The organism is Escherichia sp. WS1265 (assembly GCF_046487585.1).
In the GTDB taxonomy this organism is placed as follows: Bacteria; Pseudomonadota; Gammaproteobacteria; order Enterobacterales; family Enterobacteriaceae; genus Escherichia; species Escherichia coli.
This window is the reverse complement of sequence record NZ_JBJQJE010000019.1, coordinates 1-57,495: the sequence shown is the minus strand read 5'-3', so window position 1 is coordinate 57,495 and position 57,495 is coordinate 1. Positions and strand designations below refer to the sequence as shown.

Genomic DNA, 57,495 nt, shown 5'->3' with positions numbered 1-57,495 from the left:
GGAGGCTAAGAAAATCGAATCGACGTTATTGCCAGGTGTAGATCACATTGATTAGAGCCTCGATCGTTCCCTGGCTTGCGTTTCCATTCACCGTGATAGCTCTTGCCTTAAGTGGAAACTGTGCATTACGAGTGATCTCATCAACAATAACCGTTTTGCTATCGCCATTTTTTAACGTCGCATCCTGGTCATCCCTTAGCTCTATCTGAATATTTTCGGCAGTACCTTCATTTTTGTAATAACCCGTATTGTCAGTTGAACCTGTCACGATTGCCGTCACTGCACTTGTTTCAACCGGACAATCGGTTAATGACAAAGTAATATTGTGCCAGCCTGATGCAGAACCAGGTTGTTGCAGATTGCGCGTATAAAGATCCCCGAGATTAACGTTAGCTTCTTTGGTTTGAATAGTGCAGGATTTAGCGACTACCCGACCATTAACAGTGATAGTGACATCGGCGGCCTGGAGAGTTGCTGTGAATAACGCGCAAAACGTAGCTAACAGGAACCTCTTGTGAAGTCTTTTCATATCTGGCTCTGATTATTGAAATTCAAGGGTAAAGGTTGCCGAAGCCCTCACCAGTCCCGGATTGACGGACTTCTGAGTTGACTTCAGACGAGCGGAGTAAGGCAAAATATTGTTCTGTTCTGGTACCAGTGGGATCCACTGCATCCCGGCATGAAGGTCATTCAATTTCACCGGACGCATATTTCCGTCCAGTATTTCTATACCCAAACCGGAGGCCGTATTGCTTCCTTCATCCAGTTTCAACAGAGTATTATTTTCTGCATCCTCAATACCGTTAAATGCAACCCGAACCCCCGTTGTCCCTTTACTGCATTCACTTAACGTAATCTGAAAAGGGACGGCTGGACTTGTGCTACCGGTCGTTGGAAATTGTCTGGCACTGTTTTTTTGGAGATCTACGGTAAAATTAAGCGAATCCGATGAGACTGTGCAGCCATAATCGAGGACGCGCCCGCTAATTTTAATAACGCTATCTGCGGATAAAGCAGAATAGGTGGTTAACCCCAGACATAAACCGAGGAAAATAATGTTATTGTATTTCATAATCTATTGTTCCTTAGCGACAGATTGCTGTCTGCTGGTTCAGTAAGGTACCAGGAGAAACTTCAGGAAGCTTGTACTCGACAATACAGTTTGAGTTTTTATCTTTGCCCCATGAAACCTGTAATTTCCCTGACTGTGGAAGTCCAGTCAGATAAACCTGACCGTTTTCCGCGACAATGCTGCCATTTTTATTCTCTCCATGTGTGACAATTGCACCGAATGGAACGCTCTTATTACCGTACTTCAACGTCATTAATACTTTCCCGCCGATTTGTGCATTAAATGTTGCTCTGGCAATAGCACCGTGAGTTGGGATGACAGTGACCACGGTTTCATCCAGTTCAACATTATCTGCAAGGGAATTCGCGTTAAGAGCGACACGATTTTCTCTATATTCTGTCGCAAATGGTAATATGGCATAGCCACGCCAGTCGGTATGAATTCCGGTCTGGTTCTCTATTTTGACATTATCAGCGCCAGGAGCCTTAACCAGAACCATTGTGTCGCCCAGCGGCTGTCCAAAGGTGATGCCATCAGCATGAGCAATAATGCCACCACTCATTCCGTAATAAATCTGGCTGCTGTCCCCACTCCGACTGTAACCGACATTAGTATTACCGTAAGCTCCACGATAATTAAGAGAACTGTAACCACTGGTGCCAGACGATGTATTACCTCCGTGGGTGTTACCGACCTGAACGCTATAATTCAGGTTATTATCCGGCAGCAGAGTGCCATAAACCCCCGATAAATTGGTCATGCCGCCTTTCAAATCGTTTGACATACTGTAACTGGCGTTTGAATTACGAAATGCCGACTGACTGTCTGTACGCATCCAATGACTGAAGGGAACATTAAGCGTAAAAGCAAGTAAATGATCCCGATCGTTTTGCCATATATTATTGGAATAGCTGTAATTCAGCGAAGTCGTAATATCACCAAACGGCACATTTAATCCAAATGATATTTGCTGGTCGCTGCGTGACGTGTTCCAGTAACTTTGGCGACTGGCACTGAAAAATGTCGTACCGTAATTTCCAAGCTGCTGAGAGATGCTTATTTGTTCCTGACCACGCTTACTGTAGAACAGATTAAAATAATCAATAAATTGTGTCTGCTCGTTGCTGTCTCCGGTAGGAGGCTTGACGGTGTAACCACTCATTCGACTGTAGGCACTGTCGGATAAGTTATAAAAACCTTGCGTAGAATAGCGATATCCTGCGACCTGGATATTGGTTCCCGTCTGGTAGAAGGATTTGCTGTAGACGGATTTAACCGATTGTCCGCTGTGACGGGTGTCATCTGCAAGTGTCGTATTGGCCTGCGTAATATCGAAAGAAAAGGCACCAAAAAGTCCTAAATCTTTACCAATACCAAGGTTGAAGGCCTGATAATCTTCTGCAATTTGCATTCCGCCATAAGGTGTCCAGTTTCCTTCCAGCCCATGCATCAAGCTACCTTGTATGAACTTGGGGGAGCTTTGCAGGTTATTTCCACTACGATATTCCCCCATGGCAAGCGCATAACGCGTATATCCAGCACGTTGGAGAACAGGAACAGACGAATAAGGAACATATAATGTCTGAATACTGCCGTCTGCCTCTTTTATGGTTACTTGCAGATCACCACCATTGGCCGCAGAGTTGATATCATTAATAGTAAAAGGGCCGGGTGGGACAGTAGTCTGATAAACATCGTATCCATTCTGTTTTACACTCACTTGTGCGGTGCCGCGGGCAATACCATGAATCACCGGAGCGAAACCATGTTGGCTATCGGGCAACATCGCTTCTGTTGAATTTATTTTGAGGCCACGAAAGTTCACACTATCAAAAATATCGCCATCGGTATAACTATCACCTACCGTTAAGCGTGAGCGTAAGGGAATAATGTCACGTTCAGCCGACGTATTGATATGCTGCCATTTATTGCTGTCAGATGAATTGCTACTCCCACTGTTATAACTCCACGTTGAGTTATCGCGCAGTCGCCAACTACCAATGTTGATGCCACTCTGTAAATTCAAATATGCATAGTTGGATTTTCCTGCATTATGGTTACTACGATTATTAATAGAATTACCATTAAAACTATAGTTTAGAAGCCCAGCATTTATTCCTTCTTCCCACAGATCAGGAGAAACATAGCCGCGAGCCATTCTGCCAACATAAATTTGCGGAACGGAGAGTGACAGATGTTGCTGACCAACATCAAACTCAGTTGATGCGTCGGCCAAACGATCCTGAAGTGGTGTGCATGCGCTGTTGTCCGGCACATGTTTTTCTGCCGAATGTTCTTTATTGTCTAATAACGGTGATTTTTTTATGCCAAGACTGACTAGAAGATCTGTACTCAGGCATGGGATGAGATCTGCGTTATTATCATCTGCAATAAAAGTAATATCCCGACTAGTAATAAATTCGTCGTTCAAATAAATGTCGACCCGATATGTACCAGGTGGTGCCTCGCGTCCCTTAGTAAAGGCGGATAAATCGACAGATTCAGCAAGATCATTGCTTAAAAACCGTGGATTAAAATAATACTCTGCGTCAACGGGAAATACCGCAGTTGCTAAGCCAAGGGCAATGGTAAGCCGTGCAAAGCGAGGCAGTAGTAACACCTGATGCATACGATATGCCTTAAATGCGGCACGAAAGGCTGTCATTATTAATTCCGATTGAGTTTATTATTAATTAGGTCACTGGCTTACTGCATGGTTGCCTTAATACGCGGAGTTAATGCACCGTAATCATTGATCGTCTGAAAACTGATATCCCCGGCTGCAGCATGCGGGATATCCACCGATACTTCACCTTTTGGCGGCACCATGGTGTTTGGGAGATTGCTATTTCCTGCTTTCATATTTGTTACGGTAATGAAGTAGGGCGTTGGATTAATAAGAGTGAGTTTGCTGCCGCTGCGACGAAACCGAAGCATTGCAGGCGCTTCTTCAGGTGCCATTGCCAGGTTCGTGGGGCGATAAAACATTTTTATGCGGCTAATAATTGCCAGCTGTAATGTATTCTCATTCTTCTGATCTTTTTCCATAGCAGGAATAGCTTTAACATTAACCCAGAACAGGCTTTCACGGTCGCCTGGTAACTGATGATTAGTGGCGTTGATTATCCGCAGCGTATTCTCTTTTTTACCTTGCATGGAAAAAAGCGGTGGGGTAATGACAAACTGGGTGTCTTTTTGGTCACCTGCATTTTCTATCCATGACTGAATGAGATAGACACTGGCAGGATCATTATTCGTGACAGGCAATAAAACCTGTTTCTGGTTTGCCGGATAAATTACCCGCGTCGCACCCAGTGCGACAGCTGCGTTGGCAACGGTGCTATGGCAAGCAAAGAGCAATAAAAGTAACACTGTCGCCATAAAGGAAATAGAGTAGGGGGTACGCGCAGTTTGCATCTGATGCATTCTCCATGTGTTAAGAGGATAAGCGGGGAAACCGTTACATCAGACAATCGGTAAATGTTGGTTCTCTTTTAATAGGAAAACCTTGCGACAAAGTAAATATTTTAAATAACAGTAAGTTTAACTACTGTTGTTTATTGATCGTTTAGATATTATGTGATTTTTTCATACCGCTCCAAAACACAAACTATTCCTCATTAATAATGAGATGAACATTGGTGAATTGCTCGGGTGTGCGTAGCCATGCCACACACACCCTGTTTCAATTTCAGATGACGTATAGCCACCTTAAGATTGAATTATAGATATTGAACTTTGAAGGTCGCATCAGCGTTTGCAGTACCAGCTACTGACTGCCCGAGAGCAATATATCGAGCCTGGAACGGCAATATATTCGTGCCATCAATCAAGTCAGTTTTAGCACTAAAAGTGGCACCATCAAGTATTAATACCTCACCCGTACGGTCCAAAATTTGAATACCGACATTTTGGGCAGAGCCTGCCGCTGAACTCTGCAGCGCTAACGTATCGTCATTACTGGTGACAGTAGTACCCAGGAATGCAACAGCTGCATTACTGGAAACATTGGTATCACAATCATTCAGCTTGATATTGAAGCCAACGGCGGAGCTGAGGTCACCCGCTTTAGCCAGACGAGAAGAACGGACCTGACCCAGCTCAACCGTTTGGTTCATTGATTCTGAATCAATCGCACAAGCGGCATTTACCACTTCACCTTTAAAATGAATAACACCGCCATTAACAGTGGTCGTTACTGATTCATCACTCTCGGCTGCGCTTACCGCAGCAGACGACATCGCCAACACAGAAACGACAATCATACCGACATGTTTGAGTTTCATAATTCTCCAAAATTTATATTTAAGTAGCTGAATAAAGAAAGTTAACAATTAAGTCATTCTGTTATTGCTTATAAAACAAGAATCATTCTTGATGGGATATTGCCCTGAGAATATAGTTTCCAGGGTTATTACATTTCACGAAGAACGATAATATCTTTAAATTACAAGGACACCTAATCACAACAAGTTTATTGCAGCACTTGTTGTAGAGAGTATTTGCAAAGACATTTTATGTCGCTAAATAACATTACGATTTCATTATGCATGTTATTTATAAACAGCGACTAAACAGAATATTATTGCGAACAAGGGAAGTGTCAGGAAAGGTCAAGAACGGCCAATGGTTTATATGGCTATAAAACATTAGCTATGGTTAATGTTTGCCTGGTGTAACTAACACGGAATTGCTCTAAACAGATAAGTGCAGGGTTTATTAAAGCTGACCGACAGACTTTCTTAACCCGGTAATATCTCTCTTAGGTGACTCTCCAAACATCCGCGAATATTCCCGACTGAAATGGGATAAGCTTTCGTAACCGACAGCATAGGCTGCAGTGGTGACATCGTAATGTTCATTCAGCATCAGTCGCCTGGCTTCATTGAGGCGTAGCCATTTCTGATACCGGAGTGGACTCATTCCCGCAAGCTGTCTGAAGTGTTGATGGAAAGTGGGGGTGTTCATTTGCACGCGGTTTGCCAGCCTGACTCTTCAACGCAGGGAAGATGCGGCAAACGGCAAACCTGCCAGCCTATATCCGGTATGCACAGGCCAATCATGAAAGAGGAGAGGCTTTATGTTCTGGAACCCTGAAGTAATAACGACGACTGGAAAATCGCTTCGCATCACTCAAATTCCATTTAACTATTCTGGGTTTGAGGGATATACATAATTGACTTCAGCACCAGAAACAGCATAACAAACTGTTTTAAATGGATATTAATCAAATGGCGATTCAAACTCACAGTTATGAACTCAGTTTTGGTTCATAACTGTGTTAAACGCTGTCCATAAATCACTCGATGTCACGTCTGTTGGTTCATGAACTGATCGTTCTAATTTTGTGATGTGCGTCAGGTTTTAGTGTTCAGTAATGTTACCTTTTACTCGATGATCGATTGTTTAGCACCTCTCCCACAACCGGAGCAGCGGTAAATGCGTTTGGCCAGCCAGCATAGAAGGCGGCCTGGGTAACGATCTCACCAGCTTCCTCAACAGAAAGTCCATTATCCATCGCTCTGTTAAGGTGATAGCCAATCTGCGCGCTCTGTCCAGATGCGATTAACGCGCTGACCGTAATTAGGCTTCTATCACGGGGGGTTAGCGCGGGTCTTTGCCAGAGATCCAGGAACAGTGGGTCAGCAGTAAATTTAACCAAGCCTGGAGATATTCGGCCAACATTTTTTTCCACTGTCTCTGAACGCTGCTTTTCTGCTTCCTGATTGAGAGGAAGCAGGTCCGGAGAAGCGTCAGGAAGCGCATCTGGCGTGACGCCACGAGTTTCAAATACTGCTTTGGTCACGCTGACGGCTGACATTGCATTTGGCCAACCTGAGTAGAACGCCAGATGGGTAATGATTTCTGATAATTCCGCTGGCGTCACGCCGCTATCGAGAGCGACGTCAATATAGTGCTTAAGCTCGGCAGGCTGGTTGCGGGCAATCAGCATGGCGACGGTCACCACACTACGATCCCTCGGTGAGAGGGCGTCGCGTGTCCACAGATCTTCAGTAATAGCTTCGCGACCAAAGCGCGCGAGAGCCGGTGAGACGGAACGAATATCAGCTTCCGAAATCGCTGACGGTTCTATTTTCATCATAGCTTTACCTCTTGTTTCCTCAGCATTGGCAAAATCAGAAATAACAAGCGACATAGCCGCTGCTGCAAGTACGCTTTTCATGTTAATCCTTACTGGTCAACGTTGCGGCTCCTGTTTGATTCCGCCTTTGTTACGAAGAAATACCGGTTTTACCGGGATTGCGTCCTTCCTGGCGCTCATATGCGCCGTTTGCCTGAGGTAATCCAGGAAGTGCAGCGTTTGTCGGTGCAGTTGATAATCCTCCTCACTGGCGTAAATCTCATAGAAATACCAGCGTTTTGGAGTCTCTGAATCTGTACCGGCATACATGGCTAACACGCCTTTCTCTACTTTGAGCGACTCGACCATTTCAGGAAGGACGATGTTTCTAAATTCGCTCTGAAATTCAGGCTTTACTTCGACGATCACCAGATTATTGATAGTTCGTTCATTCGGTATGATGTGTTTGTCGCCCAGAAACTGTGGCTCCAGGGTAATTTTCTTCTTCCTGTCAATAATGTCAGGTGCACGAGCAGCGAATGCTTTGTATGGGGCGGCATTGAGATGTTTGCGATAAGCACGCTCATTTTCATAGAGTTCGAACATGAATGCCTGACCTGAATTGTCGCTGCGTTGCAGGGCATACATCGCCAGTGTACCTGCTTCATGATCAACCGAAGCGGAAATCGTCTGTCTGGCCACGTCTGCAAAGTCGTTGTCCCGATCGGGTCTGATGCCGAGCTCGAAGATATTCATCTCCGGCTTATTCGGCGCGTCCGGTTTTGTTGCAAAGACAGGGCTGCTTATTAGCATGCAAATTAAAAGCATAAAAGTCTTTTTCACGATGATCTTTTTACTGACATTACTGTTTAAGACGTTCGATCAACTGGTGCTGGTAAGAACGTAACCGACCGCTACTGGCGCTCTCAAAGACGAGAGGAGGAAAAGTGAATAAGGGCTATCGCATCCAGACCTGCTTAACATCTTTCGTTTGCGGAGTATTTTGCGCCATGATCCCCGTCAGAACATGCGGCTGGTAGGTTTCTTCCAGAAACTGAATTTCCTCCGGACTTAGTTGAAGATTTACTGCGTTTACCGCGCCATCGACATGAGCTTTTTTTGTAGCCCCTACGACAGGTGATGTGACTTTTGTCAGCAGCCAAGCGAGAGATATTTCCGTCATTGACACCAGATGACGTTCGGCCAGTTCGGCTACACGCTCAATAATGCTGCGATCCTGTTCAGCCGTGCTGTCATATTTTCCACGCGCATAGTCATCCTCTGTGGCTCGCCGTGTATAGCCTTCTTTACGAGAGAGGCGGCCGCTGGCCAGCGCGCTATAGGGGGTCATTGCGATATTATCCTCAGTGCACAGGCCGAAGAGCTCCCGTTCATCTTCGCGCATAATTAGATTGTAGTGGCTCTGTACGGAAACAAAGGGCGTCAGCCCTTCGCGTTCAGCAAGGGCGTTCGCCTTCGCCAGCTGCCAGGCATAGCAGTTTGAAATACCAACAGCTCGTACTTTGCCAGCAGTAACAGCGGTATGTAACGCTTCAAGCACGTCGATAATGGGCGTGTTGTAATCCCAGATGTGGTAGATGTAGAGGTCGATATAGTCCATCCCCAGATTCTTCAGGCTCTGGTCAAGGGATTGAGCGATTGCCTCTTTTCCGCTGATCCCTCCGGCAATTTGTGCGGGGGTTCGCAGCAGAAACTTGGTGGCCAGGACGATATCATCGCGTTTCGCCATCTCCCGTAATGCCCGGCCAACGTATCGCTCACTGGAGCCATTCTGGTAGGCTATAGCGGTATCGTAAAAGTTGATGCCCTTTTCAAGGCCATAGCGAATGATGTCGCGGCTTGCTGTTTCGTCCAGCGTCCAGCTATGCTGACCCGTCGACGGATCGCCAAACCCCATGCATCCCATGCAGATGCGGGAAACAAGTAAGTCACTTTTACCGAGCCGGGTATACTGCATTGTTATTCTCCCTCTGGATTATTCACGACGGAATTGAGCAGATCGACAAGCCTTGAAGCGTGTTCCCAGGCAAGCGTTTTTTGCTGCGCGAGTTTGTCGGCATCCCGATCGGCATAGCTGATACCGCAGGTATAAACCGGCGCCAGCAGCTCAAGATTGCACAGCCTTGCCGTGGTTTCGAACGGAATAAGATACTCTTCAATGGTATGGCCAAAGAAACTGTCGACGGTATAGAGCTCCTCTGGCGCTCCCGTTGTAAAGGAGAGGATCAGCTTTTTACCGCCCAGTTTCGCCGTTGAGCCATGCGCGAAGCCGTGGACAAAGACCTCGTCCAGCCATTGTTTCATTAACCCGGGCAGCCCATACCAGGAAAAAGGAAACTGCCAGACAATCACATCGGCCCTGAGCAGGCTTTCCTGCTCCGCAGCGATATTGAATTTGCCGTCCGGATAGAGCCAGTCCAGACGACGAATTTCAGCATCGGGAAGGGCGGTCGCCACTTCATCAAGGATCGTGGCATTGGCGACGGAATGGGTAAGCTCAGGATGGCCTGAAACAATAAGGATATTTTTCATTTCAATGAGTTAATTATATTTGGTGAATGTTTAACCCAGTATAGAGTGACACCATTATTTTTTTTAGAGCAGTAAAGACTTATTCACTTTTAGACAAAAACTAATAATGGTCAACTGTTCTCATTGTACCGGTCATCACGACCCCGTGAACTACGCCGTGATGCACAGTAAACGTTCTGCATTGCGAAATGCGATGGCCTCTTTTTCAGCCTTGTTGACGGGCAGACTGTCTATAAAGGTTTTTACACCGTCCAGGGTCTGATAGGGATAATCGACGGAGAACAGGATCCTTTCTGCCCCCATTAACTCGTAGATAAACTTGAAGTGCGGCAGTGTCAGCATACCTGACGGGGTAACGTAAACGTGTTCCTGGAAGGTTCTCGTTAGCGTGCGTGACAGACCCGTTGCAGCCAGTGGTAGGCTGTCATCAAGACGCTGGAGCCAGAAGGGTAACATCTCCCCCCAGTGGCCACTGATTACCTGCAAGTGGGGATATTTATCAAATGCACCCGATAACATCAGCCGCAACAAATGGATCCCCGCTTCGTGATGCCAGCCCCAGGCAAACATAGAAAGCCTGGCGTTGACCTCTGCGCTGAAGCCCGTGAAGTAGGCCTGCTGTACGCTTTTAAGCGGTAACCCGGGATGAAGATAGAGTGGCACATTCAGTTTATTAAAGCGGGAAAGCAGGGAGTCGGTCAGGATTATGACCATCAGCGACGGTTTTCCCCCAGTCGCCAAGGAAAGGTGCCTGCTCAAGCGCAACAGGCATACACGCTCGCCCTAACTCGCTGTCGAGATAATTTTCTTCGAGGCAAATGATTTTCATATTCTCACCATTCATACAAAGCAGTAAAAGTGATACAGATTAGAATCACCCGGAACAGCCCGTTCGTGTGTGTCATTCATGACAGTCTGTTCCGGACGGGCTTTACACCATCGGTTTTTCCCAGGCACCTCGTGTATCCACTCTGGTCTCTGCGGCGAGTTGTTCCAGCAGGATGATTTCCTCATCGCGCAACTGGATGTCTGAAGCGCAGGCGGCGTCCAGAACGTGATGGACTTTAGTCGCACCAACGAGGGGAAGGGTACCTTTCACAATAGCCCATGCGATGGCTATCTGTGCCACGCTGGCATTCCTTTCGGCTCCCATTTTTTTCATGGCGGCGGTTAGTCTTTCTATCTGCGGCAGTACGGCGTTATAACTTTCGGCCCGGCCACTCCCGGCAGGCATGGGATGATTTGAATCATAACGACCACTGAGCGCGCCTTGCTCCAGGACCATGTAAGCAAAGAACGTGATGTTATTTTGTCGGCAATAATCAAGGATCCCGGCCTCTTCAGAAGCGCGATAGAGCAGGCTGTAGTGATTTTGTACTGCACTGAGGGAATAACCGGAAGCGTTAAGGATTTCATTGGCGCGTCTGATTTGTGCCAGATTGTGGTTGGAAACACCTACGCGTTTTACCTTACCGCTTTGTAAAAGTGGGATCAGTCCTGGCGTCCATTTTTCGACGTCGAGGGGATTATGGATCCAGTAGATATCAATCGCGTCCACGCCCAGGCGCCCAAGGCTGGCCTCAAGCATATCGCTGACAGGCTGCGCAGACTGCTTGTCCGCAATCTGCGGCGTGAATTTGGTGGATAAAATTATGTTCTCGCGGGGAAACTGACGGACTAATGCTCCCAGCGCAGTCTCGGAACTCCCCATACCATATACTGCTGCGGTATCCCAGAGATTGAGGCCCTTACTCATGGCCGCAGTGAACACTTCTGCCATCTGAGTATCAGAAAGATGATTACCAAAGACGGTGTCGCCGCCGGCAAAGCCTGTGCCCCAGGACCATGTACCTAGTGCGACTGGAGGTAGTGTTTTCATATTCAGCTCCTGAAAAAAGGCCGGATCGTGGCTGACTTAAACCGGCCAAGTAAGGTGAGTAACGATGAATTAATTAAGCTGTCCGGCGGAGTGCATTTAACAGCGCCACACCAACCCCATGTGCTGAAGCGGGATTCTGCCCCGTGATAAGGCGATCGTCGGTAACCACGTTTTCAGACCAGTTTGGAGCTTCATGATAAAGCGCACCATGCTCGCGAAGTGCGGTTTCAAGCAGGAAGGGAACCACATCTGTTGTGTGAACTTCTTCCTCTTCCTTGTTGGTAAAGGCCGCCACATTTTTCCCTTTTATCAGGTATTCGCCGCTACTGAGTTTTGCGTCAACCAATGCCGCAGGCCCGTGGCAGACGGCTGAGACAATCCCATCACTTTCATACACTTCGCGGATAATACGCTGGGCATCCTGATTATCACGGAAATCCCACATGGTCCCATGACCACCTGCAAAGAAAACTGCGCTGTAATCGGCACCTTTCAGCTCGGATAACGCAGGTTGTTGCCAGGCGCTGCTGAAAATCGGTTTCGTTCCAGTACCAGGCGTTAACAGGGTCGCTGAGGTCAAATCCATCCACCGGTGGCTGCCCCCCGCGAATACTGGCTATTGTTGTTTTTATTCCGGCATCTTCCAGTACTTTCAGCGGATGAGTCAGCTCGGCCAGGAAAAAACCGGTTGGTACACCGGATGCGCCTTTAATCGGATGGCTGGAAACGACACATAGCACTGGTTTATATGCAGGTTTCATATCGGTCCTCACTCTTTATTTTTAAATTCATCGGCGAAGAGATTTTCCCAGTTAATAAAGGAGCCAAGCGGTATACACTCGAAGCTTAGTAAGCCTGCTTTTGCCAACGGGAATTCGGCCATAACGTTCATCGCTTCATCGACAGAGTCACATTCAAGAAAAATAGCGACGCCAGGTCTGTCCTGACGGAAGTAGATGTCGCGGATGAAGCCTGATTTATACAATCCCCAGGCGTGCAGCGCTTCAGCGTTGAGGTGCGGAGCATATTTCTCCAGCGATGCTCCAGGGGCAGGGATATCCAGACATAAAATTCGCATCATAGTCTCCTGAACTCAGGTCGTAGTAGAAAGAGACTAAAGTATAAGAGGCGTATTTCAGGAAGATTAGAGGGTCATTGACTTAAGCATTTTTAGACTGTACTTAATAATCAGGCGAGAATTGCTTTAGGAAAACATTATGAATAACGCTCTTTATAACCAGATTCGCATCTTCCAGAGCATTGCGCGGGAGGGCAATATTTCGGCAGCCGCAAGGAAACTGGAAATTACGCCTCCCTCCGTCAGCAATGCACTAAAGCTGCTGGAAGAGTATATCGGCCATCCGCTTTTTGTGCGTACGACCCGCCGTATAGAGCTGACGGAAACCGGTCAATTATTGCTGGAACAGACCGCTGCGGCGGTGGAGTCGCTGGAAAACTCACTTGAAAGCATTCGCGACCAGCATCAGGAGCCCTCTGGGATGGTGCGAATTACGCTCTCGCGTTTTGCCTACCTGTTAATTCTTAAGCCTGCGATGGCAGAATTCTGTCAGCAATATCCGGGTATACAGTTAGAAATTTCGGTCTACGACGGTACCGTGAATATAATCAAAGAGCGTTTTGATCTGGGGATCCGTTTTGGCGATATTCTTGAGGGAGGGGTGGTGGCCCGACCGTTAATGAAACCGTTTCGTGAAGGATTATATGCATCCTCAGCGTATCTCTCCCGACATGGAACGCCTGAAGTGCCGGCAGATCTCTGTCATCACCAGCTGATTGGTTACCGTTTTATCACCAACAACCGCATCCTTCCGCTGCTCCTGAACGATCGCGGTGAGCAGTTGACCGTTGAGATGCCGGGGCAGTTAATCAGCAACGATATTGACGTTATGGCAGACGGGATCCGTAACGGGCTGGGAATTGGGCGCTTGTTTGAGCCTGTCTGGCAGTTACAGCCGGACAGGGAGCGCTTTATTCCGGTGATGGAGAGCTACTGGAAAACCTACCCGCCAGTGTATCTCTATTACCCCAAAAACGCGGGTAAAACGAAAAGAGTGAAGGCCCTGATTGATTTTCTGATATCCACTACGGGGCGATAAAGACGATAACGCCTCGTTCAGTATGGAGATGCATCGAATGGCATTGTGAGTTTTTTTCACAGATGGGCGTAATCGTCAGTGGATTTTACATACAAGGATAGCGCCCACATACTGACATCATTAATTAACGTTGGGTGAGGTTTACCGGGGGGAGGGGAAAGCGAACCAGGAGATGGAGGTGGCCAATCTGGTACGAACCGCCGCGTAGCTTGCACGGCAAGAGCTGCTGACTGATTCATCAGTTAAGCTACTGAAAGAGCGGAACACATGAACTTAAGAACAAACCCATCATATTTAACATAATATACATTATGCGCACCAACATAAACCAAGGAAGAATCCAGTCGTTGGCGGTCATGATTGTCGTGCTCATTAACAACGACCAAACCCCATATCTCACTTACTACCGTATTCTCGGCTTAACCGTCCATGCAACCTCAACACATTGGTTTCAACTGCCGTCACCACGTTCTCCGGAAAATCTGTCGGTAATGAAGTCTTCACGTTATCCAGTGCTGCCGGAATCATTCTGGCAAAGTCACTCAGGATTTCATGCATCTGCACTTCCGGAAATTTCAGCACCTTTGCTGTCGCCAGAAAATGTCGCGGATAAATTTTATCGATTGCCGTTTTTTTGCCTTTGGATGCGTTAAGCCCCATTGCCAGTTTGAGATCGCTGATGTGTATTCCTGCGCCACCCAATACCGGAAATGCTGAAATGATGTCGTAAAATGGCGTGAGTCGATAACTGCCGCCAGCCTGAATAAATACGGAGAAGTTTTTTGCATGGCCATCCGTTGCGCCAATCAACCACTGGAACACCTGAAACTTCATAAAATCATAGCGATCGCGAAGCGCCTCGCTGGACCCCATCAAAAAAGCCATGATCCGCGCGATGCCTGGGCCTCCATCTGATTCATATTTCACCGATGAAGGTAAACCAAATGTCTGACACATATCCTCCTGTGGCAAGCGAAGTAAAACCGTTCGCTCAGCATTCCAACGCCTGTCAAAACGTTCGACCGCTAACGCGCGCACATTTCCCGCTTTAATGATTTCTGCGTTCGGCACATTCAACCCAAGTTCTTTCGCCAGCAGCAGACAGTAATACTCATTATCAACGCTTTGGCTGAGATCGAGCGTCGCATTGGGCTGCCTGATTTCGCCAATCGGTAATTTAATGATGTGCGTCGTCGGCGTTATTCCTTTCGGAATGCACCAGTCATTGCCTATTCTGAGCAGCGCTGTCTTCTCCTGCGCGCCAGCAACCGAGATGCGAAAGTCATTTTCTTCTCTAATCATGCCCAGAGGGATATCTGCTTTATAAGCCGTTAATACTTCTTCAAGCCTGGCTTCAGTGAGCTGTTCCCATGCCATTATCGGGCGCGTTATGGTTTCATTTTCGGGTAATAACGTTACGGCACCAACGCTATCTCGCCCTATTTCTGACAATAAATCAAACGGTTGTCTGGATTTAGCATGATAACGTTTAACGATCCGGTCACGTACAATCGGGCTATCGGGTAACAGGTTATCGAAGAAGTTAAATACGGCATCAGAGGTGATATTCCCCCTCTGCAATGGCAGCGAAAGTGACAACGGTCTGGCATAACGGTTAGCTAACCACTCCGGTGCATACTTAAAGGTGTGCGCGCCATTGGCTAACTTCGTTAACTCGCCTACCCGCTGGTTGTTCATCCAAGTGACAAGTTTAGGCATTACCACTCCAGATCTTGCTGTTCTGTTGATTCTGGCGAGGCATTTTTCGTGTCGCATAGCGTCATTGAGAGTTCAAGCGACTGTAAAATCTTAAAAAATGTCATGAGCGTGGTATTGTCAGGGTTGTTTTCGAAATTGGAAATTGTCGCCTGCTTAATACCGATTTTTTTCGCCAGTTCGCTCTGCGTCCAGCCATTTTGCTGACGAACCAGTTTCATTGCATTCGCTAATTGCGTTGGGCTATAGATCTTCTGAAAGCTCATCATGTCATACGTCCACAGCATATTTATCCGCTCAAGGGGATATTATCAGTTTTATCCTTTAGTGGGGATAAAGTCAATCAGGAAACACATCTTATCCGCTCTACGGGATAAACGCTGTGATATCCGCGATCGCGGATAAAAAGGAGGATTTAAAAGTCGTTTGAAGTCGGCAATATTAAGCCGCATGCATCTTCGACATGCGGCTTATACGGTTTACCAGCTATATTTCACACCCAGCATGCCCTGAGTATCGCTATAGCCTTTATCACCTAGTTGCACACCGACATTCCCCCACAGGCTAAGGTTGTTATTTACTTTCGCCTCAACTCCGGTACGTACTTCACCGAGATTACGCGCACCATCACGGCTTACGGTTTGACCATTCATCTTCACGGCGTAGACTTCGCTATTGTTGATCCAGTTCGCTTCAATGTAAGGCTGGAACTCACGCTCTTTACCATCGTCACGCTGGTGATGGCTGTTCAGGTAGGTTTTCACCCCAAGTCGCGTTTGCACGTTTCCGTCGCCTTCTGTTTCAATGCGTGTTCCGTCTTTCCGGATATGGTCAGAATCTTTCACACCCATCCAGGTGATTTGCACCTGTGGCTGGACGTACCAGGTATTCAGCGTCCCTTCGCTGCCGCTAAATGTTCCCGCTTCAAAGGTATACCCACCCTCAACAGAGGCCGTCACACCGCGAGAATCATAGTCGTCAGCAGAACGGTTATCGGAACTGACGCTGTTATCAAACCAGTTATACAGCGCCCAGCTGTCAACATAAGCGCCGGTCTTATTCGCATCGTCCTGATACCAGGTCGCGTACATCCCAGCGCTGTAACCGCTGATGCGCCCATCCGATTTATAACCCACACGATTACTCTGAGTATTACTGTGCTGATTGGCGTAGCCTGCCATCACGCCAAGATGCCAGCGATCCTGCGCGTTGCTACTCCACTGCGCCAAATCGCCTCCTAGCTGCAATACATAGCGGTTAGCCTGAGTATTTAGCTGGCCGTCACCGGTCCTGAAACGTTCGTGCCCTCCGACATGACGCATCCACATATTGGTTGCCGAATCCTGAACTCGCAGTGAATCTGTATACTGCGGCTCACCCAGACGGTCGTGTAATCGATGGCTAAACAGCGAGTTGGCTGCGGCAATGTTGCTGATATAGCTTCCGGCCTCCGGGCGATAAACTGATGGGCCTTCCGGATCCACAACAGGGGGATTATTGATGGGATCGGGTGTATCCGCTGGCGTTACGCCGTCCCATTTACTGGTCAGATACCAGTTTTTCTCGTCATTCCCCTTCCCTTTAGCCAGCGTGTAGACGTAAGCCCCAGCTTCGACAGTTCCGGTGGTCAGCGCGAAGTTACCTGCAGAATTACCGCCAACCTCAATGAGTTCAATACCGTTGACCGTTTGTGCACCGACGCCGCCAATGTTATCAACCCGAACGCGAGTGTTCCCTTGGGTATCGCCTTTCACGTTCATCTTATCGGTGGGCGAATTATCGCCGCCCAGCGTCGCGTTGAACGTCATCAGGCCATTGTTTCCGGTATAGTTACCGTTAACGGTCAGTACATTCCCCGGTTTCCCCCCTTCGCTGTTCATTTGAACCGTGCCACCATTCTCCAGGTTACCGCCGACAGTGGTTTTAGCGACACGCAGTGTCCCCCCTGGCATAACGTTCACATCACCTGCAGTGGTGACATTTCCCGACATCACACCGCTGTTATGGATATTAATGTGCTGACTTGCCATATTAATGGCAGAGTCGGAACCGAAAGCAATTTCACCACCCACGATATCCGTCGTACCCTGATACGCCGCGGAATCGTTGTTAAGAGTCAGGATCCCGGTCCCCAGTTTTGTCACATCGCCGCTACCGGTGATACTGTGCGTCATCGCCCAGCTACGCTCAGTGGCGATGGTGAGCAGGCCATTATTGATAACGGAAGCATCACCCAGGTTTTTCTGCTCGTTGACGCTGAGCGCGCTGCCTGTATCAATGTTGAATTGCCCCACAAAGCGGCTATTATCGCCATTCAGCTCTACGTCTGTCCTGGCGGTTGCGCTCACGATACCCTTCCCGCTTATGCTATTACGCAGTTCGCCGGTCACGTTTTTTAGCGTTAACAGACCGTCACTAGCAATATTTCCTCTGCCTAACCCCTGCGTATTGTCGAGGCTGACTTCCGCATTTGGGCTAATGCTGGTTAAGGCATTGTAGCGTGCATTAAGCCCCTCGATAGCCAGTGTTCCCCCTGTAACATTCAGGTTTCCGCCACCTGTCAGTTCGCCCTGACTGATCCCACCTTTATTCACCGTCAGCGACCCCTCTTTAAACAAAACAGTCGAACCCATCAGCCCGGTGAATGTCTCTACCGTCTGGGCCGATCCATTAAGATCGACGATGGCCGCGTTGCTGATGTTCAGTTCCCGAGTATTGCCCAGCGCGCCATCCGCATCGGTACGTAATGTCCCCATCTGAACGTAGGTTGCCCCCTGATAGTCGTTCTGACCGTTGGAAAGCGAAACCTGTCGCACCGTATTGATTGCCAGATCCCCTTCACCACCGATTTTTGCCGACATATCGGCCGTTGCGCCATAGACTCCGCCATGTTCGGCTAACGTCAGCTTTTGCCCACCATGGATGTTCAGCGCTTTCAGCCCATAGTTAACATACAAACCATCACCAGGTGCGGTCGTGAGGCGGAATCCATAATCACCCTCGGCGACCACTGTCCCGTTTTGTGCAATACGTAACGTTTTGTCCGCTTCCACCTCGTCGCCCTGTAAATCACGTAACGTTAATGAGCCACCCGACCCAATAACCATTTGCGCCTTCACCAGTTGAACGCCGACATGACTATCATCGTGTTCCAGCAAATTGAGCGTCGTCAGAGGGTTATTCGCCATGGGATCATTCCACGGTTTAGGCACGTCGATAAGCACGTCGCCCATCCCGTTTACCTGATAGTTACGGCCTTTCCAGGTGTAGTCACCCGCGCCGACAACCAGCGTATCGACGCTGATATATCCCTCCGCAAGCGTCGCAGCAGGTATATCCGTATCGAAAGTGAGCGTACCGCCATTCATGGCTAGTCCACCAATGGATTGCTCTCCCACTTTTACCGATGTGGTATTTTCACTGTCAGACTGCAGCATCGCGTGAGTAAGCGCAGCGGTGTTGTCGCGTTCCAGTGTGAAGGTACTGTCTTTCAGTTGGGCAACACCGGCGAATTCAGTCCCTGCTGCATGGGTAAAGCCAAACATTTTGTCGGAGGATGACAGTTGCACTCGCATCAAGCCATCGCCTTTGAGCGCATTGGTCAGCGTGTAATCTCCTGCACTGTTCGTTGATGCGAGAATGTCGAGCGTACCGGGGCTTGCAATGGTTACTTCACTCGACCCCATGCCTGTTACCCCATCTGCCGTATGTGACGCAATGGTCAGGAGGCCGCCATTGACCAACGTTTTACCGCTATAAGTATTCCCTGCATTGAACACCGTATGGCCTGCATCATGCATCACTTTTCCGTCTTTATCGTCACCCGTAATCAGCATATCGACCTGGTAGCCGGCATCACTGTTATTGGTATGATTAAAGACAAAAACGCCTTCGCCAAGACCAAACTCCACTTTCGTCGCATTGGTGATAAACCCGGCATCTGCCGCCGCCTCACCGTGAGCAGCACCAATGTTTAGCGTTCCTACAGCAGGCTCAAAAACACCTAAGTAAACTTCTCCACCTTCGACATTCAGCGTACCGTTATTCGTCAGGGTTAACGTACCCGTGCCTGTCGTCCCTACGTTCATATTGAATGTTTCAAGAAGAGAGTTCTGCCCATCCACCCGCACGTCGCCCTTACTTTTGTCATTGAGAGCTATTTGTGTATCACGCGCTTTAACTATACCTCCGGTGGTAATATTCAGTTCACCCGTGCCTAATACACCGACCTGTAGCAATTGGGCGTTAGTAGATGACGTTTTTAAATTCCAGAGACTATCCGTTGAAATATTAACTATCCCCTTACCGGAGGCATTTCCTCCGATAAATCCATAGCCCGTTGAATTAAGAGTGGCACCATTACTGACATTTACGATGCCGCTACCAAAATTACCGACATTGATACCTACAGTATCGAACAATGATGTCGCATCCATCAGGTTCAGTGTGCCGATACCGCTTGCTTTATCGCCCAAAAAAGTAATATTTTGCGATACGAACTTACCGCCATCGCTGATATTGAGGTTTCCGACGCCCGCAACACCAATAGTGGTATAGACATTCTTATTGACCTCCCACATCCCCCCCGTGGTGATGCTAACCTTCCCGACGCCGGTTTCTCCATAACCGAGTGAGCTTCCTCCGTTGCTGACAACAAGCCCCTCATTACTGATATTCATTTCGCCGTGGCCGTCATAACCAAGATTAGTTCCGAGATTAGTGATAACGGAGTTCTTATCCTTAACAGTAATGTTGCCTGTGCCTGTTTCTTTCATCCCCGCAGTGATAATTCCCGAATCTACTTTGCCTTCACTCGAGACATTAAGTTCACCGTCGCCAGCATCACCGATATAGATATAGCGGAAAGCTTCGCCCGTTCCGAGGAAATTCCAATGCCCTTTATCGGTCACGTTGACGACACCGTGGGACCCGTCCTGAACGCCCACCAATGAATATTCTTTATTATTAATCAGTCCATTATTGGAAATATTGACTGTGCCATTACCGAAATATCCATTATAGAGTCTGCGTACCGTGATGACAGAGTCTTGATCCTGCACATTCAGGGTTCCGATACCGGTGGGATTGCCACCGATAATCGTATTTTCAGCCGTAATTAGCCCCCCATCGCGAATAGTTGCTTCGCCCGTCCCTTGATTACCAATTTGAAATTCAATTGAGGAATCATTATTTTTTATTAGCCACTCGCCACCCTTTTCAACGACAACCTTACCATTACTGTTCGCCTGATATCCTACAATGGCGACTATTGAACTCGTGACGTAACCCTTATCCGTAATATTTAATGAGCCTGTACCGTAACTTAACCGTTGATGTTTTACCTACCCTGCGAGTTAATTCCGAGCAGGCCTGAAATACCTGTAGGGTGCAATTCCATATCACGCGATAGATTCTATTCATATAAACGCTCCATATACAAACAATACAGCCACGAAAGAGATGAGTCATCAGACGTTAAAAATGAAACTTATTAAGTTGTCAGAGGTCTGTATTGAGTGTTGGTTGGAGGTGGGAAGGTGTCAATTTGGCTAATTTGCTAATACTTTCGAATCGATAGATTAAAAATTGCATAGTTCTTATTTTATTTAAAAATGAACCATGAGTTATTGTTGCTTAATAAGAAAACTGTTTCTTTCAATAAGAAGATTATCATCATCATATTTAACAAAGAATAGCACTAATTGCTAAAAAAAGAAGTTTATTAACCCCCTTTTTCATCCATTAATGCCTTTAGGAATATTCGCTATAAAATAATGGTTATGCTTAATATTTTAAGAAAAATAGCAATTTCCCCTTGAATATATTACTGGCGATGGAACGATGAATTTGCAAGCTGGCATTTAACAAGCCAGCTCTAAAAGAAGGGAAATGAGAATACCAATACTCAAAAACTAACAGCCACGGTCATCATGATGTGGCTGTCAATGAAACTATAACCCAGGCGCTTTCCATAACGAAGTCGTCAGTCCATGATCAACCAGCCCCAGCTGATCCTGATAAACTGCCTGCCACTTATCGCGTGAATCCTGATAAAGTTCATGCTTTTCCGGGTCTGGTGAGTGCGTTCGTTCCCAGCGAACCAGGCGTTCTCCGGTTTCTGCCATTGATGAAAAAATTCCGGCACCGACGCCAGCTGCAATGGCACATCCTAATGCGGTGGCTTCTTTGACTACCGGAATATTGACGGGTAATCCCGAGACATCAGCGAGAATTTGACTCCATAATTTCCCTTTTGAACCTCCGCCTGCAAAGACTAACGATGAAGGATGAATATTCGAGAAATCAGCGATTTGTTGCAAATTACACGCTGATACAATCGCCGCATTTTCTTCCAGCGCACGGAACAATGTCGCTTTGTTACATTTATCCGGATCAATAGACAAATTAATAAAGGAAGGCGCAGCGTGATACCAGGTTTTAAAGCGCATTCTGTCGGAGAATATCGGCATTACCCCCCACGACCCAGGCGGCACCCGACTTGCCATCTCTTCAAGCAGCGTATAGGTGTCGATGCCTAAACGTTCAGCAATCAGTTTTTCTTCGGCACAGAAAGCATCGCGGAACCAGCGCATGGTGAGTCCGGTAAAAAAGCTTATAGATTCAGCTTGTACCATGCCAGGAATAACATGAGGATTAACGCGCACGTTCATTTCTGGGTCTGTCACCGGCGCGGCTAAGTTTACAACTTGCTGCCAGAATGTACCGCCAAGAACAGCGGTTTGTTCCGGACGGACAACGCCTAACCCCAGGCAACCAAGTTGCACGTCGCCTCCTCCAACGACCACCGGAGTGCCCGCCTTCAGACCGCAGAGTTCCGCCGCTTGTGAACTTACCACGCCCAGCAATGTGCCGGTTTCTTTGACAGGAGAAAGAATATCGGCCCGCAGTCCGGCCATATCCAGCAATGCAGGTTTCCAGTCACGGGTGGTTAGATCAAGAAGTCCCGTGGTGCCAGCGTTAGAGGGATCCACCGCCAGTTCGCCGCTGAGCATATAGGCCAGCCAGTCGCTGATCATGGTGATGGTCGACGCCTGTCGGTAGATATCAGAACGATGGTGCGCCAGCCAAAGTAATCTGGGAATAGCGCTTAAAGCCAGCGTTTGTCCGGTGGCGCGATAAACTTCGTTTTCAAAGGTATTGTTGTGCAGTTCTTTAAGTTCGCTAACTTCGCGCGCCGCTCTGGCATCCACATTGGCGCAGGCCCAGATCGGTGTTCCTTCATTGTTATATAAAACAATGCCTTCGCGCATCGAACATGCCGAAACGGCAGCGATATACTCCGGGGCTATGCCGGCGTTGTGCAGCGCCTGGCGCATACACTCACACGCCAGTTGCCAGTTTTTGTTGAGATCAAATTCCATAGAACCAGGAACGTCCGGTACTGCCAGATGCCGCCACTCCGCCTGTCCCACTGCTATTTGATTGCCTTCCAGGTCGAATATCACAGCCCGAATACTTCCGGTGCCTGCATCCAGCGCCATCAGGTAGTACTTTGATTCTGAAGGGGTAAAGAGTCGAGCCATTAGATTATCCTCGGCTTATGCGTTCTGTCTGTTCCTCTATACGTTCTCCATCATTCCCGGTAATAAGGTCATGCAAATTTAACTACGTAAAATCGCCGCTGCTGTGTCCTGATCGGTAACCAGTGCGTTGATATAGCCGCCTTTCATTGCAGCGGCAATGGCTTCGGCTTTATTTTCTCCCCCTGCCACACCAACACGGACGGGAATGGTCTTCAGCGCGCTTAAAGGTAAGCCAATCAGTTCGTTATGTATTTTAATATCCGTGACAACGTCACCTTTTGCATCAAAAAAGTAGCCTAAAATGTCGCCAACTGCCCCTTTTCGGCCAATCATTAACTGTTCGCCCTGGCTGATATAACCGGAGCGAATGATCGTCGCGTCGTCTTGTTGACTCACGGCCCCAATGCCGACAATCGCCACATCCGCAGCTTGTGCGGCTAACAGAACATCTTTGACGCAATTTTCATTTTTTAGCGTACGGGCAATGTCAGCGGAGGATGCCCGCAGCGGAGACGGAATAATATTCACACTGCACGCCGCATTAAGCTGCCCGATACCCGTCATATAAGAACCGACGCCACCGGAGAGCGTGACCAGGCGAATTTGCTGCGACGAAATAAAACCACTTAAGCGTTGCAGCGTATTCATGGTTGCCTCGCCAAAACCAATCGCCAGCATCTGTTGTGGTTGAAGTAAACTCATCAACATATGCGCCGCGCCTATCCCTAGTCGCCCGCCGACATCAGCATCCGCAAGCCCAGGGATCACCCGGACATGTTGCAGCGAAAACTGACGACGTAATTGTGTTTCATGTTCCAGACAGCCTTCAAAGCGAGAATTAATCTGCACGCGAATAATGCCGGACTGATGCCCTTTTTCCAGTAATCGCGACACTTTCAAGCGAGTCAGCCCGAGACGATCGCTGATCTCGCTCTGGGTCAGCCCGTCGTGGTAGTAAAACCACGCGATCCGCGCGACCTGTTCTTCTTCACACATTCCCTGTTCTGAAATTGCCGAATCGTTGATTGTCATAATTCATTCTTCACTTTGAACATATTTAAATCTTTAATGCAATTGTTCAGTTCTTGCGCATTTATATCTGTGATAGCAACCACAGTTTGACTCTACGAGCATGAACAAACGCAACCGTGAAAATCAAAATAGCATAAATTGTGATCTATTCGTCGGAAATATGTGCAATGTCCACCTAAGGTTATGAACAAATTAAAAGCAGAAATACATTTGTTCAAAACTCACCTGCAAAACTGAACGGGGGAAATATGCAAACGAGTGATACCCGCGCGTTACCGCTACTTTGCGCCCGCTCGGTTTATAAACAGTATTCAGGGGTTAATGTCCTGAAAGGCATCGATTTTACGTTGCACCAGGGGGAGGTCCACGCCCTGCTCGGCGGCAATGGTGCCGGTAAATCGACGTTAATGAAGATCATTGCCGGTATTACCCCTGCTGATAGCGGTACGCTGGAGATTGGGGGCAACAACTACACCAGATTAACGCCAGTTCATGCTCATCAGTTGGGTATTTATCTCGTTCCCCAGGAACCGCTGCTTTTCCCAAGCCTGTCGATAAAAGAAAACATTCTGTTTGGGCTGGCAAAAAAACAGCTCTCCATGCAGAAAATGAAGAACTTGCTGGCGGCGCTGGGCTGCCAGTTTGATCTGCATAGTCTGGCAGGCTCACTGGATGTTGCCGATCGCCAAATGGTGGAAATCCTCCGCGGGCTGATGCGCGACTCGCGGATTCTGATCCTCGATGAACCTACCGCCTCGCTTACCCCTGCGGAAACCGAACGCTTGTTTACTCGCTTGCAAGAGCTGCTTGCTACTGGCGTGGGTATTGTTTTTATCTCGCATAAGCTGCCGGAAATTCGCCAGATTGCCGACCGAATTAGCGTGATGCGCGACGGAACCATCGCCTTAAGCGGCAAAACCAGCGAACTGTCTACCGACGACATTATTCAGGCCATTACGCCAGCGCTACGGGAAAAATCGCTCTCTGCCAGCCAAAAATTATGGCTGGAATTACCTGGCAACCGCCCACAACATGCCGCCGGAACGCCGGTGCTGACACTGGAAAATCTGACAGGCGAAGGTTTCAGGAATGTCAGCCTGACGCTCAATGCCGGAGAAATTCTGGGCCTGGCTGGGCTGGTGGGCGCCGGACGCACAGAACTGGCCGAGACGCTCTATGGTCTGCGTACTTTGCGTGGCGGACGCATTATGCTGAATGGTAAAGAGATCAATAGATTATCCACCGGAGAACGTTTACTGCGCGGTCTGGTTTATCTGCCGGAAGATCGCCAGTCATCCGGACTGAATCTCGATGCTTCACTGGCGTGGAACGTCTGCGCCCTTACTCATAACCTTCGTGGATTCTGGGCGAAAACCGCGAAAGATAATGCCACCCTGGAACGTTATCGTCGGGCGCTGAATATTAAATTTAACCAACCGGAACAAGCTGCACGGACATTATCCGGTGGCAACCAGCAAAAAATCCTGATTGCCAAATGCCTGGAAGCTTCGCCGAAAGTATTGATTGTCGATGAGCCGACGCGCGGCGTGGATGTCTCGGCCCGTAATGATATCTACCAACTGTTGCGCAGCATCGCCGCACAAAATGTGGCTGTGCTGCTTATCTCCTCCGACCTGGAAGAGATCGAACTGATGGCAGATCGTGTGTATGTGATGCATCAGGGCGAAATTACCCACTCTGCACTGACCGGGCGCGATATTAATGTCGAGACTATTATGCGCGTTGCCTTCGGCGATAGTCAGCGTCAGGAGGCGTCATGCTGAAGTTTATTCAGAACAACCGTGAAATCACGGCACTGCTGGCGGTGGTGCTGCTGTTTGTATTACCCGGTTTTCTCGACCGCCAGTATTTAAGAGTGCAAACGCTGACCATGGTTTATAGCAGCGCGCAAATCCTGATCCTGCTGGCAATGGGCGCGACGCTGGTAATGCTTACGCGCAATATTGATGTTTCAGTGGGTTCGATTACCGGAATGTGCGCGGTGCTGTTGGGGATGTTACTGAACGCGGGGTATTCACTACCTGTTGCTTGTGTCGCGACTTTACTGCTTGGTTTGCTCGCGGGATTTTTCAACGGTGTCCTGGTCGCGTGGCTAAAGATCCCTGCCATTGTTGCCACGCTCGGTACATTAGGATTGTACAGGGGCATCATGTTGCTGTGGACTGGCGGTAAATGGATTGAGGGCTTACCTGCCGAACTGAAACAACTCTCCGCCCCGCTACTGTTTGGCGTTTCAGCAATTGGTTGGTTGACGATAATTCTGGTGGCATTTATGGCCTGGCTGCTGGCGAAGACGGCGTTTGGACGCAGTTTTTATGCCACGGGCGATAATTTACAGGGCGCTCGTCAACTGGGCGTTCGTACGGAAGCCATTCGCATTGTGGCATTTTCGTTGAACGGCTGCATGGCGGCACTGGCGGGAATTGTGTTTGCTTCGCAGATTGGTTTTATCCCCAACCAGACCGGTACCGGGCTGGAGATGAAAGCAATTGCAGCCTGCGTGCTGGGCGGCATTAGTTTGCTCGGCGGTTCCGGCGCGATCATCGGTGCGGTACTCGGCGCATGGTTCCTGACGCAGATCGATAGTGTACTGGTGCTGTTGCGCATTCCGGCATGGTGGAATGATTTTATCGCGGGCATGGTTCTGCTGGCGGTGCTGGTGTTTGATGGACGCCTGCGTTGTGCGCTGGAACGTAATCTACGGCGGCAAAAATATGCCCGCTTTATGACGCCACCGCCATCCGTTAAACCCGCTTCGTCAGGTAAAAAACGGGAGGCCGCATAATGCGTATTCGCTACGGTTGGGAACTGGCTCTTGCCGCACTGCTCGTTATTGAGATTGTCGCATTTGGTGCAATTAACCCGCGGATGTTAGATCTCAATATGTTGCTGTTCAGCACCAGTGACTTTATCTGCATTGGCATTGTCGCCCTACCGCTGACGATGGTGATTGTCAGTGGCGGGATCGATATTTCGTTTGGTTCGACCATCGGCCTCTGCGCCATTGCATTGGGCGTACTGTTTCAAAGTGGTGTGCCGATGCCGCTGGCGATACTCCTGACCTTACTGCTCGGCGCATTGTGCGGGCTGATCAACGCCGGATTAATTATCTATACCAAAGTTAACCCGCTGGTGATTACGCTTGGCACGCTGTATCTGTTTGCCGGAAGCGCTCTGCTGCTTTCCGGGATGGCCGGAGCGACGGGGTACGAAGGTATTGGTGGATTCCCGATGGCGTTTACAGATTTCGCTAACCTGGATGTACTGGGACTCCCCGTTCCGCTGATTATCTTCCTGATATGTCTCCTCGTTTTCTGGCTCTGGCTGCATAAAACCCATGCCGGACGTAATGTGTTTTTGATTGGGCAAAGCCCGCGCGTGGCGCTTTATAGCGCGATTCCAGTTAACCGTACCTTATGTGCGCTCTATGCCATGACGGGTCTGGCATCTGCGGTCGCCGCTGTGCTGCTGGTATCGTATTTTGGTTCAGCACGTTCCGATCTCGGTGCGTCATTTCTGATGCCCGCCATCACCGCCGTGGTGCTCGGCGGTGCCAATATTTATGGTGGTTCCGGTTCCATTATCGGCACCGCCATTGCGGTTTTATTAGTGGGATATTTGCAACAAGGTTTGCAAATGGCAGGAGTGCCAAATCAGGTGTCCAGCGCCCTTTCCGGTGCGCTACTTATCGTCGTTGTCGTAGGTCGTTCCGTTAGCCTGCATCGCCAGCAAATTAAAGAGTGGCTGGCGCGTCGGGCCAATAACCCATTGCCATAAAGGATATCTTCATGACACTTCATCGCTTTAAGAAAATCGCCTTACTTAGCGCTCTTGGCATTGCCGCAATCTCTATGAATGTGCAGGCCGCAGAGCGTATTGCATTTATTCCCAAACTGGTTGGTGTGGGATTTTTTACCAGCGGTGGCAACGGCGCACAACAAGCGGGTAAAGAGCTGGGCGTTGATGTGACCTACGACGGGCCGACAGAACCCAGTGTTTCTGGTCAGGTACAGTTGATTAATAACTTCGTCAATCAGGGTTATAACGCCATTATCGTTTCTGCGGTTTCGCCTGATGGCTTGTGTCCGGCACTGAAACGCGCCATGCAACGTGGTGTGAGAGTGCTGACCTGGGACTCTGATACTAAACCGGAGTGCCGCTCTTACTACATTAATCAGGGAACGCCCGCCCAGTTGGGAGGTATGTTGGTGGATATGGCGGCGCGTCAGGTGAATAAAGACAAAGCCAAAGTCGCGTTTTTCTACTCAAGCCCCACCGTTACGGACCAAAACCAGTGGGTGAAAGAAGCGAAAGCGAAAATCGCCAAAGAGCATCCAGGCTGGGAAATTGTCACTACGCAGTTTGGCTATAACGATGCCACTAAATCGTTACAAACCGCAGAAGGAATATTAAAAGCGTATAGCGATCTCGACGCCATTATCGCCCCCGATGCCAACGCCCTGCCCGCTGTCGCACAAGCCGCAGAAAACCTGAAAAATGACAAAGTTGCGATTGTCGGATTCAGTACGCCAAATGTGATGCGCCCGTATGTAGAGCGCGGCACGGTGAAAGAATTTGGCCTGTGGGATGTGGTTCAGCAAGGCAAAATTTCAGTTTATGTCGCGGATGCATTATTGAAAAAAGGATCAATGAAAACGGGCGACAAGCTGGATATTCAGGGCGTAGGTCAGGTGGAAGTCTCGCCAAACAGCGTTCAGGGCTATGACTACGAAGCGGATGGTAATGGCATCGTACTGTTACCGGAGCGCGTGATATTCAACAAAGAGAATATCGGCAAATACGATTTCTGATGTGCATTACTTAACCGGAGTACGTTATGGCAGATTTAGACGATATTAAAGATGGTAAAGATTTTCGTACCGATCAACCGCAACAAAATATCCCTTTTACCCTGAAAGGTTGCGGTGCACTGGATTGGGGAATGCAGTCACGCTTATCGCGGATATTTAATCCGAAAACGGGTAAAACCGTGATGCTGGCCTTTGATCATGGTTATTTTCAGGGGCCGACTACCGGACTTGAACGCATTGATATAAATATCGCCCCGCTGTATGAACATGCCGATGTATTAATGTGTACGCGCGGCATGTTGCGCAGCGTAGTCCCCCCGGCGACCAATAAGCCGGTGGTACTGCGGGCGTCTGGTGCGAACTCTATTCTGGCGGAATTAAGTAATGAAGCCGTGGCGTTATCGATGGATGACGCCGTGCGCCTGAACAGTTGCGCGGTGGCGGCGCAGGTTTATATCGGCAGCGAATATGAACATCAGTCGATCAAAAATATTATTCAGCTGGTCGATGCCGGAATGAAAGTGGGAATGCCGACCATGGCCGTGACAGGCGTGGGCAAAGATATGGTGCGCGATCAGCGCTATTTCTCGCTCGCGACTCGAATCGCCGCTGAAATGGGGGCGCAGATTATCAAAACTTATTATGTCGATAAAGGTTTTGAACGGATTGTTGCCGGATGTCCGGTACCCATTGTTATTGCTGGCGGTAAAAAGTTACCGGAGCGCGAGGCGCTGGAAATGTGCTGGCAGGCTATCGATCAGGGCGCTTCTGGTGTGGATATGGGGCGTAATATTTTCCAGTCTGACCATCCGGTGGCGATGATGAAAGCCGTACAGGCGGTGGTACACCATAACGAAACGGCTGATCGGGCATATGAACTCTATCTGAGTGAAAAACAGTAACTGCGGATTTAAGGAGAAGAATTATGCACGTCACACTGGTTGAAATTAACGTTCATGAAGACAAAGTTGACGAGTTTATCGAGGTCTTTCGCCAGAACCACCTGGGCTCGGTACAGGAAGAAGGCAATTTGCGCTTCGATGTCTTACAGGACCCGGAAGTGAATTCGCGCTTTTATATTTACGAAGCCTATAAAGATGAAGACGCAGTGGCGTTCCATAAAACCACGCCCCACTACAAAACCTGTGTCGCGAAACTGGAATCTTTAATGACCGGGCCGCGTAAAAAACGTCTGTTCAATGGGTTGATGCCGTGAGGCGAATTTATCAGTTTTATCTACACTAGGGGTAACGCGCTGACGGGAGTAAAAATATGTCTGACTGGAACCCCTCTTTATATCTGCACTTTGCCGCTGAACGATCGCGTCCGGCGGTGGAGCTGCTTGCTAGAGTGCCGCTGGAGAATATCGAATACGTTGCCGATCTTGGCTGTGGCCCAGGTAACAGCACCGCCCTGCTGCATCAACGTTGGCCTGCGGCCAAGATAACGGGCATCGACTCGTCTCCGGCGATGGTTGCCGAAGCGCGCAGTGCTTTGCCGGACTGCCAGTTTGTGGAAGCAGATATCCGCAATTGGCAACCGGAACAGACACTCGATCTGATTTTTGCTAATGCCTCACTGCAATGGCTGCCCGACCACTACGAATTGTTCCCTCATCTGGTTTCTTTACTTAATTCGCATGGTGTGTTGGCAGTACAGATGCCAGATAACTGGCTAGAGCCAACCCATGTGCTCATGCGCGAAGTCGCCTGGGAACAAAATTATCCGGATCGCGGGCGTGAGCCGCTGGCTGGCGTTCATGCTTACTACGATATTTTGAGCGAAGCCGGATGTGAGGTCGATATCTGGCGAACCACCTACTATCACCAGATGCCGTCGCACCAGGCGATTATCGATTGGGTGACCGCCACTGGATTACGTCCGTGGTTACAGGATCTGACCGAGAGCGAACAGCAGCATTTTCTTACGCGCTACCATCAGATGCTGGAAGAGCAGTATCCACTGCAAGAGAACGGAGAGATACTGCTGGCATTTCCGCGTCTGTTTATTGTTGCCCGGCGTACGGAGTAAATATTACGTCAGCTGGTAATGACGATCGGGAAGAATTTTTGCTGGAATTTCTGTTTCATCGTTCATCTGTAACAGGTCAATTTCAATAGCGTTGCAGATGGCATCCAGCGGTAAATCATTGTTTTCAGTACCGAAGGGATCTTCCAGTTCTTCCGCCAGACAATCCAGCGAAATAAAAGTGTAGGAAATCAGCACAGAGATAAAAGGCGTCATGTAATGCAGGTCCACGACCAGCGCGAACGGCAGCATGATACAAAACAGATAAACGGTACGATGCAAAATCAGGGTGTAGGCAAAGGGAATTGGCGTGTAGGCAATGCGCTCGCAGCCTGCCAGAACCGCTGAAATATCGTTAAGCCGATCGTTGAGGCTAATAAACAGGATATCTGAAAGCTGTCCATTGCGGCGCTGAACCGCCAACCATTCTCCCATTATTAACAAGATACGGTTAGCTGGAGAGTTCGAAGCCAGTACACGCTGAAGATCTTCAGTCTTGAGATAATGTGCCAGCACTTCCGCCTGTGGCTGTTTGCGTAATGTCATGCGTAAACAATGGGCGAAGGCAATTTGCAGCCGGGCAAACTCCCTTACACTTGCCGAATCCGGCAATGTCGTTTTTACCTCCCGCAGTAACGACCGTGAGGCAATCATCAACTGCCCCCAAAGTTTTCGCGCTTCAACGTAACGGGCGTACCCGGCATTATTACGAAAACCAAGAAAAATGGCGATGGCGACACCGAGAATGCTGAACGGTGCGAGGGTGAATTTGATGCCCAGATGCGTGTACCAGGGCAGCATGAAAATAACAGCGATAGAAAAGAGAAAATTGAGTAGTAAGCGCGAGGATATCTTGGATAATACTGAGCCATGCCAGACAAAAATACGGCGCAGCCAGTGTTGTTGTGGACGAACAATCATGGTTATCTTCAGGCGTGGAAAAGTCGCCCTATTAAACGTGATTACGATCACATTCTCAAGACGCTACGTACAAATTACCTACAAGCTTACAACATTAACAGATGCTGCATGTGGCACCTGTTAATGATAAAGGCATATAGGATGTTGTAACTAACATAGTGAAATGAGAAACCCGGTCGAAACCGGGTTCAGAGTATTAGCACAACGGGCGTACAGCTTCGCGCATCCCTTTTTCGAGAATCGCATCCAGGTCATTAGCCACCTGCTCGACCAGACCAGGCACTTGCGTCAGGTCCTGCTCCCAGTGGTCTTTTTCTGCCAACACAATCGCTACCAACTCTTGGGTGCCGATAACACGGTCACGATGCTGGCTCCAGAGTTGCTGATAACGTTCCAGCCAGTGTGCATCGTCCTGTACCGGATATGTTTCTCCGTTACGCTCACCGCGATAAAACGCAATCAATGCCGCTAATGCGAAAGTAAGGCGCGCCGGAAGTGTGCCGTTTGCCTTCTGCCCTGCCAGCAGCTGCGGCAGGATGCGTGTGCGGAACTTGGTCATACCGTTGAGCGCGATAGACAGCAGCTGATGCTTGATGTACGGGTTACGGAAACGTCCGGTGACTGCACTGGCGAAAGATTCCAGTTCATCACGAGGCAAATCCAGTACCGGAATAATTTCTTCGTAGATGGCTTTTTCAACGAATGCGCAAATTTCAGCATCGTTCATCGCTTCACCTACGGTATCCAGCCCTGCCTGGAACGCCACCGGCACCAGCGCGGTGTGCGCACCGTTGAGGATTGCCACTTTGCGTTCTTTGTACGGTTTAATATCGTCAACAATCAGCACGTTGAGCGGATATTTGTCCAGACGCAGTTCAGTCGCTAAGGATTTCGGCCCCTGAATCACAAACAGGTAAAAGTGTTCAGCGGTGTCGAGGAAACCATCGTGATAACCCAGTTCTTCTTCCAGTTTAGCCACTTCATCACGCGGATAGCCGGTAACGATACGGTCCACCAGCGTAGAACAGAAGCTGTTAGCCTGATCCAGCCATTGAATAAATGCTTCTGGCAGTGCCCACTCTTGCGCATAGCGCAGAACCAGTTCACGCAACGCGTCGCCATTGTAGTCGATCAACTCACACGGGATGATGATCCAACCTTTATCCAGCGCACCGTTGAAATGGCTAAAACGTTCGAACAGCAGACGGGTCAGTTTTGCCGGATAACTTACCGCCGGCGCGTCATCGAATTTATCGCCCGCATGGTAGCTGATACCCGCTTCGGTGGTGTTAGAGAAAACAAAGCGCATTTCCGGGTTGTGCGCCAGTTTCAGGAATTCATCGTATTCACTGTAGACGCTGATTTCACGATTAACCGAGCGAATCAGACGCGCGTCGCTGACCGCTTCACCCTTCTCATTCAGGCCACGTATAATGGTGGTGTACAGACCATCCTGTGTGCTCAGTGACGGTGGGAATGAAGTTTCAATCGGACGAACAACGACCACGCCAGAATTCAGATCGGTGTGCTCATTCAGGAGATCGATTTGCCAGTCAACAAAGGCGCGCAGGAAGTTACCTTCACCAAACTGAATGATACGTTCTGGATACTGTGCACCGGGAAAATCGCGACGATTTAGTGTTTTCACAATGGGTTCCCTTCTGATTAGTCATACAACCTGTTTGAATTGGTACGACAGGTTAGCAAACTTTAATACGCCGAACCCCTGTTTTGATCAACTCCTGATGATTAATGAGCAGTTTTATGAGAAAAGTGTGGCGCGGATCATGGTTTAATCGAGGAACTACGCCTTTTATTCGCTCAATAAAGTGGTAGAACACATTCCGTTTAAATCGCTGTGAATGAATAAAGATGTCAGACAACTTCCTCACCGTAACGCATAGTGCTGGTACGGTTGCGCCCATCTTTCTTCGAGCGATACAGACATGTATCGGCTTCGACCATCAATTTATTAAAGTCATCGGTCAGCGTTCGGTACGATGCGCAACCACTACCGACGCCAATACTTACCGTGAGATAAAGCGTTTTTTGTTGCCAGGTGAACGGTTGCAGTTCAACGCCTTTACGGATTTTTTCCGCCATTAGCAGACCATCGACAGGATTCACCGACGGCACTGCAACAGCAAATTCTTCGCCGCCCATTCGCGCCACCAGCCCCTTATCACCGACAATCTTCTGAATATGCTGGGCAAACACGCTTAACACTTTATCGCCACATTCATGTCCATAGTTATCGTTAATGCTTTTGAAATAGTCGATATCAAGCAGCATGACAGTCAGATGTTGTGTCTGTTTCAGCGATGGACTTTTCAGCGCCTCATAAAGACCGGACCGTGAGTAAACCTGAGTCAGAAAATCAAAGTCGGCTCGCAGCGCAACTTGCTTCATTAGCGAATTGATCGCTGCCACGCTAAAAGAAACCATAATTGGGCATATCGCCATCGTGGCAATACCGAGACGTGCGGAGAACATTTGCGGAATGGAGAACGGCGAACCGACCGAGATATCAATCACTGAATTTGCCACCAGTACGATTTCCACCGCACCGGTGACAAAGGTCAACAGACATGTTACCTGCGGCGTATAGCGCACTGCACACCAGATTAATGCAGGCAGCGGGAACGCCAGACTCCCCGCTCCGCCAATGACTACCGAGGCAATAACCGACACAATAAGCGCGATAGCGGGCATCATCTGTTCTGCTTTAAAGCGCGGCAGCACTCCAGGAATTGCCAACGTCAGCATACAAGGCACGATCAACACGCCCGTTGAGAATTGCTCACTGAACCAGTCCGCAAGCAAAGGCCAGAAATCCAGACTATCAATACTGACCGAACCGATCGCCCCGACAATAGCGCATAATAATGCGGCAATCAGACAGTAATTAAATAGCCGTAAGGCACTTACTGGCTCGTACTTATTTTTCCCCAGACGCTTATCCCGCGCGACCAGTAAGGCGACGGTAACAATAAACATCATATTGGAGAAATTGATAGCCAGTGAAACCAGCCCCCATTCGGTGGTTATGGCATCATAAACCAGCATTGCCACATAACTGATCGCATAGTAATGCAGTCGATTAAGCCAGACATAGCGGGCAAACACCCCCGCCATTACGCCATTCAGCGGCCAGAAAAGAGAAAGTTCGTGAACCAGCCGTAACTCTGCACCAATAAAATAGAACAGCGTGGTTAGCGCAAAAATAGCGATGCTATTACGTAGCAGATGACCTTCCTGGAACAAACGGAAAGTTGAAATGGGCTGTACATGCATTAATTATCTGTCCATACAATTGCTGATGGCAATTATCTCAACGTAATAAGTAAATTCTCATAAAGGATAGCATGTTCGCTGACAGCGGCGGCAAATAAAGATATCCTGGGAATGCTATTTTATCGTTTTCCGCAATTATCATGGCTGATTCATCTGTATAACCAACCAGTGATAGATTACCGCCACGATATAACGTTGTTGTTCCTCGCTTAACGAAACACCCTGCGGAATGTTATGCCACTTAGCCAGACAACCGCGACAACAGGTTGCAGTGGCGTGCTGAGCGATAAACACCGGATGCCCGCGCATGGGGGTTTGCTTACCGTCGTTAGCCGGTAATGCCGGAGCAAGACGTTTAGCGACAAAATCCGCCGCATGTTGTTCGATGACTGGCGCGCCTTTCTCCAGACAATACTGACGCTCTTTCACCCCCAAACGAAAGCGAGAGCGAAATTTTGAACGGGATAAACGCGCGAAGAGTGGATCGAGAGACTGCATTAATAAACCGAACGCCCTAACTGTTTCGTTAATTGTTCAAGAACGGCAATGCCCGCAAGCGAGTTACCAGCATCATCCAGTTCCGGACTCCAGACTGCGATGGCCATTTCATGCGGAACAATCGCCACAATACCGCCACCAACGCCAGATTTCGCTGGTAGTCCCACCCGCCAGGCAAACTCCCCCGCGTTCTGGTACATACCACTGGTCGCCATCAGCGCATTAATTTGCCGCGCCTGCATTGGCGTCACCACAGGTTCATCAATATGAATAGCTTTCCCCTGATTAGCCAGAAAGACAAACGTCCGGGCCAGCTCTACACAGCTCATTTTCAGAGCGCAGTAATGAAAGTAGTTTTGCAGAACGGTTGTCACATCATGATGGAAATTGCCAAACGACTTCATCAGCCAGGCGATAGCCGCATTTCGCGCGGAATGTTCAAATTCGGAACGCGCTACCACCGTATCGTATGAAATATCAGACACACCGCTTAAGCCGCGCACGACTTCCAGCATACGTTGCCGAGGAGCGCTTAATCGCCCTTGCAACATATCGCAGACCACCAGCGCACCGGCATTAATAAACGGATTACGCGGAATACCCTGCTCCATTTCCAGTTGCACTAAAGAATTGAACGGTGATCCAGACGGATCTTTGCCGACGCGTTGCCAGATTTCCTCTTCGGAGTAATGACGCATGGCGACAACGAGACTCAGCACTTTGGAAATAGACTGAATGGAAAAACGTTCTTGTGCATCTCCGGCCTGAAAAAGCTGTCCGTCAACTGTACAGATAGCAATGCCCAGCCGGGAACCGTCTACCGTAGCCAGCGCCGGAATATAATCCGCGACTTTACCCTGACCAATGAGCGGCCGCACTTGCCGCAAGATGTTTTCTAAAATTGCATTATCCATGGCGACTGCCACTTTCTACTCCTGGACCGCAGGTCTGAAAAGACCTGCGAGTATATCAGAGCTGAATATGTAGCGTCAGATCCGGTCTTTCCACACCGTCTGGATATTACAGAATTCGTGTAAGCCGAAATGGGAAAGCTCACGACCAAAGCCACTCTTCTTCACGCCACCAAAGGCGACTCGCGCGTCGCTGGCACAATAACCATTGATAAACACCCCACCGCATTCCAGACGTGCCGCCATCTGTCTGGCCTGTGTTTCGTCGGTGGTGAAAATGGTCGCTGAAAGGCCGAACTCACTATCATTAGCCAGTTCCAGCGCATGTTCTGCATCTTTCGCAATGGTGATTGCCGCAACGGGGCCAAACATTTCTTCCCGAAACGCGGTCATTTCTGGGGTAACATTCGCCAGAACCGTTGGCGGATAGTAGTTACCTGCCCCAGCCATCTTTTCCCCGCCCAGTAACAAACGCGCACCCTGCGCCAGGGTTTTCTCCACCTGATGATGCAGCTCATCACGTAAATCAAAACGAGCCATTGGTCCGAGAGTGTTCTCTTCGTCACGGGGATCGCCCATTTTCAAGGCTGCCGCAGCTGCCACAAAACGTTCGGTAAATGCCGAAGCAATTCCCTCTTCGATAATAAAGCGTTTTGCAGCTGCACAAACCTGTCCGGTATTCTGATAACGTCCGGCTACCGCCGCTTTAACCGCCAGTTCCAGATCGGCATCGTTAAGCACAATAAATGGATCCGAACCGCCCAGTTCCAGTACGCATTTTTTCAGTGCCGCTCCAGCCTGTGCGCCAATAGCCGCTCCCGCACGAACACTTCCGGTCACCGTGACAGCAGCAATGCGCGAGTCTTTAATCATCTGACTGACGCCGTCGTTGTCGGCATTCAGCCAGCCATATACGCCTTGTGGGATACCCGCATCTTTAAACACCTGGGCAATGAGCTGTGCACAGCCCATCACATTCGGCGCATGTTTAAGTAAGTAGCCGTTACCTGCAAGAATGATGGGAACCGCGCCACGCATCACCTGCCATAACGGAAAATTCCACGGCATAATCGCCAGAATTGTCCCCAACGGTCGATACTCAATAACTGCCTGCTGATTTTCCACCAGCGTAGGTTCCGCCTTCAGCATTGCCGGACCATGTTCTGCATACCAGTCACACAAATTCGCCGATTTCGCCACTTCAGCGCGCGCCTGGTTGATTGGTTTGCCCATTTCACGGGTGATCATTTGCGCCATTTCTTCGCTACGGACACGCAGAGCCTTACCGATATCACGCAGTTTTTCAGCACGATAATCTATATTTGTCTCGCGCCAGTCGCGAAAGCCAGCTGCCGCCAGCTGTAGTGCGTTTTCGATATCGTCAGCGCCAGCCCACGGCAGCACAGAAAGTTGTTCACCGGTGGCAGGATTTATCGAAATTGCATGAGTTTCCGGAGTAATGGTCATCGGGGTATCTCCTTTATGAGTCATTGTATGAAGATACGCAGATTTACTCTTGCTTTAAAATGAATAATATTAAGCCACTTATTCACGAATCGAGAATATTATGGATCTGACCCAACTGGAGATGTTCAACGCGGTTGCCGAAGCTGGCAGCATAACCCAGGCTGCAGCAAAAGTGCATCGCGTGCCGTCGAATCTCACTACCCGTCTACGCCAGCTGGAAACAGAACTGGGGGTTGATCTGTTTATTCGCGAGAATCAGCGTTTACGTCTCTCTCCTGCCGGGCATAACTTTTTACGCTATAGCCAACAAATTCTCGCGTTAGTGGATGAAGCGCGGAGCGTTGTCGCTGGCAATGAGCCGCAAGGTTTATTTTCTCTTGGTTCGCTGGAAAGCACCGCAGCAGTTCGCATTCCGGCCACGCTGGCGGAATTCAACCGTCGTTATCCCAAAATTCAGTTTTCACTTTCCACCGGCCCTTCCGGCACTATGCTGGAAGGGGTGCTGGAGGGAAAACTGAATGCGGCGTTTATTGATGGGCCCATTAACCATACTGCCATTGACGGGATACCGGTGTACCGCGAGGAGTTGATGATTGTCACGCCACAAGGACATGCGCCAGTAACCCGTGCCAGTCAGGTTAATGGCAGTAACATTTATGCCTTCCGCGCCAATTGTTCGTATCGTCGCCACTTCGAGAGCTGGTTTCATGCTGACGGTGCCGCTCCGGGAACTATCCATGAGATGGAGTCTTATCACGGAATGTTGGCCTGTGTGGTCGCAGGAGCTGGCATTGCGCTTATTCCACGCTCTATGCTGGAAAGTATGCCGGGGCATCACCAGGTTGAGGCGTGGCCGTTAGCTGAGCAATGGCGTTGGTTAACAACATGGCTGGTCTGGCGTCGCGGTGCAAAAACGCGTCCGCTTGAGGCATTTATTCAACTACTGGATGTGTCTGACTCGGCAAAACAGAGTTAGCAATGAGCTATTTTTGATAGTTCTTGCGGCTAATATGCTCTATATAGTGATGTTCCGATGACTTATGACTATATGGGGCAAATATGGTTACGCCAGTAAGCATCAGCAATTACATATCTCTTCCTGAAGATTTTCCCGTACGTAATATTGCACCTCAGGTAAAAGAAGTTTTAAAGGATTTTATTGATGCACTCAGTACCATAATATGTAATGAAGAGTGGCGCACGTCTTTAAACATCAACTCAGCTACAAAAAAGATATTTAATAACCTTGACAACTTATCATATATTCAGAGGACTTCTTTTCGGGGTAACGACACGCTATACAATGAAAAGGTTCAGTTTAAACTCACTTATCCCGCCAGGAATGGAAGGCACAAAGAAAATATTGAATTCCAGGTAGTAATAAATTTAAGTCCTATTTATTTAGATAATTTCCGCCATGATGGGGAAATTAATATTTTTTGCGCTCCTAACCCAAAACCTGTCACTATGGGGCGCGTATTTCAGACCGGCGTCGAGCGTGTACTCTTTCTGTTTCTGAATGACTTTATTGAACAATTCCCAATGATCAACCCTGGCGTTCCCATCAAAAGAGCGCATACACCACATATTGAACCCCTGCATCCGGATCACCATACCGCTGCAGATTACTTACGCCAGTTTGATTTGCTTGTCCTGAATTTTATCACCCGCGGTAATTTTGTCATACTCCCCCGATTATGGAATAACTCTGAAGTTCACAGATGGTTCGTCAATAAAGAGCCTAACTTGATCACCGCCATTCTTGACATAAAGGACAGCGAATTAAAAGAGGATTTATTGCAAAGCCTGATGGATTCATTAGGTTCTAACAAACATGTACTACCCGAAGTCTGTATCTGCTTTTTATCCCTTTTAGCAGAACAAGAATCTCCTCATTTTCAGGAGTTGTTTTTATTTTTCGCCAATATGTTGTTGCATTATCACCAATTTATGAATCCCAATGAAAGTGATTTGAATGACGTGTTGATGCCAGCATCATTAAGTGATGATAAAATTATCAAACATATGGCGCGCAGGACCCTCAAACTTTTTGTAAAAAATGAAACGCCGCCAAAAGTTACTCACAAAGACCTGGTGAAAAACAGGCCTCGCTCCCCTGTCAGATCACCTATACCCGCAACCGCCAAAACGCCAGACCTCCCTGAACGTCATTAAACCGTGATGTTACCGACTCTCTGACGCGGAACAGAATCAGCGTCAGAGAAACGGAAAACGCGATCCAGATCACAAATGCATTGTATTCACATCATTAACCGTTTTAAGATCATTTCATCACTTTTTCGCAACTCACCCGATAATCTGTTATGACAACAAACACTGTTTCCCGCAAAGTGGCGTGGCTACGGGTCGTTACGCTGGCAGTCGCCGCCTTCATCTTCAACACCACCGAATTTGTCCCTGTTGGCCTGCTCTCTGACATTGCGCAAAGTTTTCACATGCAAACCGCTCAGGTCGGCATCATGTTGACGATTTATGCATGGGTAGTGGCGCTAATGTCATTGCCTTTTATGTTAATGACCAGTCAGGTTGAACGGCGCAAATTACTGATCTGCCTGTTTGTGGTGTTTATTGCCAGCCACGTACTGTCGTTTTTGTCGTGGAGCTTTACCGTTCTGGTGATCAGTCGCATTGGTGTGGCTTTTGCACATGCGATTTTCTGGTCGATTACGGCGTCTCTGGCGATCCGTATGGCTCCGGCCGGGAAGCGAGCGCAGGCATTGAGTTTAATTGCCACCGGTACAGCACTGGCAATGGTATTAGGTTTACCTCTCGGGCGCATTGTGGGGCAGTATTTTGGCTGGCGAATGACCTTCTTCGCGATTGGTATCGGGGCGTTTATTACCCTTTTGTGCCTGATTAAGTTACTTCCCTTACTGCCCAGTGAGCATTCCGGTTCGCTGAAAAGCCTACCGCTATTATTCCGCCGCCCGGCATTGATGAGCATTTATTTGTTAACTGTGGTGGTTGTCACCGCCCATTACACGGCATACAGCTATATCGAGCCTTTTGTGCAAAACATTGCGGGATTCAGCGCCAACTTTGCCACGGCATTACTGTTATTACTCGGTGGTGCGGGCATTATTGGCAGCGTGATTTTCGGTAAACTGGGTAATCAGTATGCGTCTGCGTTGGTAAGTACGGCGATTGCGCTGTTGCTGGTGTGCCTGGCACTGCTGCTACCTGCGGCGAACAGTGAAATACACCTCGGGGTGCTGAGTATTTTCTGGGGGATAGCGATGATGATCATCGGGCTTGGTATGCAGGTTAAAGTGCTGGCGCTGGCACCAGATGCTACCGACGTCGCGATGGCGCTATTCTCTGGGATATTTAATATTGGAATCGGCGCGGGTGCGTTGGTAGGTAATCAGGTCAGTCTGCACTGGTCAATGTCGATGATTGGTTATGTGGGCGCGGTGCCTGCTTTTGCCGCGTTAATATGGTCAATCATCATTTTCCGCCGCTGGCCAGTGACACTCGAAGAACAGACGCAATAGTTGAAAGGCCCATTCGGGCCTTTTTTAGTGGTACGTTTTAATGATTTCCAGGATGCCGTTAATAATAAACTGCACCCCCATACATACCAGCAGGAATCCCATCAGACGGGAGATCGCTTCAATGCCCCCCTTACCCACCAGCCGCATAATTGCGCCAGAGCTGCGTAGACTTCCCCACAAAATAACCGCCACCAGGAAAAAGATCAGCGGCGGCGCAACCATCAGTACCCAATCAGCAAAGGTTGAACTCTGACGCACTGTGGACGCCGAGCTAATAATCATCGCTATGGTTCCCGGACCGGCGGTACTTGGCATTGCCAGTGGTACAAAAGCAATATTGGCGCTGGGTTCATCTTCCAGCTCTTCCGACTTGCTTTTCGCTTCCGGTGAATCAATTGCTTTCTGTTGCGGAAAGAGCATTCGAAAACCGATAAACGCGACGATTAAGCCGCCTGCAATTCGCAGACCGGGAATCGAAATGCCAAATGTATCCATCACCAGTTGCCCGGCGTAATACGCCACCATCATGATGGCAAAGACGTACACCGAGGCCATCAACGACTGACGATTACGTTCGGCACTGTTCATGTTGCCTGCCAGGCCAAGAAATAACGCGACAGTTGTTAATGGGTTAGCTAACGGTAGTAACACCACCAGCCCCAGGCCAATTGCTTTAAATAAATCTAACATTGGTGGTTGTTATCCTGTGTATCTGGGTTATCAGCGAAAAGTATAAGGGGTAAACAACGATAAAGTGTCACTCTTTAGCTAGCCTTGCATCGCACTGACCAAAACTTGAACCGATTTAGCAAAACGTGGCATCGGTCAATTCATTCATTTGACTTATACTTGCCTGGGCAATATTATCCCCTACAACTAATTACTTGCCAGGGCAACTAATGTGAAAAGTACCAGCGATCTGTTCAATGAAATTATTCCATTGGGTCGCTTAATCCATATGGTTAATCAGAAGAAAGATCGCCTGCTTAACGAGTATCTGTCTCCGCTGGATATTACCGCGGCACAGTTTAAGGTGCTCTGCTCTATCCGCTGCGCGGCGTGTATTACTCCGGTTGAACTGAAAAAAGTGTTATCGGTCGACCTGGGGGCGCTGACCCGTATGCTGGATCGCCTGGTCTGTAAAGGCTGGGTGGAAAGGTTGCCGAACCCGAATGACAAGCGCGGCGTACTGGTAAAACTTACCACCAGCGGCGCGGCAATATGTGAACAATGCCATCAATTAGTTGGCCAGGACCTGCATCAAGAATTAACAAAAAACCTGACGGCGGACGAAGTGGCAACACTTGAGCATTTGCTTAAGAAAGTCCTGCCGTAAACAAAAAAAGAGGTATGACGATGTCCAGACGCAATACTGACGCTATTACCATTCATAGCATTTTGGACTGGATCGAGGACAACCTGGAATCGCCTCTGTCACTGGAGAAAGTGTCAGAGCGTTCGGGTTACTCCAAATGGCACCTGCAACGGATGTTTAAAAAAGAAACCGGTCATTCATTAGGCCAATACATCCGCAGCCGTAAGATGACGGAAATCGCGCAAAAGCTGAAGGAAAGTAACGAGCCGATACTCTATCTGGCAGAACGATATGGCTTCGAGTCGCAACAAACTCTGACCCGAACCTTCAAAAATTACTTTGATGTTCCGCCACATAAATACCGGATGACCAATATGCAGGGCGAATCGCGCTTTTTACATCCATTAAATCATTACAACAGCTAGTTGATAACGTGACAACGTCACTGAGGCAATCATGAAACCACTTTTATCCGCAATAGCAGCTGCGCTTATTCTCTTTTCCACGCAGGGCATTGCGGAACAAACCACGCAGCCGGTTGTTACTTCCTGTGCCAATGTCGTGGTTGTTCCCCCATCGCAGGAACAACCACCGTTTGATTTAAATCACATGGGTACTGGCAGTGATAAGTCGGATGCGCTCGGCGTGCCCTATTATAATCAACACGCTATGTAGTTTGTTCTGGCCCCGACATATCGGGGCTTATTAACTTCCCACTTTTACCGCTTTACGCCACCGCAAGCCAAATACATTGATATACAGCCCGGTCATAATGAGCACCGCACCGAAAAATTGTAGACCCGTTAAGCGTTCATCCAACAATAGTGCCGCACTTGCCAGTCCTACTACGGGCACCAGTAACGATAACGGTGCAACCCGCCAGGTTTCATAGCGTCCCAGTAACGTCCCCCAGATCCCATAACCAACAATTGTCGCCACAAACGCCAGATACATCAGAGACAAGATGGTGGTCATATCGATAGTGACCAGACTGTGAATCATGGTTGCGGAACCATCGAGAATCAGCGAGGCAACAAAGAAGGGAATGATTGGGATTAATGCGCTCCAGATTACCAGCGACATCACCGCCGGGCGCGTTGAGTGCGACATGATCTTTTTATTGAAGATATTGCCACACGCCCAACTAAATGCTGCCGCCAGGGTCAACATAAAGCCGAGCATCGCCACATGCTGACCGTTCAGACTATCTTCGATTAACACAAGTACGCCAAAAATCGCTAAGGCGATCCCCGCCAATTGTTTGCCATGCAGTCGCTCACCGAAAGTAAACGCGCCAAGCACGATAGTAAAAAACGCCTGTGCCTGTAACACCAGCGAAGCCAGTCCAGCAGGCATACCGAAGTTAATGGCACAAAAAAGAAAAGCAAACTGCGCAAAACTGATGGTTAATCCATACCCCAGCAGCAAATTCAGTGGTACTTTCGGTCGTGCGACAAAAAAGATAGCCGGAAAAGCAACCAGCATAAAGCGCAAACCGGCCAACATCAGCGGTGGCATGTTATGAAGCCCCACTTTGATGACCACAAAATTTAGCCCCCATACGACCACTACCAGTAGCGCCAACACCCCATCTTTTCGCGACATTCTACCGCCTCTGAATTTCATCTTTTGTAAGCAATCAACTTAGCTGAATTTACTTTTCTTTAACAGTTGATTCGTTAGTCACCGATTACGACGGCATTAATGCGCAAATAAGTCGCTATACTTCGGATTTTTGCCATGCTATTTCTTTACATCTCTAAAACAAAACATAACGAAACGCACTGCCGGACAGACAAATGAACTTATCCCTACGACGCTCTACCAGCGCCCTTCTTGCCTCGTCGTTGTTATTAACCATCGGACGCGGCGCTACGCTGCCGTTTATGACCATTTACTTGAGTCGCCAGTACAGCCTGAGTGTCGATCTAATCGGTTATGCGATGACAATTGCGCTCACTATTGGCGTCGTTTTTAGCCTCGGTTTTGGTATCCTGGCGGATAAGTTCGACAAGAAACGCTATATGTTACTGGCAATTACCGCCTTCGCCAGCGGTTTTATTGCCATTCCTTTAGTGAATAACGTGACGCTGGTGGTGCTCTTTTTTGCCCTTATTAACTGCGCCTATTCCGTTTTTGCTACCGTGTTGAAAGCCTGGTTTGCCGACAATCTTTCCTCCACCAGCAAAACGAAAATCTTCTCAATCAACTACACCATGCTCAACATTGGCTGGACCATCGGTCCGCCGCTCGGCACGCTGTTGGTGATGCAGAGCATCAATCTGCCCTTTTGGCTGGCAGCTATCTGTTCCGCGTTTCCCATGCTTTTCATTCAAATTTGGGTAAAGCGCAGCGAGAAAATCATCGCCACGGAAACAGGCAGTGTCTGGTCGCCGAAAGTTTTATTACAAGATAAAGCACTGTTGTGGTTTACCTGCTCTGGTTTTCTGGCTTCTTTTGTTAGCGGCGCATTTGCTTCATGCATTTCACAATATGTGATGGTGATTGCTGATGGGGATTTTGCCGAAAAGGTGGTCGCGGTTGTTCTTCCGGTGAATGCTGCCATGGTGGTTACGTTGCAATATTCCGTGGGCCGCCGCCTTAACCCGGCTAACATCCGCGCGCTGATGACAGCAGGCACCCTCTGTTTCGTCATTGGGCTGGTCGGTTTTATTTTTTCCGGCAACAGCCTGCTATTGTGGGGTATGTCAGCTGCGGTATTTACTGTCGGTGAAATCATTTATGCGCCGGGCGAGTATATGTTGATTGACCATATTGCACCGCCAGGAATGAAAGCCAGCTATTTTTCCGCCCAGTCTTTAGGCTGGCTTGGTGCCGCGATTAACCCATTAGTGAGTGGCATAGTGCTTACCAGTCTGCCGCCTTTCTCGCTGTTTATCATCTTAGCGTTGGTGATCATTGCTGCGTGGGTGCTGATGTTAAAAGGAATTCGTGCAAGACCGTGGGGGCAGCCCGCGCTTTGTTGATTTAAGTCGAACACAATAAAAATTTAATTCAGCCTTCGTTTAGGTTACCTCTGCTAATATCTTTCTCATTGAGATGAAAATTAAGGTAAGCGAGGAAACACACCACACCATAAACGGAGGCAAATAATGCTGGGTAATATGAATGTTTTTATGGCCGTACTGGGAATAATTTTATTTTCTGGTTTTCTGGCCGCGTATTTCAGCCACAAATGGGATGACTAATGAACGGAGATAATCCCTCACCTAACCGGCCCCTTGTTACAGTTGTGTACAAGGGGCCTGATTTTTATGACGGCGAAAAAAAACCGCCAGTAAACCGGCGGTGAATGCTTGCATGGATAGATTTGTGTTTTGCTTTTACGCTAACAGGCATTTTCCTGCACTGATAACGGATCGTTGACACAGTAGCATCAGTTTTCTCAATGAATGTTAAACGGAGCTTAAACTCGGTTAATCACGTTTTGTTCGTCAATAAACATACAGCGATTTCTTCCGGTTTGCTTACCCTCATACATTGCCCGGTCCGCTCTTCCAATGACCACATCCAGAGGCTCTTCAGGAAATGCGCGACTCACACCTGCAGTCACGGTAATGTTGATATGCCCTTCAGAATGTGTGATGGCATGGTTATCGACTAACTGGCAAATTCTGATACCTGCACGACATGCTTCTTCATCATTAGCCGCTTTGACAATAATGATAAATTCTTCGCCACCGTAGCGATAAACCGTTTCGTAATCGCGCGTCCAACTGGCTAAGTAAGTTGCCAGGGTGCGTAATACTACATCGCCGATTAAATGCCCGTAGGTATCATTAACCAATTTAAATCGGTCAATATCCAACAACATTAAATAAAGATTCAGAGGCTCAGCGTTGCGTAACTGATGATCAAAGGATTCATCAAGAACCCGACGACCCGGCAATCCCGTCAAAACATCCATATTGCTACGGATCGTCAGCAAATAAATTTTGTAATCGGTTAATGCCGCAGTAAAAGAAAGCAACCCTTCCTGAAAGGCGTCGAAATGCGCGTCCTGCCAGTGATTTTCAACAATAGCCAGCATTAATTCCCGACCACAGTTATGCATATGTTGATGGGCAGAATCCATTAGCCGAACGTAAGGTAATTCATCGTTATCGAGTGGTCCCAGATGATCAATCCACCGACCAAACTGGCACAGTCCATAAGAATGGTTATCCGTTATTTCTGGCTTACTGGCATCTCTCGCGACTACGCTGTGAAACATACTTACCAGCCACTGGTAGTGGGCATCGATAGCCTTATTGAGATTTAACAAGATGGCATCAATTTCCGTTGTCTTCTTGATCATTGCCACTCCTTTTTCACAGTTCCTTGTGCGCGCTATTCTAACGAGAGAAAAGCAAAATTACGTCAATATTTTCATAGAAATCCGAAGTTATGAGTCATCTCTGAGATAACATTGTGATTTGAAACAAAATCAGCAGATAAAAAAGTGTTTAATTCTGTAAATTAAGCCTGCATTATCGCAATTAAAAGGATGACAAATAGCATAACCCAATACCCTAATGGCCCAGTAGTTCAGGCCATCAGGCTAATTTATTTTTATTTCTGCAAATGAGTGACCCGAACGACGGCCGGAGCGCTTTTCTTATCCAGACTTCCGCTAATGTTGATCAGCTGGTCCGGCTGAACTTCTCGTCCATCAAAGACTGCCGCAGGAATAACAACATTAATTTCACCGCTCTTATCGCGAAAAACGTAACGGTCCTCTCCTTTGTGAGAAATCAAATTACCGCGTAGTGAAACCGAAGCGCCATCGTGCATTTTTTTTGCGAAATCAACGGTCATTTTTTTTGCATCATCGGTTCCGCGATAGCCATCTTCTATTGCATGAGGCGGCGGTGGCGCTGCATCCTGTTTTAATCCGCCCTGGTCATCTGCCAACGCATAAGGCATGACAAGAAAACTTGCTAATACAATGGCCTGAAATTTCATACTGACTCCTTAATTGCGTTTGGTTTGACTTATTAAGTCTGGTTGCTATTTTTATAATTGACAAATAAGAATACTGCCAATTGTTATAAGGCATTTAAAATCAGGCAACTAGCTGTCAAATATTCAGAGAATTTTACTCACTAAAGTAAGAAGAAGATTAAAGAGTCTTAAACATATTTCAGAACAATCAGATTTATAAATTTGAAAATTATTATAACGGAAGGGTATACAAAAAAAGTAATTTTGCTGGCGACTGCGAAACGGCATTCGCATTAGCGGTGAAGTTTGCCCTCACCCAGCTGCTGCAATTACTGCTATAACGAGGCTGGTCTGGCGATAAATCCAGGCCAGCCATTGGTGGTGTTTATACGTTCAAGCCACGATGTTGCAGCATCGGCATAATCTGAGGTGCCTTACCGCGCCATTGTCGATACAGGCGTTCCAGATCTTCGCTGTTACCTCTGGAAAGAATCGCCTCGCGAAAACGCCGCCCATTTTCACGCGTTAATCCGCCCTGCTCAACAAACCACTGGTAACCATCATCGGCCAACATTTGCGTCCACAGATAAGCGTAATAACCTGCGGCATATCCGCCACCAAAAATATGGGCGAAATAACTGCTGCGATAGCGTGGCGGTATAGCAGGAAGATCCATATTTTCCGCCACCAGCGCCCGCAATTCGAAATCATCGACATCCTGCATTGCTTCGTTTTCTTCCAGGCAATGCCAGCGCATATCGAGAAGTGCGGCGCTAAGCAGTTCGCTCATCTCATACCCTTTATTGAACAGGCTGGCATTACGCATTTTCTGTTGCAGTTCATCAGGCATTGCTGCCCCGCTCTGATAATGCCGGGCGTAGCGAGCGAATACCTGCGGATGCGTTGCCCAGTGTTCGTTGATTTGCGACGGAAATTCGACAAAATCACGCGGCGTGTTGGTGCCGGAAAGCGTGGCATAACGCTGGCGGGCAAAGAGGCCGTGTAGCGTATGACCAAATTCATGGAATAAGGTTATGACATCATCCCAGAGTAACAACGCAGGCTCACCGGCAGCGGGTTTCTGATAATTGCAGACGTTATAAATTACCGGATGCGTTTCATTCAGCGTTGATTGCTCAACAAAATTGCCCATCCATGCACCGCCGCTTTTTGAATCACGGGCGAAGAAATCACCGTAAAATAACGCCAGCCCCACGCCATTATGATCAAAAATTTCCCATACACGAACGTCAGGATGGTAGACAGGAATATCAAAACGTTCGACAAACTTAATACCGAAGAGCTGATTCGCAGTCCAGAATACGCCTTCATTCAACACCGTGTTTAATTCGAAATAAGGCTTGAGCTGCGCTTCATCGAGATCGAATTTCTCACGTCTTACCTGCTCGGCATAAAATGCCCAGTCCCACGGCTGCGCGCTAAACCCGCCCTGCAGCTTATCGATAACCGCCTGTATGGAGGCTAATTCATCGCTCGCACGTTGACGCGCCGCTGGAACAATTTCCCGCATAAAGTTGAGTGCTGCTTCTGGCGTTTTTGCCATCTGATCGGCGATTTTCCATGCGGCATAATGAGGGAAACCAAGCAGTTTTGCCTGCTGCGCGCGGATCTCCACCAGACGTTGAATGATAGCGCGGGTATCATTGGCATCATTTTTTTCCGCTCGCGTCCAGCCCGCAGTGAACAGTTTTTCACGCGTCGCACGATCGCGCATTTCGGCAAGCGCCGGTTGTTGGGTGGTATTCAGCAGCGGAATCAGCCATTTGTTATCCAGACCTTTCTCGCGAGCCGCCTCTGCCGCCAGCGCAATCTCTTGCTCACTTATTCCTGCCAGCTGCGCGATATCGTTCACAACCAGACCGCCGGATTTATTTGCTGCCAGTAACCGCTGGTTAAACTGGCTGGTCAGGGTCGCAGCTTCTGTATTCAGTACTTTTAATTTTGCTTTATCAGCTTGCGCAAGTTTGGCTCCGGCAAGGACAAAACGTTGATGAATGACCTCCACCAGGCGGATGGATTCACTATCAAGCCCCAGGGATTCTCGGCGCTGCCAGACAGCATCTACCCGCGCGAATAACTCACCGTTCAGATAGATATCATTAGCCAGTTCCGCCAGTTCAGCGGAAAACTGTTCATCAAGACGCTGTAATTCATCATTGGTATGCGCCGCAGTCATCGCAAAAAAGACGCTGGTAACGCGGGTAAGTAATTCTCCGCTTTGTTCCAGTGCCAGAATAGTATTGTTGAAATCAGGCGTTTGCGGGTTAAGCGCGATGGCAGTAATTTCTGCCCGCTTTTGCAGCATTCCCTCATCGAATGCCGGGCGATAGTGATGATTGGAAATTTGATCAAAATGGGGAGCCAGATACGGCAGTGTGCTTTGCACAAGGAAAGGATTCATTGTTGTCATTTTCTTCTCCTGAACGCGAGGTGTTCCATAGCGTAGGCTTACTGATAACGGAGTGCAATCTTGCAAACCAGTATTACCCGCTCTTAAGCATCACGTGCTATGTTATTGACACACAAAAGCGTTGAGGAACAGTGAGATGATCGTTTTAGTAACTGGAGCAACGGCAGGTTTTGGTGAATGCATTACTCGTCGTTTTATTCAACAAGGGCATAAAGTTATCGCCACTGGCCGTCGCCAGGAGCGGTTGCAGGAGTTAAAAGACGAACTGGGAGATAATCTGTATATCGCCCAACTGGACGTTCGCAACCGCGCCGCTATTGAAGAGATGCTGGCATCGCTTCCTGCCGAGTGGTGCAATATTGATATCCTGGTAAATAATGCCGGTCTGGCGTTGGGCATGGAGCCTGCGCATAAAGCCAGCGTTGAAGACTGGGAAACGATGATTGATACCAACAACAAAGGCCTGGTATATATGACGCGCGCCGTCTTACCGGGTATGGTTGAACGTAATCATGGTCATATTATTAACATTGGCTCAACGGCAGGCAGCTGGCCGTATGCCGGTGGTAACGTTTACGGTGCGACGAAAGCGTTTGTTCGTCAGTTTAGCCTGAATCTGCGTACGGACCTGCATGGTACGGCGGTGCGCGTCACCGACATCGAACCGGGTCTGGTGGGTGGCACCGAGTTTTCCAATGTCCGCTTTAAAGGCGATGACGGTAAAGCGGAAAAAACCTATCAAAATACCGTTGCATTGACGCCAGAAGATGTCAGCGAAGCCGTCTGGTGGGTGTCAACGCTGCCTGCTCACGTCAATATCAATACCCTGGAAATGATGCCGGTTACCCAAAGCTATGCCGGACTGAATGTCCACCGTCAGTAATTTTTATACCCGGCGTAACTGCCGGGTTATTGCTTGTCACAAAAAAGTGGTAGACTCATGCAGTTAACTCACTCACAAGCAAGAACGAATGACCGTCGAAACGCAACTTAATCCCACACAGCCTGTCAATCAGCAGATTTATCGTATTCTTCGTCGCGACATTGTCCATTGCCTGATTGCACCAGGCACACCGTTGTCGGAAAAAGAAGTTTCTGTTCGTTTCAATGTGTCACGCCAGCCGGTTCGTGAAGCCTTTATTAAACTGGCGGAAAACGGCCTGATTCAAATTCGTCCGCAGCGTGGCAGCTACGTCAACAAAATTTCCATGGCCCAGGTGCGCAACGGCAGTTTTATCCGTCAGGCCATTGAGTGCGCGGTGGCGCGTCGGGCGGCGAGCATGATTACCGAAAGCCAGTGCTACCAACTGGAACAAAATCTTCACCAGCAGCGTATTGCCATTGAGCGCAAGCAACTGGATGATTTTTTTGAACTTGATGACAACTTCCATCAACTCCTGACCCAGATTGCCGACTGTCAACTGGCGTGGGATACCATTGAGAACCTGAAAGCGACCGTTGATCGCGTGCGCTATATGAGTTTCGACCACGTTTCTCCACCAGAAATGCTGTTACGCCAGCATCTTGAGATTTTCTCTGCCCTGCAAAAACGTGATGGCGATGCGGTAGAACGTGCAATGACGCAACATTTGCAGGAAATCAGCGAATCCGTGCGCCAGATCCGTCAGGAAAACAGCGACTGGTTTAGCGAAGAGTAATTCATTTCCTCTCATCCCATCCGGGGTGAGAGTTTTTCCCTCCGTCATATGGCTCATGCATGCATCAAAAAAGATGTGAGCTTGATCAAAAACAAAAAATATTTCACTCGACAGGAGTATTTATATTGCGCCCGTTACGTGGGCTTCGACTGTAAATCAGAAAGGAGAAAACACCTATGACGACCTACGATCGTAACCGTAACGCAATCACCACTGGCAGCCGTGTTATGGTTAGCGGCACCGGTCACACTGGCAAGATCCTGTCGATTGATACTGAAGGTCTGACCGCAGAGCAAATCCGCCGCGGAAAAACCGTAGTTGTTGAAGGTTGTGAAGAGAAACTGGCACCTCTGGACCTGATTCGTCTCGGCATGAACTAAGCGTGTGAATGCCGCCGATGGCGGCATTGCTTTTTTACTTCACGGAATATTTCGCCACGGTCGCTTTCGCACCATGCGCTAATAAAGACAAGTACGCTTCCGTCACTTTTGCAGTAAACAAGCTATTGTCTGGCAAATCATCACCAAAGATTGCCTTAATCGCCAGCAATGACTGGACGCGCGCTTTCCCTTCGGCACTACTTTGTACAGCCTTCTGAATAACAGGTAACAGTGGGTCACTGATTTCTATCGGATTTCCCTGTTCATCAACACCACCCACATAACGCATCCAACCTGCGACGCCCAGCGCCAGCAGATCGAACTTGCTGTCATGCGCCAGATGCCAGCGAACAGAATCCAACATCCGCTGTGGCAATTTCTGGCTGCCATCCATCGCAATCTGCCAGGTTCGATGACGTAACGCCGGGTTGCTATAGCGTGCAATTAATCGGTTAGCGTAATCTTGCAAATCAACGCCCTGCACTTTCAGCGTCGGCGCTTGTTCCTGCAACATCAAGCCATACGCCGCATGACGATAATGTTCATCTTCCATACAGTCATTAATGTGCTGATATCCAGCAAGATAACCCAGATACGCCAGGAATGAATGACTGCCGTTGAGCATGCGCAACTTCATCTCTTCATAAGGCAGCACATCGCTAACCAGTTCGGCTCCCGCTTTTTCCCATTCCGGACGTCCGGCAACAAAGTTATCTTCGATTACCCACTGGCCGAAAGGTTCACAGGCAACGCCAGCAGGATCGCGCACACCGGTAAGTTGTTCGATTTTCGCCAGCGTATCCTCTGTCACTGCGGGCACAATACGGTCCACCATTGTTGATGGGAAAGTCACGTTATCTTCGATCCATTGTGCCAGTTTTACATCAACGGCTTGCGCGTAGGAAGTGACAACGTCACGCATAACATGACCGTTTTCTGGCATGTTGTCACATGACATGACGGTAAATGCGGGAAGTCCTGCCGCTTTACGGCGAGCCAGCGCCTCGACAATCACCCCTGTTGCAGTTTTCGGCTGGTGGGGATTTTGTACGTCGGCAACGACCATCGGGTGATCGAGCATTAACTGTCCGGTCGCCGGAGAGTGGAAATACCCTTTTTCGGTGATTGTCAGAGAGACAATCGCGATTTGCGGTTCACACATCGCAGCCAACACGGTTTCTAAGCCATCAATCTGTACGTGCAAGGCTTTTTTAACGACGCCAACGACGCGAGCCGTCCACGCATCGGCCGACATTTCCGCAACGGTATAAAGATTATCTTGCTGTTGTAAATCGGCAATTTGCTGTTCGCCGCCGATTAAGTTGACCTCATAATATCCCCATTCACTGAAATGTTCCGTAGCAAGAATATCGGCATACACGCCCTGATGCGCACGGTGAAATGCACCAAAGCCTAAATGAACAATTCTTGGGGCCAGGTTATTACGATCATAAACAGGGAGTGTCGCTTTTGCTGATAACAAATTATTTCCCATAACAATTCCTTAAATATAAATATGGCAAGCTACATGTTTTGTTATATGAATAAAAATCCCCTCTCCGGTAAGAGAAGGGATTGAGGATTTAAAGACTTCTGGAAGGTTGCGCAGCTCTGACAACACGCGGTTGATCTTCCGCAGCGTCTTCCAGCGCACTTAAATCACGGTCTTTCACTTCTGGCATTTTCAGCGCAGAGATTAAACCAATCACTGAATATGCCATGATCATAATGGCGATCGGATACCAGGATTCCGTCATGGTGCAGAAAATACCCGCCAGGATAGGACCAAAACCGGAAGCGATAAGACCACCAATTTCTTTAGAAATCGCCATCCGGGTAAAGCGGTTTTTACAGCCGAACATTTCTGCCATGGTAATGTTTTCCAGAGCAAATAATCCCAGCACCGCACAGTTATGAATCACAATCAGTGCAACCATAATGGTGCTCGGGGCATAGCTTTTATCTACGATGATAGAAAGCATTGGCCATGCCAGCACAATCGCGGAGGTATTCATAATAATATACGGGATCCGGCGACCAATTTTATCGGATAACCAACCAAGGAACGGAATGGTCATAAAGCCGAGAATCGAACTGATCATCAATGCATCTGTTGGAATTGCTTTGTTAAACAATAACGTCTGTACTAAATAGCCTGCAAGGAAAGTCTGAATTAAACCGGAGTTACCAGCCTGACCAAAACGCAGCCCTGTTGCCAGCCAGAAGGATTTGCTCTGGAACATGCTACCAGCAGGTGCAGGTTTTGCTGTCGGTTGGTTGCTGTCGTTAACCTTCTCAAAGACCGGGCTTTCTTTCAGATTCATACGCAACCAGATAGCAAAGACCATCACGACAACGCTCGCCAGAAACGGTATACGCCATCCCCACGCCAGCGGTTCTTCTTTACTGAGAATGAAGAACATAAAGGCCCAGATTGCCGTTGCGCTTAAGGTTCCGCAGTTAGTTCCCATAGCCACAAATGAGGAGATAATTCCGCGCTTACCTTTTGGTGCATATTCCGCCAGCATCGTGCCGGCACCGGAAATTTCCGCGCCTGCCCCCAGCCCCTGAATAATACGCAGCGTCACCAGCAAAATTGGCGCAAACACACCAATTTGTGCATAGGTCGGCAGCACACCAATTAAGGTGGTACAGATCCCCATCATAGTGATGGTAATAAAGAGCACTTTTTTACGCCCGATTCTGTCGCCCATTTTGCTGAAAATAAATGCTCCGACAATACGCGCCACATAACCTGCACCGTAGGTTCCCATTGCCAGAATTAACGCCATTGCCGTTGATGATTCAGGAAAAAATATTTCATGAAACACTAACGCTGCGCCGAGCGAATATAACTGGAAATCCATAATTCACAGGTGTTTTTTCCCATCCTGTGGTTTCCTTGGCGTTTTCTAGGTTTTTTCAGATAGTTGCATTTTTTAAAAAGCATCCTAAGTTCGATCTCAGTGTCTATCTGGGGCCTATTTCTGTCCCATATATGCCCCAAAAAAACTCCTCAACAGATAAGTAGTTTTTTCATGGAGTTACGCGTAAAATCAATAACGGCTGGAAATCATTCAATACTCGCACTATCGAAAAATTTACCAGCCAACCGCAGCACGTTCTTGCATAAGGCGTGTCTGCGGTTTTTCAACTATTCAGATACATCACTCCCATCACATTCATTCCTCCGCATCAAAGGCATATAGGCTATATCACCTTGATATTTTTCTTCTTCAGATAAAAACTGTTATCTATGTATACTTTTAAACCCAATCCGTGTAGAGTCTCTGCATAAGATAGTTTGCAGTTGCCACTTCAGCTTGCGCCATAAACCGCCTGATTTTTGCCGCCATCTGTTAGCATTCCTGTATACCTGAAACGACAATGTTTATCTACGAACTTTAAGAACACCCAGGATAAAAATTGTCAACTATATCATATATAACACATTACTAATTCGAGGCTATATGAACAGCATACTGATAATCACTTCGCTCCTTATCATATTCAGCATTTTTAGTCATGCTCTAATAAAATTAGGGATTGGCATATCCAATAACCCAGACAAAACCGATGTATAAGTCAACATATCCTGAATCAGACATACAATATCGCAATGAAAATCAATAATATTTTAAGGAATATATTCATGAAATCAAAAGACACCCTAAAGTGGTTCCCTGCGCAGCTTCCTGAGGTCAGAATTATCCTAGGGGATGCTGTAGTGGAAGTAGCAAAACAGGGAAGACCTATCAATACCAGAACATTGCTTGATTACATTGAAGGAAACATAAAGAAAAAATCATGGCTGGATAACAAAGAATTATTACAAACAGCGATATCAGTTCTTAAAGACAACCAAAATTTAAATGGTAAAATGTAATATAATAAACTTACTTTTTTATCATTTTTCCACTTTAACAACATTTTGCTCCACTTTTCCACGACCAAACAACTTGAAATCTGGTTAAAATAACACGCAACACTATTCTTCTTCCTTGAGTCCGCCCGGAACTCGAAAAACAAACCGAGTTAAAGCCATTTTTCACAAAATCGATTTTGGGTCTCACCAAAATTACGGGGTTGCATACGCATTCGTTTATTTTCGAACGTGTACATACAAACATGCACAAAAATAATCAAAATTATTTTCTGAGATGCATTATGATATGAACACCAATTTCGTATAGAGTCTCACTATGTCTCGAATTTTTGCTTACTGTCGGATATCAACGCTGGATCAGACCACCGAAAATCAACGCCGGGAAATCGAAAGTGCAGGTTTTAAAATCAAACCTCAGCAAATAATCGAAGAACACATTAGCGGCTCAGCAGCAACCAGTGAGCGTCCTGGTTTTAACCGGTTGCTTGCTCGCCTGAAATGTGGTGATCAATTGATTGTGACAAAACTGGATCGCCTTGGTTGTAATGCAATGGATATCAGGAAAACAGTGGAACAACTGACCGAAACAGGTATCAGAGTGCATTGCTTAGCATTGGGGGGCATTGACCTGACCAGTCCAACAGGAAAAATGATGATGCAAGTAATTTCAGCAGTCGCTGAATTTGAACGAGACCTTTTACTTGAACGCACTCATTCCGGGATAGTAAGAGCCCGGGGCGCAGGGAAACGTTTTGGTCGACCACCTGTGTTAAATGAAGAACAGAAACAGGTGGTATTCGAACGGATTAAGTCAGGTGTAAGTATAAGTGCCATTGCCCGGGAATTCAAAACCTCGCGGCAAACCATTTTAAGAGCCAAAGCAAAACTTCAGACACCTGACATATAAAAAATAATCTCGGTGTGAGATGCCTTACGTCTTCCAAGCCCCCTTCCTTGCCGTAAATGGAAAGATACATCTAATTATAGAATTTATATGTTTTACCCTACGGCAGTGCTGGCCATTCAATATCCTGTGCAGTTGACGTATCAACACGGTTCAGCAACACCCGATACTTCTTCAAGGCTTCCCGCAACGAGGTTTCTTCCTCCGTTGCATATACAGCTCACCTTTTTTCACCCACGATTAACCAACAGCCAGACCAGCAGACACGCCACCACCGGCACAGCAAAATCCATCAGGCTTGCCACATCCCACGCACGCGGATCAAAACCGCCCCACCACGGCATATTCATACGCTTGCCATGCCCGAACATTTCAATCCAGCGATATTCTGCCTGGGTATGTTCACGCGCAATGAAGAACGTACAACCAGCTATCGCACCGTAAACCCAGTTTCCGGTAAAAAGGCCAATCAGTACCTGCGCAGCCACAGCACAAAGTGCATGAAGGAAAGGTGTT

General features: G+C 48.1%; 54 protein-coding genes and 6 pseudogenes. 24 read left to right on the top strand and 36 right to left on the bottom strand.

What is annotated here, in order from left to right:
• Positions 1-25 precede the first annotated feature (25 nt).
• The 15 genes and pseudogenes from ACJHX3_RS18145 to ACJHX3_RS18075 form a co-directional block, all read right to left on the bottom strand.
• Positions 26-529, bottom strand: coding sequence for a fimbrial protein (locus ACJHX3_RS18145; RefSeq protein WP_094308170.1), 504 nt, complete (start codon positions 527-529; stop codon positions 26-28).
• A gap of 12 nt (positions 530-541) precedes the next feature.
• Entirely contained in the window at positions 542-1,072 is a 531-nt protein-coding gene (locus ACJHX3_RS18140; protein ID WP_000876770.1) for a fimbrial protein, read from the bottom strand.
• A 13-nt stretch (positions 1,073-1,085) separates the two neighbouring features.
• On the bottom strand, positions 1,086-3,737 hold the full coding sequence (locus ACJHX3_RS18135) for a fimbria/pilus outer membrane usher protein (RefSeq protein WP_094308169.1): 2,652 nt from the start codon (positions 3,735-3,737) through the stop codon (positions 1,086-1,088).
• 41 nt (positions 3,738-3,778) lie between these two features.
• A complete protein-coding gene (locus tag ACJHX3_RS18130; RefSeq protein WP_024044638.1) occupies positions 3,779-4,489 on the bottom strand; it encodes a fimbria/pilus periplasmic chaperone in 711 nt (236 codons plus the stop codon).
• A gap of 305 nt (positions 4,490-4,794) precedes the next feature.
• On the bottom strand, positions 4,795-5,358 hold the full coding sequence (gene fimA, locus ACJHX3_RS18125) for a type 1 fimbrial major subunit FimA (RefSeq protein ID WP_094321758.1): 564 nt from the start codon (positions 5,356-5,358) through the stop codon (positions 4,795-4,797).
• 433 nt (positions 5,359-5,791) lie between these two features.
• Positions 5,792-6,058, bottom strand: a pseudogene (locus tag ACJHX3_RS18120) (helix-turn-helix domain-containing protein); the annotation flags it as partial.
• Between the two features lie 394 nt (positions 6,059-6,452).
• A complete protein-coding gene (locus ACJHX3_RS18115; RefSeq protein ID WP_024044637.1) occupies positions 6,453-7,256 on the bottom strand; it encodes a carboxymuconolactone decarboxylase family protein in 804 nt (267 codons plus the stop codon).
• A gap of 15 nt (positions 7,257-7,271) precedes the next feature.
• Positions 7,272-7,967, bottom strand: coding sequence for a putative quinol monooxygenase (locus ACJHX3_RS18110; protein ID WP_000909116.1), 696 nt, complete (start codon positions 7,965-7,967; stop codon positions 7,272-7,274).
• 145 nt (positions 7,968-8,112) lie between these two features.
• Positions 8,113-9,132: an aldo/keto reductase gene (locus ACJHX3_RS18105; protein WP_094321759.1), complete on the bottom strand. Its 1,020-nt coding sequence runs from the start codon at positions 9,130-9,132 to the stop codon at positions 8,113-8,115.
• 2 nt (positions 9,133-9,134) lie between these two features.
• Positions 9,135-9,707: an NAD(P)H-dependent oxidoreductase gene (locus ACJHX3_RS18100; protein WP_024044636.1), complete on the bottom strand. Its 573-nt coding sequence runs from the start codon at positions 9,705-9,707 to the stop codon at positions 9,135-9,137.
• A gap of 150 nt (positions 9,708-9,857) precedes the next feature.
• Positions 9,858-10,421 (bottom strand): amidohydrolase family protein, encoded by a 564-nt coding sequence (locus tag ACJHX3_RS18095; protein WP_077688251.1) that lies wholly within the window; start codon positions 10,419-10,421, stop codon positions 9,858-9,860.
• Entirely contained in the window at positions 10,381-10,536 is a 156-nt protein-coding gene (locus tag ACJHX3_RS18090) for a hypothetical protein (RefSeq protein WP_001322415.1), read from the bottom strand. Before ACJHX3_RS18090 ends, ACJHX3_RS18095 begins: the two co-directional genes overlap by 41 nt.
• Before the next feature lie 102 nt (positions 10,537-10,638).
• A complete protein-coding gene (locus tag ACJHX3_RS18085) occupies positions 10,639-11,586 on the bottom strand; it encodes an aldo/keto reductase (protein WP_094308168.1) in 948 nt (315 codons plus the stop codon).
• Positions 11,587-11,659: 73 nt separating this feature from the next.
• Positions 11,660-12,347, bottom strand: a pseudogene (locus tag ACJHX3_RS18080) (type 1 glutamine amidotransferase domain-containing protein).
• 8 nt (positions 12,348-12,355) lie between these two features.
• The gene (locus ACJHX3_RS18075; protein ID WP_001221046.1) at positions 12,356-12,664 is read right to left on the bottom strand and encodes a hypothetical protein; all 309 of its coding nucleotides are present in this window, start codon (positions 12,662-12,664) and stop codon (positions 12,356-12,358) included.
• A 139-nt stretch (positions 12,665-12,803) separates the two neighbouring features.
• Here ACJHX3_RS18075 and ACJHX3_RS18070 point away from each other — a divergent pair, with 139 nt between their 5' ends.
• Positions 12,804-13,703, top strand: a complete 900-nt coding sequence (locus ACJHX3_RS18070) for a LysR family transcriptional regulator (protein WP_001057776.1) — start codon at positions 12,804-12,806, stop codon at positions 13,701-13,703.
• A 396-nt stretch (positions 13,704-14,099) separates the two neighbouring features.
• Here ACJHX3_RS18070 and hipA read toward each other — a convergent pair whose 3' ends face one another.
• The 6 genes and pseudogenes from hipA to lsrR form a co-directional block, all read right to left on the bottom strand.
• Positions 14,100-15,422 (bottom strand): type II toxin-antitoxin system serine/threonine protein kinase toxin HipA, encoded by a 1,323-nt coding sequence (hipA, locus tag ACJHX3_RS18065; protein ID WP_001125419.1) that lies wholly within the window; start codon positions 15,420-15,422, stop codon positions 14,100-14,102.
• Positions 15,422-15,688 carry a type II toxin-antitoxin system antitoxin HipB gene (gene hipB / locus ACJHX3_RS18060; protein WP_001366357.1) on the bottom strand — a complete coding sequence of 89 codons (267 nt, stop codon included), beginning with the start codon at positions 15,686-15,688 and terminating at the stop codon, positions 15,422-15,424. Before hipB ends, hipA begins: the two co-directional genes overlap by 1 nt.
• Before the next feature lie 210 nt (positions 15,689-15,898).
• Positions 15,899-20,743: pseudogene (locus ACJHX3_RS18055) on the bottom strand (ECSE_1600 family autotransporter); the annotation flags it as partial.
• Positions 20,709-20,840 (bottom strand): ESPR-type extended signal peptide-containing protein, encoded by a 132-nt coding sequence (locus ACJHX3_RS18050; protein WP_375542044.1) that lies wholly within the window; start codon positions 20,838-20,840, stop codon positions 20,709-20,711. The pseudogene ACJHX3_RS18055 and the gene ACJHX3_RS18050, both read right to left, overlap by 35 nt.
• Before the next feature lie 530 nt (positions 20,841-21,370).
• Entirely contained in the window at positions 21,371-22,963 is a 1,593-nt protein-coding gene (gene lsrK / locus ACJHX3_RS18045) for an autoinducer-2 kinase (RefSeq protein ID WP_094308078.1), read from the bottom strand.
• Between the two features lie 78 nt (positions 22,964-23,041).
• Positions 23,042-23,995, bottom strand: a complete 954-nt coding sequence (lsrR, locus tag ACJHX3_RS18040) for a transcriptional regulator LsrR (RefSeq protein ID WP_094308077.1) — start codon at positions 23,993-23,995, stop codon at positions 23,042-23,044.
• A 248-nt stretch (positions 23,996-24,243) separates the two neighbouring features.
• Between lsrR and lsrA the strand changes: the two genes are divergently transcribed.
• From lsrA to tam, 7 genes are read left to right on the top strand one after another with little or no spacing between them, the layout of a single operon-like run.
• Complete coding sequence (lsrA, locus tag ACJHX3_RS18035) at positions 24,244-25,779, top strand: autoinducer 2 ABC transporter ATP-binding protein LsrA (RefSeq protein WP_094308076.1); 1,536 nt, start codon at positions 24,244-24,246, stop codon at positions 25,777-25,779.
• Positions 25,773-26,801 carry an autoinducer 2 ABC transporter permease LsrC gene (gene lsrC, locus ACJHX3_RS18030; RefSeq protein ID WP_094308075.1) on the top strand — a complete coding sequence of 343 codons (1,029 nt, stop codon included), beginning with the start codon at positions 25,773-25,775 and terminating at the stop codon, positions 26,799-26,801. The genes lsrA and lsrC overlap by 7 nt, the downstream gene beginning before the upstream one ends.
• Positions 26,801-27,793 carry an autoinducer 2 ABC transporter permease LsrD gene (lsrD, locus tag ACJHX3_RS18025; RefSeq protein WP_001222721.1) on the top strand — a complete coding sequence of 331 codons (993 nt, stop codon included), beginning with the start codon at positions 26,801-26,803 and terminating at the stop codon, positions 27,791-27,793. Before lsrC ends, lsrD begins: the two co-directional genes overlap by 1 nt.
• Positions 27,794-27,804: 11 nt before the next feature.
• Positions 27,805-28,827, top strand: coding sequence for an autoinducer 2 ABC transporter substrate-binding protein LsrB (lsrB, locus tag ACJHX3_RS18020; RefSeq protein WP_094321761.1), 1,023 nt, complete (start codon positions 27,805-27,807; stop codon positions 28,825-28,827).
• A gap of 26 nt (positions 28,828-28,853) precedes the next feature.
• Positions 28,854-29,729, top strand: coding sequence for a 3-hydroxy-5-phosphonooxypentane-2,4-dione thiolase (gene lsrF / locus ACJHX3_RS18015; RefSeq protein ID WP_024044510.1), 876 nt, complete (start codon positions 28,854-28,856; stop codon positions 29,727-29,729).
• A gap of 23 nt (positions 29,730-29,752) precedes the next feature.
• On the top strand, positions 29,753-30,043 hold the full coding sequence (gene lsrG / locus ACJHX3_RS18010; protein WP_000558527.1) for a (4S)-4-hydroxy-5-phosphonooxypentane-2,3-dione isomerase: 291 nt from the start codon (positions 29,753-29,755) through the stop codon (positions 30,041-30,043).
• 56 nt (positions 30,044-30,099) lie between these two features.
• Positions 30,100-30,858: a trans-aconitate 2-methyltransferase gene (gene tam / locus ACJHX3_RS18005; protein ID WP_001286546.1), complete on the top strand. Its 759-nt coding sequence runs from the start codon at positions 30,100-30,102 to the stop codon at positions 30,856-30,858.
• A 3-nt stretch (positions 30,859-30,861) separates the two neighbouring features.
• On the opposite strand, the gene ACJHX3_RS18000 is transcribed toward tam, so the two are convergent.
• The 6 genes from ACJHX3_RS18000 to sad form a co-directional block, all read right to left on the bottom strand.
• Positions 30,862-31,776, bottom strand: a complete 915-nt coding sequence (locus ACJHX3_RS18000) for a bestrophin family protein (RefSeq protein WP_001469144.1) — start codon at positions 31,774-31,776, stop codon at positions 30,862-30,864.
• 196 nt (positions 31,777-31,972) lie between these two features.
• Complete coding sequence (gene uxaB, locus ACJHX3_RS17995) at positions 31,973-33,424, bottom strand: tagaturonate reductase (protein ID WP_000854633.1); 1,452 nt, start codon at positions 33,422-33,424, stop codon at positions 31,973-31,975.
• A 227-nt stretch (positions 33,425-33,651) separates the two neighbouring features.
• Positions 33,652-35,070 carry a diguanylate cyclase gene (locus ACJHX3_RS17990; RefSeq protein ID WP_000558440.1) on the bottom strand — a complete coding sequence of 473 codons (1,419 nt, stop codon included), beginning with the start codon at positions 35,068-35,070 and terminating at the stop codon, positions 33,652-33,654.
• Between the two features lie 138 nt (positions 35,071-35,208).
• Complete coding sequence (locus ACJHX3_RS17985; protein ID WP_001191032.1) at positions 35,209-35,568, bottom strand: DUF4186 domain-containing protein; 360 nt, start codon at positions 35,566-35,568, stop codon at positions 35,209-35,211.
• On the bottom strand, positions 35,568-36,494 hold the full coding sequence (glsB, locus tag ACJHX3_RS17980) for a glutaminase B (protein WP_000257409.1): 927 nt from the start codon (positions 36,492-36,494) through the stop codon (positions 35,568-35,570). Before glsB ends, ACJHX3_RS17985 begins: the two co-directional genes overlap by 1 nt.
• Before the next feature lie 63 nt (positions 36,495-36,557).
• On the bottom strand, positions 36,558-37,946 hold the full coding sequence (gene sad, locus ACJHX3_RS17975) for a succinate-semialdehyde dehydrogenase (protein WP_001306073.1): 1,389 nt from the start codon (positions 37,944-37,946) through the stop codon (positions 36,558-36,560).
• Positions 37,947-38,046: 100 nt separating this feature from the next.
• Here sad and ptrR point away from each other — a divergent pair, with 100 nt between their 5' ends.
• The 3 genes from ptrR to ydeA all read left to right on the top strand — a co-directional run bounded on the left by ptrR (position 38,047) and on the right by ydeA (position 41,461).
• On the top strand, positions 38,047-38,922 hold the full coding sequence (gene ptrR / locus ACJHX3_RS17970) for a putrescine utilization regulator PtrR (RefSeq protein WP_000366514.1): 876 nt from the start codon (positions 38,047-38,049) through the stop codon (positions 38,920-38,922).
• Between the two features lie 83 nt (positions 38,923-39,005).
• Positions 39,006-40,121 carry a putative protein YneK gene (yneK, locus tag ACJHX3_RS17965; protein WP_000258614.1) on the top strand — a complete coding sequence of 372 codons (1,116 nt, stop codon included), beginning with the start codon at positions 39,006-39,008 and terminating at the stop codon, positions 40,119-40,121.
• 149 nt (positions 40,122-40,270) lie between these two features.
• Complete coding sequence (ydeA, locus tag ACJHX3_RS17960; protein ID WP_000210785.1) at positions 40,271-41,461, top strand: L-arabinose MFS transporter; 1,191 nt, start codon at positions 40,271-40,273, stop codon at positions 41,459-41,461.
• A gap of 24 nt (positions 41,462-41,485) precedes the next feature.
• Here the strand turns inward: ydeA and marC are convergent, their stop codons facing one another.
• Positions 41,486-42,151 carry an NAAT family transporter MarC gene (gene marC, locus ACJHX3_RS17955; protein ID WP_000885033.1) on the bottom strand — a complete coding sequence of 222 codons (666 nt, stop codon included), beginning with the start codon at positions 42,149-42,151 and terminating at the stop codon, positions 41,486-41,488.
• A gap of 211 nt (positions 42,152-42,362) precedes the next feature.
• Between marC and marR the strand changes: the two genes are divergently transcribed.
• The 3 genes from marR to marB are packed head-to-tail and all read left to right on the top strand — an operon-like array spanning position 42,363 to position 43,451.
• The gene (marR, locus tag ACJHX3_RS17950) at positions 42,363-42,797 is read left to right on the top strand and encodes a multiple antibiotic resistance transcriptional regulator MarR (RefSeq protein WP_000843419.1); all 435 of its coding nucleotides are present in this window, start codon (positions 42,363-42,365) and stop codon (positions 42,795-42,797) included.
• Between the two features lie 20 nt (positions 42,798-42,817).
• Positions 42,818-43,201, top strand: a complete 384-nt coding sequence (gene marA, locus ACJHX3_RS17945; RefSeq protein WP_000091199.1) for an MDR efflux pump AcrAB transcriptional activator MarA — start codon at positions 42,818-42,820, stop codon at positions 43,199-43,201.
• A gap of 31 nt (positions 43,202-43,232) precedes the next feature.
• Positions 43,233-43,451, top strand: coding sequence for a multiple antibiotic resistance protein MarB (gene marB / locus ACJHX3_RS17940; RefSeq protein WP_000803531.1), 219 nt, complete (start codon positions 43,233-43,235; stop codon positions 43,449-43,451).
• Positions 43,452-43,481: 30 nt separating this feature from the next.
• On the opposite strand, the gene eamA is transcribed toward marB, so the two are convergent.
• Positions 43,482-44,381 carry an O-acetylserine/cysteine exporter gene (gene eamA, locus ACJHX3_RS17935; protein ID WP_000087219.1) on the bottom strand — a complete coding sequence of 300 codons (900 nt, stop codon included), beginning with the start codon at positions 44,379-44,381 and terminating at the stop codon, positions 43,482-43,484.
• A gap of 194 nt (positions 44,382-44,575) precedes the next feature.
• On the opposite strand from eamA, the gene ydeE reads away from it, so the two are divergent.
• The 3 genes from ydeE to mgtT all read left to right on the top strand — a co-directional run bounded on the left by ydeE (position 44,576) and on the right by mgtT (position 46,089).
• On the top strand, positions 44,576-45,763 hold the full coding sequence (ydeE, locus tag ACJHX3_RS17930; protein ID WP_001054184.1) for an efflux MFS transporter YdeE: 1,188 nt from the start codon (positions 44,576-44,578) through the stop codon (positions 45,761-45,763).
• Between the two features lie 126 nt (positions 45,764-45,889).
• Positions 45,890-45,985 (top strand): protein MgtS, encoded by a 96-nt coding sequence (mgtS, locus tag ACJHX3_RS17925; protein ID WP_000901367.1) that lies wholly within the window; start codon positions 45,890-45,892, stop codon positions 45,983-45,985.
• On the top strand, positions 45,985-46,089 hold the full coding sequence (gene mgtT, locus ACJHX3_RS17920; RefSeq protein ID WP_211180496.1) for a protein MgtT: 105 nt from the start codon (positions 45,985-45,987) through the stop codon (positions 46,087-46,089). Before mgtS ends, mgtT begins: the two co-directional genes overlap by 1 nt.
• A gap of 114 nt (positions 46,090-46,203) precedes the next feature.
• On the opposite strand, the gene dgcZ is transcribed toward mgtT, so the two are convergent.
• Positions 46,204-47,094 carry a diguanylate cyclase DgcZ gene (gene dgcZ, locus ACJHX3_RS17915; protein WP_000592808.1) on the bottom strand — a complete coding sequence of 297 codons (891 nt, stop codon included), beginning with the start codon at positions 47,092-47,094 and terminating at the stop codon, positions 46,204-46,206.
• Positions 47,095-47,348: 254 nt separating this feature from the next.
• A complete protein-coding gene (ydeI, locus tag ACJHX3_RS17910; RefSeq protein WP_000671728.1) occupies positions 47,349-47,741 on the bottom strand; it encodes a YdeI family stress tolerance OB fold protein in 393 nt (130 codons plus the stop codon).
• A 239-nt stretch (positions 47,742-47,980) separates the two neighbouring features.
• Between ydeI and ACJHX3_RS17905 the strand changes: the two are divergent.
• A pseudogene (locus tag ACJHX3_RS17905) lies at positions 47,981-48,061 on the top strand (hypothetical protein); the annotation flags it as partial.
• A 44-nt stretch (positions 48,062-48,105) separates the two neighbouring features.
• Here ACJHX3_RS17905 and dcp read toward each other — a convergent pair.
• The gene (gene dcp, locus ACJHX3_RS17900) at positions 48,106-50,151 is read right to left on the bottom strand and encodes a peptidyl-dipeptidase Dcp (RefSeq protein ID WP_094321762.1); all 2,046 of its coding nucleotides are present in this window, start codon (positions 50,149-50,151) and stop codon (positions 48,106-48,108) included.
• Positions 50,152-50,287: 136 nt separating this feature from the next.
• Between dcp and ydfG the strand changes: the two genes are divergently transcribed.
• The 3 genes from ydfG (at position 50,288) to ydfZ (ending at position 52,189) form a co-directional block, all read left to right on the top strand.
• Positions 50,288-51,034: a bifunctional NADP-dependent 3-hydroxy acid dehydrogenase/3-hydroxypropionate dehydrogenase YdfG gene (ydfG, locus tag ACJHX3_RS17895; protein WP_000636571.1), complete on the top strand. Its 747-nt coding sequence runs from the start codon at positions 50,288-50,290 to the stop codon at positions 51,032-51,034.
• A gap of 88 nt (positions 51,035-51,122) precedes the next feature.
• On the top strand, positions 51,123-51,809 hold the full coding sequence (gene rspR / locus ACJHX3_RS17890; RefSeq protein ID WP_000215553.1) for a DNA-binding transcriptional regulator rspR: 687 nt from the start codon (positions 51,123-51,125) through the stop codon (positions 51,807-51,809).
• A 176-nt stretch (positions 51,810-51,985) separates the two neighbouring features.
• Complete coding sequence (gene ydfZ / locus ACJHX3_RS17885; RefSeq protein WP_000214712.1) at positions 51,986-52,189, top strand: putative selenium delivery protein YdfZ; 204 nt, start codon at positions 51,986-51,988, stop codon at positions 52,187-52,189.
• 34 nt (positions 52,190-52,223) lie between these two features.
• Here the strand turns inward: ydfZ and ACJHX3_RS17880 are convergent, their stop codons facing one another.
• A complete protein-coding gene (locus ACJHX3_RS17880) occupies positions 52,224-53,684 on the bottom strand; it encodes a mannitol dehydrogenase family protein (protein ID WP_094308074.1) in 1,461 nt (486 codons plus the stop codon).
• 88 nt (positions 53,685-53,772) lie between these two features.
• A pseudogene (gene ydfJ, locus ACJHX3_RS17875) lies at positions 53,773-55,056 on the bottom strand (MHS family MFS transporter YdfJ); the annotation flags it as partial.
• 603 nt (positions 55,057-55,659) lie between these two features.
• On the opposite strand from ydfJ, the gene ACJHX3_RS17870 reads away from it, so the two are divergent.
• The 3 genes from ACJHX3_RS17870 (at position 55,660) to ACJHX3_RS17860 (ending at position 56,982) form a co-directional block, all read left to right on the top strand.
• Positions 55,660-55,773 (top strand): YnaM/YnfT family protein, encoded by a 114-nt coding sequence (locus ACJHX3_RS17870; RefSeq protein WP_120795384.1) that lies wholly within the window; start codon positions 55,660-55,662, stop codon positions 55,771-55,773.
• A gap of 68 nt (positions 55,774-55,841) precedes the next feature.
• Complete coding sequence (gene ydfK / locus ACJHX3_RS17865; protein ID WP_000836768.1) at positions 55,842-56,075, top strand: cold shock protein YdfK; 234 nt, start codon at positions 55,842-55,844, stop codon at positions 56,073-56,075.
• A 316-nt stretch (positions 56,076-56,391) separates the two neighbouring features.
• Positions 56,392-56,982, top strand: a complete 591-nt coding sequence (locus tag ACJHX3_RS17860) for a recombinase family protein (RefSeq protein WP_000086527.1) — start codon at positions 56,392-56,394, stop codon at positions 56,980-56,982.
• Between the two features lie 97 nt (positions 56,983-57,079).
• Here the strand turns inward: ACJHX3_RS17860 and ACJHX3_RS17855 are convergent.
• Positions 57,080-57,190: pseudogene (locus ACJHX3_RS17855) on the bottom strand (tail fiber assembly protein); the annotation flags it as partial.
• A 19-nt stretch (positions 57,191-57,209) separates the two neighbouring features.
• A partial coding sequence (locus ACJHX3_RS17850) for a hypothetical protein (RefSeq protein ID WP_410236196.1) occupies positions 57,210-57,495 on the bottom strand: 286 nt, incomplete at its 5' end.

What these genes read in the sequence shown, in the direction of transcription:
- ACJHX3_RS18145 (WP_094308170.1), bottom strand. Translation starts at nt 529, where the DNA reads ATGAAAAGACTTCACAAGAGGTTCCTGTTAGCTACGTTTTGCGCGTTA.
- ACJHX3_RS18140 (WP_000876770.1), bottom strand. Translation starts at nt 1,072, where the DNA reads ATGAAATACAATAACATTATTTTCCTCGGTTTATGTCTGGGGTTAACC.
- ACJHX3_RS18135 (WP_094308169.1), bottom strand. Translation starts at nt 3,737, where the DNA reads ATGACAGCCTTTCGTGCCGCATTTAAGGCATATCGTATGCATCAGGTG.
- ACJHX3_RS18130 (WP_024044638.1), bottom strand. Translation starts at nt 4,489, where the DNA reads ATGCAAACTGCGCGTACCCCCTACTCTATTTCCTTTATGGCGACAGTG.
- fimA (WP_094321758.1), bottom strand. Translation starts at nt 5,358, where the DNA reads ATGAAACTCAAACATGTCGGTATGATTGTCGTTTCTGTGTTGGCGATG.
- ACJHX3_RS18115 (WP_024044637.1), bottom strand. Translation starts at nt 7,256, where the DNA reads ATGAAAAGCGTACTTGCAGCAGCGGCTATGTCGCTTGTTATTTCTGAT.
- ACJHX3_RS18110 (WP_000909116.1), bottom strand. Translation starts at nt 7,967, where the DNA reads ATGCTAATAAGCAGCCCTGTCTTTGCAACAAAACCGGACGCGCCGAAT.
- ACJHX3_RS18105 (WP_094321759.1), bottom strand. Translation starts at nt 9,132, where the DNA reads ATGCAGTATACCCGGCTCGGTAAAAGTGACTTACTTGTTTCCCGCATC.
- ACJHX3_RS18100 (WP_024044636.1), bottom strand. Translation starts at nt 9,707, where the DNA reads ATGAAAAATATCCTTATTGTTTCAGGCCATCCTGAGCTTACCCATTCC.
- ACJHX3_RS18095 (WP_077688251.1), bottom strand. Translation starts at nt 10,421, where the DNA reads ATGGTCATAATCCTGACCGACTCCCTGCTTTCCCGCTTTAATAAACTG.
- ACJHX3_RS18090 (WP_001322415.1), bottom strand. Translation starts at nt 10,536, where the DNA reads ATGAAAATCATTTGCCTCGAAGAAAATTATCTCGACAGCGAGTTAGGG.
- ACJHX3_RS18085 (WP_094308168.1), bottom strand. Translation starts at nt 11,586, where the DNA reads ATGAAAACACTACCTCCAGTCGCACTAGGTACATGGTCCTGGGGCACA.
- ACJHX3_RS18075 (WP_001221046.1), bottom strand. Translation starts at nt 12,664, where the DNA reads ATGCGAATTTTATGTCTGGATATCCCTGCCCCTGGAGCATCGCTGGAG.
- ACJHX3_RS18070 (WP_001057776.1), top strand. Translation starts at nt 12,804, where the DNA reads ATGAATAACGCTCTTTATAACCAGATTCGCATCTTCCAGAGCATTGCG.
- hipA (WP_001125419.1), bottom strand. Translation starts at nt 15,422, where the DNA reads ATGCCTAAACTTGTCACTTGGATGAACAACCAGCGGGTAGGCGAGTTA.
- hipB (WP_001366357.1), bottom strand. Translation starts at nt 15,688, where the DNA reads ATGATGAGCTTTCAGAAGATCTATAGCCCAACGCAATTAGCGAATGCA.
- ACJHX3_RS18050 (WP_375542044.1), bottom strand. Translation starts at nt 20,840, where the DNA reads ATGAATAGAATCTATCGCGTGATATGGAATTGCACCCTACAGGTATTT.
- lsrK (WP_094308078.1), bottom strand. Translation starts at nt 22,963, where the DNA reads ATGGCTCGACTCTTTACCCCTTCAGAATCAAAGTACTACCTGATGGCG.
- lsrR (WP_094308077.1), bottom strand. Translation starts at nt 23,995, where the DNA reads ATGACAATCAACGATTCGGCAATTTCAGAACAGGGAATGTGTGAAGAA.
- lsrA (WP_094308076.1), top strand. Translation starts at nt 24,244, where the DNA reads ATGCAAACGAGTGATACCCGCGCGTTACCGCTACTTTGCGCCCGCTCG.
- lsrC (WP_094308075.1), top strand. Translation starts at nt 25,773, where the DNA reads ATGCTGAAGTTTATTCAGAACAACCGTGAAATCACGGCACTGCTGGCG.
- lsrD (WP_001222721.1), top strand. Translation starts at nt 26,801, where the DNA reads ATGCGTATTCGCTACGGTTGGGAACTGGCTCTTGCCGCACTGCTCGTT.
- lsrB (WP_094321761.1), top strand. Translation starts at nt 27,805, where the DNA reads ATGACACTTCATCGCTTTAAGAAAATCGCCTTACTTAGCGCTCTTGGC.
- lsrF (WP_024044510.1), top strand. Translation starts at nt 28,854, where the DNA reads ATGGCAGATTTAGACGATATTAAAGATGGTAAAGATTTTCGTACCGAT.
- lsrG (WP_000558527.1), top strand. Translation starts at nt 29,753, where the DNA reads ATGCACGTCACACTGGTTGAAATTAACGTTCATGAAGACAAAGTTGAC.
- tam (WP_001286546.1), top strand. Translation starts at nt 30,100, where the DNA reads ATGTCTGACTGGAACCCCTCTTTATATCTGCACTTTGCCGCTGAACGA.
- ACJHX3_RS18000 (WP_001469144.1), bottom strand. Translation starts at nt 31,776, where the DNA reads ATGATTGTTCGTCCACAACAACACTGGCTGCGCCGTATTTTTGTCTGG.
- ACJHX3_RS17990 (WP_000558440.1), bottom strand. Translation starts at nt 35,070, where the DNA reads ATGCATGTACAGCCCATTTCAACTTTCCGTTTGTTCCAGGAAGGTCAT.
- ACJHX3_RS17985 (WP_001191032.1), bottom strand. Translation starts at nt 35,568, where the DNA reads ATGCAGTCTCTCGATCCACTCTTCGCGCGTTTATCCCGTTCAAAATTT.
- sad (WP_001306073.1), bottom strand. Translation starts at nt 37,946, where the DNA reads ATGACCATTACTCCGGAAACTCATGCAATTTCGATAAATCCTGCCACC.
- ptrR (WP_000366514.1), top strand. Translation starts at nt 38,047, where the DNA reads ATGGATCTGACCCAACTGGAGATGTTCAACGCGGTTGCCGAAGCTGGC.
- yneK (WP_000258614.1), top strand. Translation starts at nt 39,006, where the DNA reads ATGGTTACGCCAGTAAGCATCAGCAATTACATATCTCTTCCTGAAGAT.
- ydeA (WP_000210785.1), top strand. Translation starts at nt 40,271, where the DNA reads ATGACAACAAACACTGTTTCCCGCAAAGTGGCGTGGCTACGGGTCGTT.
- marC (WP_000885033.1), bottom strand. Translation starts at nt 42,151, where the DNA reads ATGTTAGATTTATTTAAAGCAATTGGCCTGGGGCTGGTGGTGTTACTA.
- marA (WP_000091199.1), top strand. Translation starts at nt 42,818, where the DNA reads ATGTCCAGACGCAATACTGACGCTATTACCATTCATAGCATTTTGGAC.
- marB (WP_000803531.1), top strand. Translation starts at nt 43,233, where the DNA reads ATGAAACCACTTTTATCCGCAATAGCAGCTGCGCTTATTCTCTTTTCC.
- eamA (WP_000087219.1), bottom strand. Translation starts at nt 44,381, where the DNA reads ATGTCGCGAAAAGATGGGGTGTTGGCGCTACTGGTAGTGGTCGTATGG.
- ydeE (WP_001054184.1), top strand. Translation starts at nt 44,576, where the DNA reads ATGAACTTATCCCTACGACGCTCTACCAGCGCCCTTCTTGCCTCGTCG.
- mgtS (WP_000901367.1), top strand. Translation starts at nt 45,890, where the DNA reads ATGCTGGGTAATATGAATGTTTTTATGGCCGTACTGGGAATAATTTTA.
- mgtT (WP_211180496.1), top strand. Translation starts at nt 45,985, where the DNA reads ATGAACGGAGATAATCCCTCACCTAACCGGCCCCTTGTTACAGTTGTG.
- dgcZ (WP_000592808.1), bottom strand. Translation starts at nt 47,094, where the DNA reads ATGATCAAGAAGACAACGGAAATTGATGCCATCTTGTTAAATCTCAAT.
- ydeI (WP_000671728.1), bottom strand. Translation starts at nt 47,741, where the DNA reads ATGAAATTTCAGGCCATTGTATTAGCAAGTTTTCTTGTCATGCCTTAT.
- dcp (WP_094321762.1), bottom strand. Translation starts at nt 50,151, where the DNA reads ATGACAACAATGAATCCTTTCCTTGTGCAAAGCACACTGCCGTATCTG.
- ydfG (WP_000636571.1), top strand. Translation starts at nt 50,288, where the DNA reads ATGATCGTTTTAGTAACTGGAGCAACGGCAGGTTTTGGTGAATGCATT.
- rspR (WP_000215553.1), top strand. Translation starts at nt 51,123, where the DNA reads ATGACCGTCGAAACGCAACTTAATCCCACACAGCCTGTCAATCAGCAG.
- ydfZ (WP_000214712.1), top strand. Translation starts at nt 51,986, where the DNA reads ATGACGACCTACGATCGTAACCGTAACGCAATCACCACTGGCAGCCGT.
- ACJHX3_RS17880 (WP_094308074.1), bottom strand. Translation starts at nt 53,684, where the DNA reads ATGGGAAATAATTTGTTATCAGCAAAAGCGACACTCCCTGTTTATGAT.
- ACJHX3_RS17870 (WP_120795384.1), top strand. Translation starts at nt 55,660, where the DNA reads ATGAACAGCATACTGATAATCACTTCGCTCCTTATCATATTCAGCATT.
- ydfK (WP_000836768.1), top strand. Translation starts at nt 55,842, where the DNA reads ATGAAATCAAAAGACACCCTAAAGTGGTTCCCTGCGCAGCTTCCTGAG.
- ACJHX3_RS17860 (WP_000086527.1), top strand. Translation starts at nt 56,392, where the DNA reads ATGTCTCGAATTTTTGCTTACTGTCGGATATCAACGCTGGATCAGACC.